This is a genomic window from Prosthecomicrobium pneumaticum, from assembly GCF_014199915.1.
Taxonomy (GTDB): Bacteria; Pseudomonadota; Alphaproteobacteria; order Rhizobiales; family Kaistiaceae; genus Prosthecomicrobium; species Prosthecomicrobium pneumaticum.
This window is the reverse complement of sequence record NZ_JACHOO010000005.1, coordinates 312094-368280: the sequence shown is the minus strand read 5'-3', so window position 1 is coordinate 368280 and position 56187 is coordinate 312094. Positions and strand designations below refer to the sequence as shown.

The window sequence follows — 56187 nt, the reverse complement described above, 5'->3', positions numbered from 1 at the left end:
CGGACGGACGCGCAGCCGCGCGGGCCGGGCGCCCGGCCGTATCCGCCCCGCGCTCAATCGTCCATCTTCGCCGTGCCGAGCGCCGCCCGTCCGAACCGGTTGTTGGCGTCGACGAGGCGCATCAGGGTCTCGAGGAAGCGCTCGCGCTCGTCCGGCGCGAGCGTCTCGAGCAGGCGCTCCTGCGCCCGGGCCATCGCCGGATGCATGCTCTCCACGAGCCGCTCGCCTTCCGGCGTCAACCGGGCGAGCACCATGCGCCGGTCGGAGCGGCTGCGCGTCCTCGCCACCAGGCCGCGCTGCTCGAGCCGGGCGAGGACATCGGCGACATTGGTTCGGTCGATGCCGAGCGCGTTGGCGAGTGTGATCTGGTCGGTATCGGGCTGCGTCGAGAGGATGGTGAGCAGCCCGTACTGCACCGGCGTGATCCCGAAGCCGGCGCATTCCTCGAAGAACAGCGCGTAATGCACCTGGTGCAGGCGCCGGACGAGATAGCCCGGCCGCTTCCACAGCGGCAGCTTCTCGGCGAGCACCCGAAGCGCCGGATTGGCTTCCGGCTGCGGCGGCGAGACGGATTCCGGTCGTCCGGCCTGTCCCTTGTCCCGATACGATCGCATCGGCTCTAGCGGTTCCTCATCCGGCGACTGTCCCTTCGTGTCTTCGGCGGCCGGGGCGACATCCCGACTCGCCGATCCTGCCCTACGCCACCATAGCCGGAAATCCGGAATGCGCATTCATCCGATGGATGCGGAATGGCGCGCCGCCTCGGCGGCCGGCACGGAGAGGCTTGCCGCAGGGAAGAAGAGCGGTATACTGATGATTATGCGGTCGCCGCATTCCCCGCCTCGGCGCCGTGCCGATCCGCCACTTCCACCGACAAGGAGAGAGACGATGGCCCAGGAGCCGCTCGCCACGAAGGGCAACTTCCTTCACATCTACGACTTCATCGTCGAGAAGGGGCGCGAGGACGAATTCATCAAGCTGTTCGAAGAATTCGACTATTCGGACGGCAATCCGATGCACAAGTCGTGGGCGCAGGTGAAGGACGGCGTGCTCTGCCGCGACACGGAGAACCCGCAGCGCTTCTTCCTCATCGCGGAATGGTCGGACATCGTCGAGCACGCCAAGATCCGCAAGGTGCTCGCCGAGGAGATCAAGCCGGCATTCGTCGGCCTGATCGAGGGCCGCAAGTTCGTGCCGAAATATGTCGAGGTGGTTTCCTCCACGCCGGACGAGATCCTCGAGAAGGCTGCCGAAGGCTGAGCAGGGGAGACCGGGGGTGCGCGCGCTCTACACCTTCTTCCGCTCGTCGACCTCGTACCGCGTGCGCATCGCGCTCGCGGTCAAGGGGCTCGACTGGGAGCCGCGCTACATCTCGCTGCCGAAGATGGAGCACAAGACGCCGGACTATCTCGGCGTCAATCCGCAAGGTCTCGTGCCCGCCCTCGTCGAGGACGGCCACACCATCGCGCAGAGCCTCGCCATCCTCGACTATCTCGAGGAGGTCCATCCCGAGCCGCCCCTCCTGCCGCGCGATCCGCTCGAGCGGGCCTATGTGCGGGGCCTCGCGCAGATCATCGGCTGCGACATCCACCCGCTCAACAATGTCCGGGTGCTCAAATATCTGAAAGGCCGCTGGGGCCTTTCGGACGCGGAGCGCGACGAGTGGTATGCGCACTGGGTGGCCGAGGGCTTCGCCGCCTTCGAGGCGACGCTGCTCCACGAGGGCCGGTCGGGCACCTATTGCCTCGGCGAGATGCTGACCATCGCCGATGTCTGCCTCGTGCCGCAGGTCGCCAATGCCCGGCGCTTCAACTGCGATCTCGCGCCCTATCCTGTGACGGTGGCGATTGCCGACCGCGTCGCCGCCCTGCCGGCGGTGGAGAGGGTCGCGCCCCAGACCCAGGCCGACGCGTTCTAACGAGGCCGGGCCGCCTTCGAACGAATCGGCGGCCTCCCCGCCGGCGGCCCTCCGCTCTTCTTTCCGCGGCCGGTTTCTGGCGGTCGGGCGAGACGGGCAGGGAAGAGCACGCTCCCCCGCCCGCCGCTCAGGCGTGAAGGCCGTTTTCCGGCCGGCTCGTCAGGGGCGCTGGGCGCCGACCCGGTTCGTCTCGATCGCGTAGACCGAGCTCGTCGCGGTGATGAAGAGGCGCGAGCGGCCCGGGCCGCCGAAGGTCAGGTTGGCGACCACTTCGGGCACCAGCACGCGGCCGAGCCGCTTGCCGTCCGGCCGGTAGCAGTGGATGCCGTCGCCCGCCGAGATCCAGACATGGCCTTCGGTGTCGACGCGCAGGCCGTCCGGCACCGCCGGCCTGATCTCCGCGAACACCCGGCTGTTCGAAAGCGTCTTGCCGTCGATCACGTCGAAGGCGCGGACATGGCGCGGCCGGCCCTCCTCCTCGCCATGGCCGTGGCCGCGGGCATAGCCCGAATCGGCGATGTAGAGCGTCGTCTCGTCGGGCGAGAAGGCGAGGCCGTTCGGCCGGTCGAAATCGGTCGCCACCGCATCGAGCGTGCCGGTCTGCGGATCGAAGCGGTAGACCTGATTGTTGCCGATCGCGCTCTCCGCGGCGATGCCCTCATGGTCGGAGACGATGCCGTAGGGCGGGTCGGTGAACCAGATCGTGCCGTCGGACTTCACGACGACGTCGTTCGGCGAGTTGAGCCGCTTGCCCTGCCAGTGGGTGACGAGCGTCTCGTAGCTGCCGTCGAGCCGGGTGCGCGAGACGCAGCGGCCGCCGTGCTCGCACGAGATCATGTTGCCTTCGCGGTCGCGGGTGTGGCCGTTGGTGCGCTGAGCGGGCTGGCGGAACACCGAGAGCCCGGCGGTCGGCGACCAGCGCATGATCCGGTTGTTCGGGATGTCGGAGAAGCGCAGCTCGTTCAGCTCGCCGAACCACACCGGCCCCTCGGCCCAGATGAAGCCGGTGGCGATCCGCGTCAGCGTCGCCCCGGCCGGAAACAAGGAAAGGAATTCGGGCTCGTCCGCCGCGATCGCATTGATGAGTTGGCCGTCCATGGTCTCCCCCGTCTCGGGCGTCACACGGGGTCCCTTGCCGGGCCCCTTCTTGGCGCGGCGATCCTAGGCGAAGCCGCCGCGGACGGCCAGCCCGTCAGGACCGGCCGCCGCGCCCTTACCGGCCCGGATCGGCGTAGCGGTTGCCCGGCACGACGGCATACCAGTCCGGCCGGGTCGGATCGCGGTCATAGGTGTAGCCGCCGACCTCGCGATAACACTCGGCATACTGCGCGAGCTTGTCGCGATCGAGCGTGACGCCGAGGCCCGGCCCCTGCGGCACGGCGATGGCGCCGTCGCGATAGGCCATCTTGCCGCCGACGATCACGTCGTCGACGAGGTGGTGGTAGTGCGCGTCCGCCGCGAAGGCGAGATTGGGCAGCGCGGCGCCGAGATGCAGCATCGAGGCGAGCTGGATGCCGAGTTCGCCGGAGGAATGCACCGAGGCGCCGTACTGGAAGGTCTCGAGCACGGTGCCGGCCTTGTGCGCCTGCCGCAGCCCACCCCAGAAGGTGGTGTCGAGCAGCACCACGTCGACCGCCTCCTGGCGGATATTGGCGGCGAGCTGCTCGAAATTGACCACCACCGTGTTGGTGGCGGTCGGGATGCGGACGAAATGCCGGACGCGCCGCATGCCTTCGAGGCCCCAGGTCGGATCCTCGAAATAGTCGTTTCTGAGATCCTCGATCGCCCGGCCGACGCGGATCGCCTCCTCGACCGACCACACCGCATTGGGATCGAGCCGCAGCCCGTCCTCGGGGAAGGCGGCGCCGAGCGCGCGGGTCACCGCGATGTCGTGGTCGGGCGGGAAGACGCCGCCCTTCAGCTTGTGCGCCCTGAAGCCGTAGCGGGCCTTGAGGTCGCGGGCGTGCGCGACGATCTCCTCGGCGCTCGTCTCGCCGCCGCGGCCGCTCGCCGGGTCGGGCAGGCGGTAGAAGACATAGGCCGCGAAGGGAACGGTCTCGCGCAGCGCCCCGCCGATCAGGTCGCAGGCGCGGATGCCGAGCGCCTTGCCGGCGGCGTCCATGCAGGCCATTTCGAGCGCGGCATGGATCTGCATCCGGTTGTTGTAGAGCGAGGCGGTGGGATTCATGATCTTCCAGCGCAGCTGTTCGAGCTGCAGCGGATCATGGCCCTTCAGATAGGGCAGCATGCCGCGCACCGCCGCTTCGGCCGATTCCCCCCCGCCGCCCAGCTCGCCGAGACCGACGACGCCCTCGTCGGTGATCACCTCGACGATGGTGCGGATGAAGCGGCCCCAATGGGCGCCGCTCGCATGGCGCAGCGGCGCCTCGAGCGGCACGGCGACGGTGGTCGCGCGGATGTCGACGATCTTCACGGCACTTCCCTTCAGCGCGCGGTTTCGGAGGGCTTCGGCGCACCGCCGAGCGGGATGGTGAGGCCGCCATCGGCGACATAGACCGCGCCGGTGACGAAGGAGGCGCGATCGGAGGCGAGGAAGGCGACCACTTCCGCGATCTCGCGGGTCCGCGCCCGCCGGCCGAGCGGATGCATCGCGTCGATCGCCGCGTCGAGGGCGGCCGGATCGTCGGCGAGCGACACCGCCCAGCGCAGCATCGGCGTGTCGACCGAGCCCGGCGCGACCGCGTTCACCCGCACCCCGAACGGGGCGAGATCGACCGCCGCCGCGCGGGTGAGTCCGATCACGGCGTGTTTCGAGGCGGTATAGGCGACGACATTCGCCTGCGAGGCGAGGCCCTGGACCGAGGCCATGTTGACGATCGCGCCGCGGCTCGCCTTGAGATGCGGCACGACGCGCTGCGCGAGCCGGAACATCGGCTTCAGATTGATGTCGAACACCTCGTCCCAGACCGCATCGGTCGTCGTTTCGAGCGTGCCGTAGCGCTGGATGCCGGCATTGTTCGACAGGATGTCGAGGCCGCCGAAGCGGTCGAGCGCGGTCGCGACCGTCCGGTCGAGCACGGCCGGATCGGTCAGGTCGCCGATGACCGCGGCGGCGCCGAGCCGCTCGGCGAGGCCGCCGAGTTCGGGCGACCGGTCGATGAGAACGAGCCGCGCGCCGCGCTCGGCGAAGAGCTCCGCGACCGCGGCGCCGATCCCCATCGCCGCGCCGGTGACGAGCGCCACCTTGCCGTCGAGTTCCCCACCGTCGCTCATGCGTCCTCCCTGCCGGCATCGTCCCTGCCGGTCCGTTGTCCGGCGGGATCGTCCGCCCGCCTGGTGATCACGTCGAGCGCGGCGAGGATGGCGCGCAGATGGACGCGCATCGCGGCTTCCGCCGCCGCCGCGTCGCGCGCCTTCAGCGCCGCCATGATCTCGGCGTGCTCGGCGACGATGAAGCCGGCGCTGCGCGGCCAATCGACCGAGACATAGCGCAGCCGGTTGAGGTGCACCTTGACGTCCTCGAGCTCGTCGGCGACCGCGGCGAGGCCGGCGGCGGCGAAGATCGCCCGGTGGAAGGCCTCGTCGAGCTCGAACAGCCGCCTGATGTCGCCCCGTTCGGCGGCCACCGTCTGGTCCTCGATCAGCCCCTCGAGGCCGGCGAGCGCCGCGGCGTCCATCGCACCGGCGGCGCGGCGCACCACCTCGACCTCGACCGCCTCGCGGATCAGCTGCGCGGCGCGGACCTTTTCGAGCCGGATCGGCGCCACCCGCGTGGCGCTCTGCGGGTAGATGTCGACGAGACCGAGATCGGCGAGCCGCAGCAACGCCTCGCGCACCGGCGTGCGCGACACGCCGAGCCGCTCGGCGATGAGGGCCTCGCGGATCGGCTCGCGCGGCTTCAGCGCGTTCATGACGATCTCCGCCCGCAGCATCTCGTAGACGTGCTGGGCGGTCGATCGGGTCCGCGGCGGGGCCGCCGGCTCGAGCGCGAACATCGGGCCTCCTGTTGTCGATCGAGACTTAACGGGCTGGACGGCAGTCGTCCACTAATATATTAGTCGACACCACCGAACGATCCGCTCCGTTGCGGCGCGGAAAGCTGAGACTTGCCGTCCGCCAGGTTCTGGCACAGAAAAAAGTCGTTTGCACATTTGAAAACGGTACACTAGCGTCCGGGACGAGCCCGGGAGGAAGACGGGCGGGGAGGAACGATCGAATGGGGACGCTGCTGCGCGGGCTCGCCTGGGATCACAGGCGCTGCTGGGGGCCGCTCGACGCCAGCGTCGCGCCCTATCGTGCCGCGCATCCCGACGTCGAGATCGTCTGGGACCGCCGCAGCCTCTACGAGTTCGGCGAGGGCCGGATCGAGGATGTGCTCGCCCGCTACGATCTCGTCGTCTTCGACCATCCCTTTGTCGGCGACGTTGCGGCGCGCGGCCTGATGCTGCCCTTCGATCCCTATCTCCCGGACGAGGAACGGCGCCGGTTCGAGGCCGACAGCGTCGGCGGCTCCTGGCCCTCCTATGCGGCGCACGGCAAGCAATGGGCGCTGCCGATCGACGCCGCGGCGCAGGTCGCCTCCTGCCGGCCGGACCTCTTCTCCGCCTATGCCGACCGTTTCCCGACGAGTCATGACGAGGTGGTGGCGCTCGGCCGGCGGCTGCGTGCCGACGGCAAATGGATCGGCCTGCCGATGGTGCCGACCGACGCGATGTGCCTCGTGCTGACGCTCGCCGCCGGGGCCGGCGACCCGATCGGCGAGGGGGGCCGCTTCCTCGCCCGCGCGGCGGTCGAGCGGATCGTCGCGCAGTTGCGCGAGCTCGCCGCGCTTTCCCATCCGCGCTCGGCGGAATGGAACCCGATCCGCTGCTACGACCACATGGTGGCGACCGACGAGGTGGTCTACGTCCCCTACGCCTTCGGCTATGTGAACTACGCCGCCCGCGCGGAGGCGCCGCATCTGCGCTTCGGCGACATCCCGCATCCCGAGGCGCGCGGCGCCCTGCTCGGCGGCGCCGGTATCGGCATCTCGGCCTTCTCGGCGGCGCCGCGGGCGGCTGCCGAATACGCGCTCTTCCTCTGCTCGGCCGATTACCAGCGCGGCGACTACGTCATCCATGGCGGCCAGCCGGGCTCGCGCGCCGCCTGGACCGACGCGGCCGCCAACGCGGCGACGCGGAATTTCTTCCGCGACACGCTCGCGACGCTCGACCGTTCCTATCTGCGGCCGACCCATGCCGGCTTCATCGATTTCTTCCGCGATGCGACCCACCGCGCCGCGGCGGCGATCGCCGGCGAACTCGCGCCCGCCGCCTTCGCCGACTGGCTCGACGCACGCTATCGGGTCTCGCTCGTCCCCGCCGAACCGGCGGAGAGCCCGGCATGAGCCGCGCCGAGACCGCCCCGCCCGCCGCCGAGGATGCCGAGGCCGAATCCGGCCGGCGCGACTACAAGGTGCCGGCCGCCGAGAAGGCGCTCGACATTCTCGAATTCATGGCCGGCTGCCGCGAGGACGTCACCCAGACCGAGATCTCCGCCGCGCTCGGCCGGTCGATCCACGAGGTCTACCGGATCATCCAGCTCCTTGAGGGCCGCGGCTATCTGACCCGCACCAAGTCGGACCGCTACCGCCTGTCCCTCAAGCTCTTCGAGCTCGCCCACATGCATCCGCCGGTCAACCGGCTGATCGACACCGCGCTGCCGGTGATGCGGGCGCTCGCCGGCCGGACCGACCAGAGCTGCCATCTCGTGGTGCTGCGCGGCTCGACCGTGCTGATCGTGCTGCAGGTCGAATCGCCGCTGCCGATGCGTTATTCCGTGGCGCTCGGCTCGCATTTCCCGATCCTCGAGACGAGTTCGGGCGCCGTCCTCCTCGCTTTCATGCCGCCCGACGAGCGCGACGCGCTGCTCGACCGGCTGCTCGCCGAGGGCGAGGCGGGTGTCGAGCGGGCGGCCGTCGAGGAGCGGCTTTCCGCCATCCTCGACAAGGGCTTCGAGATGCGCGCCTCGCTCGCCGTCGACGGCTGTACCAACATCACCCTGCCGATCCGGGATCACATGGGCGCGACGATCGCCGCCCTGACCGTCCCCTATCTGCCGCAGAAGCAGGCGCGCCTGTCGCGCGCCGCGGTGTTCGAGGAGGCGCGCGCCGCGGCTCTCGAGATTTCCCGCGGGCTCGGCGCCGCCGAAGCCCCCGCCCGCAACCGTGCCGTGCGGGTCGAGGAGCCCGCCCGGCCGCGTCGCAGGGGTTCGCCCTGAGCCCCTGACAGAAACCATCGGAAGGCCCGCCGCACGGGCCGTCGAAAGGGAGGAGAAGACATGACGAAACTGATGAAGACGCTCTTCGCGGCGTCGGTCGCGCTCGGTGCGCTCGCCGGAGCCGCGGCCGCCGAGAACATGCCGAAGAAGATCGGCTATGTCGTCAACTACGCCACCCATGAGTGGTACCAGAACGTCATCAAGGGCATGAAGGACCGCGCCGCGCAGCTCGGCATCGAGCTCGAGGTGAAGGACGCCAATCTCGACGTGGCGAAGCAGGTCGCCGGTGCCGAGGACTTCATGGCCCAGGGCGTCGACGTGCTGATCATCACGCCGGTCAACGAGGAAGGCGTCGTGCCGCTGCTCCGCCGCGCCAAGGCCGAGAACATGCCGCTGGTGCTCGAAGGCAACCCGGTCAAGGGCATGACCACCATGGTCGCGATCTGCGACTACGACACCGGCTATCACGCGGGCGTCGCCGCCGGCCAGTACGCCAAGGAGCATCTCGGCGGCGTCGCCAAGGTGATGAATGTCGGCCTGCCGCTGCTGTCGGCCACCGTCTTGCGCTCGAACGGCTTCATGGACGGCATCAAGACCGAGATTCCGGAAGCCACCCTGGTCCACGACCTCGACGGCGGCGGCAATCCGGACCGTGCCCTCGAAGTGTCCTCGGCGGCGCTCGCCCAGAACGCCGACGTGAACATCATCTACGGCATCAACGACAATTCCTCGCTCGGCGGCCTGCAGGCCTGGAAGGCGGCCGGCAAGTCGCAGGACGGCCTGCTCGTCGTCGGCACCGGCGGCGAGGGCCTCGCCTTCATCAACGCGATGGAGACCGAGCCCTCCTACAAGATCGAAGCCGCGATGTTCCCCGAGAAGGTCGGCTTCACCGCCGTCGACGCCGCGGTCAAGGTGTTCAACGGCGAGGCCGTTCCCGAGCACATCGTGTCGCCGACCACGCCGATGATCGGCGCCGACTGGAAGAAGTACTATTCGGTCGAAGGCACCACCCGGTCGATCAACTGGGATGCCGTCAACGGCGTCAAGCCGGCCGACAAGTGCATGAAGACGGCGGCCGACCTCAAGTAACCGCCCCGACGCGCTCCGTCATCCCGGCCGCAGAGGCGCGCCGGGATGACGGCACGACACCGCACGCCCTTCGCTGCCCGCCCGACCGGGCGCAGCGCAGCGGAGAGCCGGGACCCATCGCGCAGAGCGCCGTCCGGCGGCTCGGCCGAAGGGGGTCCGGCTCCGCCGGAATGACGGGGCGATGGTCGTCCGACGCCTTTCGAGAGCAACGAGCCGAAGCATGTCGACCGAAACATTGCCCGCGCGAAAGCCGGGGGCGGGCATGAGCCTCGTCTCCGACCGCAGCCAGATCGTGCTCCTCGGCATACTGGCGCTGCTGTGCATCGCCATCTCGCTCGCCGCGCCGCAATTCTACACCGGCGCCAATGTCATCGCGATCCTGCGCCAATGCGCGCTCGTGCTGATCGTCGCCACCGGCATGACGATGCTGCTCGTCGCGGCGGAGGTCGATCTCTCGGTCGGCGCCTCGCTCGCCTTCACCGGCTGCGTCGGCATGGACGTCACCAACCGCACCGGCAGCCTCGTGCTCGGCACGCTCGCCGCGCTCGCTTTCGCCGGCGGCGTCGGCCTCTTCAACGGCCTCGTCGTCACCCGGCTCAAGGTCAATTCGCTGATCGCCACCATCGCGACGATGATGATGCTGCAGGGCGGCGTCTATCTCTACACCCGCGAGGCGGTGCAGAACCTCCACCAGATCCGCGCCTTCACCGAACTCGGCGCGGGCTATGTCGGCGGCCTGCCGATCCCGGTGCTGATCGCCGCCCTCATCTTCATCGCCGGCTTTGTGGCGCTCCGCTTCACCACCTTCGGCCGCTATCTCTATGCGGTCGGCGCGAACGGCAAGGCGGCGCGGCTCTCGGGGCTGCGGGCCGAGCGCCTCAAGCTCGTCGCCTTCCTCGCGACCGGCCTGCTCGTCGGCGTCGCCGGGCTGATCCTCGCCTCGCTGATGAATGCCGGCCAGCCGACCGCCGGCCGCGGCTTCGAACTGACCGTGATCGCCGCCGTCATCCTCGGCGGAACGAGCCTGTCGGGCGGCCGCGGCACGCTCGTCGGCACGCTGCTCGGCGTGCTCGTCCTCAAGGTGATCGACAACGGCATCATCATCCTGCGCTGGAACCAGGACCTGCAGATGGTGGTGCCCGGCGTGGTGATCATCCTCGCCACCTGGCTCGACCTCGTGCGGAGGCGCCGCGATGCCCGCTGATCCTGCCCTCCGCCCCGCCGCGGAGGCGGCCGCCGCGCCGGCGCTCGAAATGCGCGGCATCGGCAAGCGCTTCCCCGGCGTCATCGCGCTCGAAGACGTCGATCTCGTGCTCGCCCCCGGCAAGGTGCACGCCCTGATGGGCGAGAACGGCGCCGGCAAGTCGACCCTGATCAAGATCATGGCCGGGGTCTACGGCAAGGATGCCGGGTCGATCCGCATCGGCGGCCGCGAGACGGAACTGCGCACCCCGCGCGACGCGCTCGCGCAGGGGCTGAAGGTGGTGTTCCAGGAGATCGCCCTGATCGGCGAGTTCACCGTCGCGGAAAACATCTTCCTCGAGCAGTATCCGGTCGGCCGCGCCGGCTCGATCGACTGGAAGCGCATCCGCGGCGAGGCGGCGGCGCTGTTCGCCCGCATCGGCTTCGACGTCGATCCCGCAGCCAAGACCGGCGACCTGCCGATCAGCCAGCAGCAGATGGTCGAGATCGCCCGCGCCCTCGCCCACGAGGCCCGCATCGTGGTGATGGACGAGCCGACCTCCTCGCTCACCCCGAGCGAGGTGGCGCTGCTCTTCGCGGTGATCCGGCGCCTCACCGCGCTCGGCATCGCCGTCGTCTATGTCAGCCACAAACTCGACGAGGTGTTCGAGATCGCCGACGAGGTGACGGTGCTGCGCGACGGGCGCCACATCTCCACCAAGCCGATCGGTGCGCACGATCACGACAGCCTGATCCACGACATGATCGGCCGGCGGATCGAGAACCTCTTCCCCCGCTCGCGCGGCCATCACAAGGGCGAGGTGGTCCTCTCCGTCTCCAACCTCTCGACCGACGCCAAGCTGAAGGACGTCGCCTTCGAGGCCCGGGCCGGCGAGGTGCTCGGCTTCTTCGGCCTGATGGGCGCCGGCCGCACCGAACTCGCCAAGGCGATCGTCGGCTTCGACCCGATCCGCACCGGCACGATCGCGATCGGCGGCCGGCCGCTGAAGCCGCACGACACCCGAACGGGCGTCTCGCTCGGCATCGGCCTGCTCTCGGAGGACCGCAAGGGCGAGGGCCTGATGCTCGAACTGCCGGTGCAGCAGAATATGAGCCTCGCCGCGCTCGAGAACTTCAGCCGCGCCGGCTTCGTCGAGGAAGGCCGCGAGCGCAGCGCCGTGCAGAGCTTCGTCGACCGCTTCCGGGTCAAGACACCCTCGCTCGCCCAGCCGATCAAGAACCTCTCCGGCGGCAACCAGCAGAAGGTGCTGATCGCCCGCTGGCTGATGCGCGGCCTCAAGGTGATCGTCGTCGACGAGCCGACCCGCGGCATCGATGTCGGCGCCAAGTCGGAGATCTTCGCCCTGCTCGACCGGCTCGCCGGCGAGGGGCTCGCCGTCGTGATGATGACCTCGGAAATGCCGGAGCTGCTCGGCCTTTCCGACCGCATCCTCGTCATGGCGGGCGGCCGGATCACCGCCGGCTTCGAGCGGGACGCCGCGACGCAGGAGAAAATCCTCAATGCCGCAATCGGTTAGCTCCCTTGCCGCGGCGCCGGCCGGTCCCTCCTTGCTGCGCCGCCTCGCGCGGCGGAACGAGATCGCGCTCCTCCTGTCGCTCCTCGCGGTGATCGCCTTCTTCGCGCTCGCCTCGGACACCTTCCTGACGACGCGCAACCTCACCAATGTGCTCGGCCAGGCGGCGCTGCCGCTCGTCGCCGGCATCGGGGTGGCGATCGTCTTCATTTCCGGCGAGGTCGACGTGTCGATCGGCTCGCTCGTCGCGGCGATCGCCATTCCGCTGATCACCATCATGAACGCGACCGAATCCTTCGCCCTCGGCGTCGCCGGCGCGCTGGCGCTCGGCCTCGCGGTCGGCGTGGTGAACGGCTATCTCGCCGCCTATCTCGGCATCAACTCGCTGATCGTGACGCTCGGCACGCTCTTCATCCTGCGCGGCGGGGTCTATCTCTACACCGGCCAGCGGGCGATCCCCGACGACGTGATGCTCGAGAGCTTCTTCCAGCTCGGCAATGGCCGGCTCTTCGGGGTCGTGCCCCATCCGGCGGTGATCGCCGTCATCCTCCTGATCGCGTTTGCCTATTTCCTGCGGCACCGGCCGTTCGGGCGGCAGCTCTACGCCGTCGGCGGCAATCCGGAGGTGGCCCGGCTCGCCGGCTACAATGTCCGCCGGGTGAAGTTCGTCGCCTTCGTGATCAGCGCGCTGCTCGCCACCATCGCCGGCATCCTGCTCGCCTCGCGGCTCGGCTCGGCGGTGCACGTCGCCGGGCTCGGCTTCGAATTCCAGGTCGTCGCCGCGGTGGTGCTCGGCGGCGTCAGCCTGTCGGGCGGGGTCGGCAGCCTCGCCGGCATGGCGCTCGGCGTGCTCATCCTGCAATTCGTCTCGAACGGCCTCGGCATGCTCAACATCGCGACCGAGTGGCAACTCGTCATCACCGGCGGCATCATCATCGCGGCCGTCGCCTTCGACGAATTGAAGCGGCGACGCGCCTGAAGGAGCAGAACATGGGTCGTCTCGAAGGAAAGATCGCCGTCGTCACCGGAGCCGCCGACGGCATCGGTCACGCCATCGCGGAAGGGTTCGCGCGCGAGGGGGCGCATGTCTTCGCCGGCGACATCGACGATGCGAAGGGCGAGGCCGTCGTCGCCGCGCTGAAGGCCGAGGGCCTGGCGGCCGATTATCTCCACTGCGACGTGTCGGTCGCCGCCGATGTCGCCCGGCTCGTCGACACCGCGGCGGAGACCGGCGGCCGGCTCGACGTGCTCGTCAACAATGCGGCGATCGCGATCGGCGGCATGCCGCTGCACGAGATGACGGAAGCGCAGTGGAACCGCCTGATCGCGGTCAATCTGACGAGCGTCTTCCTCGGCTGCAAGGCGGCGCTGCCGCACATGATCCGCCAGAAATCCGGCGCCATCATCAACATGGCCTCGGCGCAGGGCCATGTCGGCCTCGACGGCTGGACCGCCTATGCCGGCGCGAAGGGCGCGGTGATGTCGATGAGCCGGCAGATGGCGGTCGAGTTCGGCCCCTTGAACATCCGCGTCAACTCGATCTCGCCCGGCACGATCGCCACGCCGATGAACGAGAAGATCGTCGCCGAGCAGGGCGACCACATCGCCCGTGCCTGGCTGAAGATGCATCCGATCGGCCGGATCGGGAAGCCGTCGGAGATCGCGGAAGCGGCGATCTATCTGGCGAGCGACGCCGCCGGCTTCACCACCGGCATCGACCTGCGCGTCGACGGCGGCCTGACCGCCGCGCCGCGCTTCGTGCCCGATCTCGTCTGACGGCACATTTCCGAGAGAAGCACCATGGACAAGGCCCTTTCCGGCGTCACCATCCTCGATTTCAGCCATCTCCTGCAGGGGCCGTTCGCGACCCAGCTGCTCGCCGACATGGGGGCGGAGGTGATCAAGATCGAGCGCGCCGGATCGGGCGACATGTTCCGCGGCATGACCTTCTTCGCGAAATGGGTCGGCGGATCGGAAAGCCCGAACTTCCTCGCCTGGAACCGCAACAAGAGATCGATCGCGCTCAACCTGAAGAGCCGCAGGGTCCACGGCCTGATCATGGAGATGGCGAAGAAGGCCGATATCGTCGTGCAGAACTTCCGCCCGGGCGTGCTCGCCAAGCTCGGCTATGGCTATGAGGACTTCAGGGCCGTCAACCCGCGGATCATCTATTGTTCGGGCTCGGGCTATGGCGAGGACGGACCCTATGTCGAGCGGCCCGGGCAGGACATGCTGATCCAGGGGCTCGCCGGGCTGCTCGCCAATACCGGGCGGGGCGACATGCCGCCGGTGCCGGCCGGCTCCGGCATGGCCGACCAGATCGGCGCCATGAACATGGTCTATGGCATACTCTCCGCCCTCTACTACCGCGAAAAGACCGGAAAGGGGCAGAAGATCGAGGTCAATCTCCTCGCCGGCATGCTCGCCCATCTGGCGCAGGAATATGTCGGCGTGCTCAATCTCGGCGAGGACTTCGTGCGCCCCAATTCCGGCATCGGCCATCCCGGAATGCAAGCGCCCTTCGGCGTTTACGAGACGAAGGACGGCGGCTACGTCACCATCGCGATGAGCCCGTTCAGGACGCTCTACGAGACGCTCGACGCGCCGCATCTTGCTCCTTACGACGACCTTGCCACCCTGTTTTCGCAGCGCGATGCGGTGTGGCAGAAGGTCAATGAGGAGACGAAGAAGTTCGACCGCGACGACCTCCTCGAGCGGATGCTCGATGCCGACATCTGGTGCGCGCCGGTCAACGACATCCGCCGCGCCGCCGAGGACCCGCAGGTCACCCATATGGGCATGATCGCGAGCTACGAGCATCCGAAGGCCGGGACGGTGAAGGTGATCGCGCCGGCGGTGCGGATGAGCGAGACGCCGCCCGCGATCGAGCGGCCGGCGCCGCTCGTCGGCGAGCACGGCCGCGAGATCCTGAAGGAGTTCGGCGTCTCCGACGACGAGATCGCCGCGCTCGAGGCGGCCGGCGACATGACGGTCGAGGAGGCCCGATGATGGCCGGACTCGAGGGCAGGGACTACGAGACGCTCGCGGTCGCGCGGCAGGGCCGCGTCGCGATCGTCACCTTCCGCCGCGGCGAGCAGCTCAACGCCATGAACAGGCGGATGCAGGGCGAGATCACCGCCGCCTTCACCGTGCTGTCGGAGGACGAGGGCGTCGGCGCGATCGTCGTCACGGGGGAAGGCCGCGGCTTCATGGCCGGGGCCGACATCAAGGACTATGCCGACCAGACCGGCCCCGAATTCGACGCCTTCCAGAAGGCCGGCGGGGCGATGTATGCGGCGATCGAGGACAACCGGAAGCCGGTCATCGCGGCGGTCAACGGCTTCGCGCTCGGCGGCGGCTTCGAGCTCGTGCTCTGCTGCGACATCGTGATCGCCGCCGACACCGCGAAGATGGGCCTGCCCGAGATCAAGCTCGGCCTCGTGCCCGGCGGCGGCGGCACGCAGCGGAGCGTCGCCAAGCTCGGCCGCAACCGGGCGAACCTTCTCCTGATGACCGGGGCGATCGTGCCCGCCGCCGATTTCGTCGCGGCCGGCCTCGTCGCCGAGATCGTGCCGGCGGAGGCGCTGATGCCGCGGGCGCTCGCTCTCGCGGCGATGATCGCCGACGAGCCGGCGGAGGCGATCGAAGGGCTGAAGCGCTTGACGGCGGTCGCCGCGAAGGGCGATCTCGACGCCGGCCTCGAAGCGGAGCGGGCGCTCGTCTGCGCCCTCTACCGGACGGAGACCGGAGAGCGCCGGGTCCGGGAGTTCGCGGCGAAGAGTGCGGCACGGGCCGCGGAAAAGGCGGCACAGAAGGCCGCCGGCCGACGGGAGGACGGGTGATGGGCACGACGCCAAGTACGGCGCCAGGCACGACGGACGAGTATCGCGGTCTGGGCTGGGAATTCGGCAGCCTCACCGTGCAGCGCCATGCGGCGATGCTGGCGCCGGTCACCTTCGTGCTCGCCGACGGCCGGCAGGCGGCGCCGATGCAGATCGCCCCCTGGGCCTATGAGCCGGGCGCCGAGCGAATCGCCGCGGTCGAGCGGAAGCTGCGCGGCGACTGGCCCTGCCTGCCCTTCGGCTATGCCGCGGCGCCCGAAGGCTTCCCGGCCGAATGGGCCGCGCTGATGCAGCCGGCCGAGGCGCACGACCTGCCGCACGGCTATGCCTCGAACCATGGCTGGACCTGGCAGGAGGCGCCCGCCGGCAGCCTCGCCCTCGCGATCGACATCCCGGACCCCGACCCGATCCGCCGCATGGAGCGGACCGTCACGCCCGATCCCTCCGCCCCGGCGGTCGACATCACGCTGACGGTCCATGCCCGCCGGCCCTGCCGGCTGCCGCTCGGCCTCCACCCGACCTTCCGCCTGCCGGCCCGGCCGGGCGGCGCCCGCATCGAGCCGGGCGCCTTCGATCACGGCCTCACCTATCTGCGCAGCGTCGACGATGCGACGCCCGTCTTCGCCGCCAACCAGCGCTTCACCGATCTCTCCGCCGTGCCGGGGATCGACGGCGGCACGGTCGACGCCGCCGCCGTGCCGCTCGCCGCACCGACCGAGGAATTGCTGCAGCTGAACGGCATCGACGGCAGCGTCGCGCTCGCCTATCCGGACGAGGGGTTTCGCGTCCGCCTCAGCTGGCAGAAGGAGCACCTGCCGAGCCTTCTCCTGTGGATGAGCAATCGCGGCCGCAAGTTCCATCCCTGGAACGGCCGCCATGTCGCGCTCGGCATCGAGCCGATCTGCTCGCCCTTCGGCCTCGGCCCGGCGGTCGCCGCCGCCGACAATCCGATCGCCCGCTCCGGCACGCCGACGGCGATCGCCTTCGACCCCGACACGCCCTTCGTCACCCGCTACCGGATCGCCGCCGAGCCGCTGTGAGGCGGCTGACGGGGGCGCCTGCCGCCCGGCGGCACGATTATGGATGCCGGCACGGAAGCCGGCATGACGGGTGGAGAGGGATGTGCCCGGAGGACGGGTGGTGCGGCGGCGGCGGGGGGACGGATGGGACGGGTGGTCGGAGGGTCGGAACGGGATTCGCCATCCCCGAACACCCGTCACCCCGGCCTCCGGGCCGGGGTCCATATGCCGGACGCCGGGTGGCCCGGCGTCGCGTTCCGCGTCCGTCCGCGCGGGCGAGGCAAGGCCGGAGCGATGTCGCCGGGCCGGGCTCGGTCGTATGGATCCCCGCCTTCGCGGGGATGACGGGTGGGGGGATGTTCGCAGGGCGGGCGGCATGGTGCGGGAACGGCTTCCCTCCCCCCTTGTGGGGGAGGGTCGGGGTGGGGGGTGAATACGCCGAGGCCGGCGGCCGTTTCCCGGGACGGCGGGGAGCCGGCAAGACCGGCGAGGGCGTTCCATCCCGCTTCCCCCCACCCTGCCCCTCCCCCGCAAGGGGGGAGGGAAACCGCGCCCGACATGCGGCGTCGTCCGCGCCAAGCCGGGCGCGACGGGGGGAAGCGGGGGCGCCCGCCGGGCGGCGGCACGATTATGGATGCCGGCACGGAGGCCGGCATGACGGGTGGAGAGGGATGTGCCCGGAGGACGGGCGGTGCGGCGGCGGCGGCGGGACGGATGGGACGGGTGGAGGAGAGGGCGAGGGTCATGGTGACGAGTCTCGTCAAGCCGAACCGGCCGGTGTTCACCGATCTCGACGGGCTGGCGGCGCGGGTCGGCGCGGGTGGGCGGTTCGGGGTCGGCGGGCATCATTTCGCGCGGCTGCCGATCGCGCTGCTGCGCGCCGTCGCGGCGCGCGGGGTGACGGGGCTCCGCTACACGGCCTGGGCCGGCGGCCTGCCGCTCGAGATCCTGCTCGAGGCGGAGGCCGTCGCCTCGGCCGATCTCTGCTTTTCGAGCCTCGACATCTTCGGCCTGCCGCCACGCTTCCGCGCCGCGGTCGAGAGCGGCGCGCTGCCGCTCGAGGACTGGACCGCGCTCGCCATGATCGAGGCGCTGCGGGCGGCGGCGACCAACATGCCGAGCCGCAGCTTCCAGCTTCCGGCGGGCTCGGCGATGATGGAGCGGATGCCGACGGCGCGCAGGGTCGCCGATCCGCTGACCGGCGCGCCGGTCGGCGCCGTGCCGCCGCTCGTGCTCGACACGCTGGTGCTGCACGCGCCGCGGGCGGATGAGAGCGGCAATGTCGAGATCTACGGCGCCCGCGCGCTCGACCTCGCCATGGTCGGCGCGGCGCGCACCGTGCTCGTCACCGTCGACGCGATCGTGCCGACCGGCACGCTCGGCGCGAGAGGGCGGCAGACCGTCATCCTGCGCAACCAGGTGACGGCGATCGCGCAGCACGACGGCGCCGCCTGGCCGACCTCGTCCCTGCCGCATTACGTCACCGACTATGCCGCGCTCGCCGCCGCCTTTTCGGGCGCCGCGCCGCTCGCCGACAGCCTCGCGCTGCCGGAGGGCGGCGTGCCGGCCCATCTCGTCGCTGCGGCGGCGATCCCGCCGGAGGCGGCCGCCATTGCGGGCGCGCTCCGCCCCGGCGCGGACGGCCTCGCCGCGCCGGCGATCGTCCCGGCAGCCGCGCCGGCGAGCCTCGACGAGATCATGGTCTGCCGCGTCGCCGCCGAGCTCGACGACGACAGCTTTGCGAGCGCCGGCGCGGTGTCGCCGCTCGCCAATGTCGCCTACCGCCTCGCCAAGGCGACGCACGCGCCGGGCATGATCGTCGCCACGCTCTCCTGCGGCCATCTCGACATCGCGCCCTCGCCGATGGTGCTGTCGCTGATCGAGGGGTTCGACGCGGCGACGGCGGCGGCCCATGCCGGCGGCGACGACACCTATGCGGCGCTCTACCAGGCCGGCGCGGTGACGCACGAGATCGTCGGCGCGGCGCAGGTCGACCGGTTCGGCCGGGTCAACACGCTGTCGATCCGCAAGAAGAACGGCGGGCAGATCCGCCTGCCCGGCCAGGGCGGCATGGCCGACGTCGCCAACATGCACCGCGATTACGGGCTCTACGTCACCCGGCATTCGCCGCTCTCGCTCGTCGCCGAGGTCGACATCGCGAGCTCCGCCCGCGGCCTGATCCGGCCGGAGGAGCGCGCCGCGGCCGGCTATCGCACCGGACGCGCACTCGTCTTCACCGACCTCGCCGTGTTCAGGCTCGACGCCGGGACCGGGCTGCTCGTCGTCGCTGAACTGATGCCCGGCACGACGCGCGAGGCGCTCGCCGCGGCGACCGGCTTCCCGCTGATCTTCGATGAGGACGTCCGTCCGGTCGCCCTGCCCGAGCCCGGTACGCTCGAGACGCTCCGCCATACCATCGATCCGCTCGGGCTCAGGCGGCTCGAATTCGTCGCGGCGCGTGACCGCGGCGCGCTGATCGGCGCGATTCTGGCCGCCGACCGCGCGCTCGTCGACCGGCTCGCCGCCGGGCCGCCTCACGCGCAGACCTGATCCGGCTTTGGGAGGAGCCGCCGATGACCCATCTCACCCCGCTGCTCGACATCTCCGCCGCCCGAGTCTTCATCGACGGGGTGTTCACCAACCCGCGCATCGCCCATCCCGAGGGCGTCGCGATCCATGCCGACGGGTCGGTCTGGTGCGGCACCGAGACGGGCGATCTCCTGCGCATCGCGCCGGACGGATCCACGGTCGAGCGGATGGCCGGGACGGACGGCTTCCTGCTCGGCATCGCCTTCGATCCGGCCGGCCATCTCTTCGCCTGCGACCTCAAACACGCCGCGATCTTCCGCTTCGACGCGGCGAGCCGGCGGATGGAGAAATTCGCCGCGTCGGGCATCCGCGTGCCGAACTATCCGGTGGTCGACGCGGCGCGCGGCCATCTCTACGTGTCGGACAGCCGCGGCAACGGCAATCCGGGGCCCGGCGTCTTCCGTTACGATCTCGCGACCGGCGAGGGCGGCGTGTGGTCGACCGCACCGATGGATTTCGCGAACGGCATGGCGATGGCGCCCGATGGAAGCGGGCTCTATGTGGTCGAGAGCGACGTGCCCTGCGTCAGCTTCGTGCCGATCGGGGCGGACGGTGCCGCCGGCCCGGTGTCGCGCGTCACGGGGGAGGTCGCGGTGGTGCCGGACGGCCTCGCCTTCGCGCCCGACGGCACGCTCTACATCTCCTGCTACGAGCCGAGCCGCATCTACCGCCTGTCGCCCTCCGGGCGGCTCGAACTGCTGATCGAGGACAGGATGGCGACGACGATCGCCCATCCGACCAACATCGCGCTGAAGGGCGACAGGCTCTACACCGCCAATCTCGGCCGCTGGCACATCACCGAGATCGACCTGTCGAGCCTGTAGCGCGGCGGGTACGGAACCGGCCGAAACGGGGCACCTCGTGGGAAAAAGGCCATCGTCCGGGGACGGCGGCCTTTTTCATTGCGGCCTTGCGGCGGGGTCAGGCGACCCGCTTCGCCGCCAGCGTCTGCTTGTCGTAGCCGGCGACCTTCTTGTAGCTGTTGGTGATCGCGGCGAGCTCCTCGGCCGAGATGACGTCCTCGATGCGGTCGAACGGCTTGTCGCCGCTCCTGAGCCAGACCTCGCGCAGGATCGCGTCGGGCGGGGTGGTGCGGTTGGTGCGCACGACCTTCGCCGTCGCCGGCAGGCGCTCCGCCTCATAGGCGGCGAGCGCCCGCTCGGCATCCGGCTCGGCGGCGAGCGCGTCGGCGAGCGCGCGCGCGTCGAGGATCGCCTGGCCGGCGCCGTTCGAGCCGCGCGGATACATCGGATGCGCCGCGTCGCCGAGCAGGGTGATCCGGCCGAAGCTCCAGCGGTCGAGCGGATCCTTGTCGACCATCGGGTATTCGAGGATCATGTCGGCGGCGCGGATCATCGCCGGCACGTCGAGGAAGTCGAAGTGCCAGTCCTCGAAATAATGGATGAAGTCCTCGAGCCGGCCCTGCTTGTTCCAGTCCTGCTTGTCGTGCTGCGGGGTCTCGACCTCGGCGACCCAGTTGATCAGCTGGTTGCCGTCCGAATCGAGCGCATTGCGGATCGGATAGATGACCATCTTGCCGTGCGAGAGCCAGCCGGCGCGGACATAGGACGCGCCGGTGAGATAGGGCTTCCAGCGGGTGACGCCGCGCCACATGTTGACGCCGGAATAGATCGGCCCGCCATCCTCGGGATGGAGCTGCTTGCGGACCACCGAATGGATGCCGTCGGCGCCGATCACCGCGGCGCCCTCGACCGTCTCGGTCTCGCCCTCGTGGCCGGCGACCGCGAAGGTGGCGGTCGCCTTGCCCTCGCCCTGGTCGACGCGCAGGCAGCGGCGGCCGGTGATCACCCGGTCGGCGCCGGCTTCGGCGATATAGGCCCGGTAGAGGATCTGCTGCAGGTCGCCGCGGTGGATCTGGAACTGCGGCCACTCATAGCCGGCATAGGTGCCGACCGGCTCCTTGTAGACGAACTGGCCGAAGCGGTTGAAGAAGCAGGATTCCTGCGCCGTCACGGCGACCGCGGCGAGGGCGTCCCTGAGGCCCAGTTCGCAGAGCTCGCGGCTCGCATGCGGCAGGATCGAGATGCCGACGCCGATCGGGCGGATTTCCGACGCGCCCTCATAGACGCGGGTCGGGATGCCCTTCCGGTGCAGCATCAGGGCGAGTGTCAGGCCGCCAATGCCGGCGCCGACGATGATGACGTCCATGGCCTTCATCCCTCGGATGGTGTCTGTCGCTTTGTCCCATTAGGACCGAGCCGCGCCGGCCTGTCAATTAAAAGGGGGTATACTGACGGAATTTTGTATACCGAAGTGCGCGGACTGCCGCTAGGATCGCCGCCGGCCGGCCCGCCGCGCCTTTCATCGTCAGTCTAAAAGAACGGAGAGCAGCGTGACCGCAGCATTCGAGCGCGTCGTCCTCGTCACCGGAGCCGCGAGCGGCATCGGCGCGGAAACGGCGAGAACCCTTGCCGCGGGCGGCACCGCCCTCCTCCTCCACACCCGCAAGAACGCCGCCGGCCTCGCCGAGGTCGCCGAGGCCTGCCGCGCCCGCGGCGCCGCCGTCGAGACCGCGACCGGCGATCTCGGCGATCCGGACGTGCCGGCGGCGCTCGTCGGCGCGGCGCGCGCCGCCTTCGGCCGGGTCGACCAGATCGTCTCCAATGCCGGCCAGGCGGCGCGGTCGAGGATCGGCGACCTGACGCCGGCCGAGCTCGAGGCGGCTTTTGCCGCCATGCCGGTCGCCTTCCTGCGCATGGTCACGGCGGCGCTGCCCGATCTCGAGCGGTCGTCCTGCGGCCGGGTGGTCGCGATCTCCTCCTTCGTCGCGCACATTTTCGGCACGGCCGGGCTCAACTTCCCCGCCACCTCGGCCGCCAAGGCGGCGCTCGAGGCGCTCGTCAAGGTGATGGCGATGCAGTTCGCGCCGCAGGGCATCACGGTCAACGCGATCGTCCCCGGCTTCACCCGCAAACAGGGCGGCGGCCATCTCGCCGCGACGCCCGATTCGCTGAAGACCGCGGTGTCGGTGACGCCGACCGGCCGGCTGACCGAGCCCGCCGACATCGCCGCGACGGTCGCCTTCCTGCTCTCGCCCGGCGCGGTGCAGATCACCGGCCAGGCGATCCATGTGAATGGCGGCCTGAACCTGCCGTAGCAAGGAGCTCAGGCGCCGAAGCGGCGCGGGCTGAAGGCTCCGATCGGGATCGGGGCGGCCTCTCCCGCGACGAGCGCGGCGACGATGCGGCCGGTGAGCGGGCCGTTCGCGAAGCCGATATGGCCGTGGCCGAAGGCGAAGATCAGCCGGCTGCGGCGCTTCGAGACGCCGATCACCGGCAGGCCGTCCGGCGTCGAGGGGCGGCTCCCCATCCAGGGCGCCGGCTCGACGGCATCGCCGAGCGCGATCGTGTTCGCCGCATCGGCCGTCACCGCGGCGATCTGGCGATGGTCGGGCGGGTCGTCCGGCCGGGCGAGCTCGACGCCGGAGAGCACCCGCACCCGGCCGTTCATCGGCGACATCACATAGCCGCCGGCCGCATCGTGCACCGGCCGGCGCAGTTCCGCGCCTTCGGCGAGGCGGAAATGGCGGTGATAGCCACGCTCGGCGGCGAGCGGGAAGCGGTCGCCGAGCGTGCGCGCGAGTTGTCCCGACCAGGCGCCCGCGGCGAGCACGGCGAAGCGGCCGCGGATCGTCGTCGGCCCGCCCGTCACCGCGATGCCGTCGGCATCCTCTTCGATGCGCTCGGCGAGCGCCTCGACGAAGCGGCCGCCCTGCGCCGCCACCGCGGCGCGATAGAGCCGGACGAGCGCGCCGGGGCTCTCGACCGCGCCGCTGTCGGTGAAGAGGATGGCGCGCGCGAAACGGCGGGCGAGATGCGGCTCGAGCTGGACGATGTCCTGCTGCTCGAGGCATTCCATGCCGACGCCGTATTCCGCGAGCACCGCCCGCTCGCGGGCCGAGGCCTCGAAGGCCGCGGCGCTCCGGTAGAGCCGCATCCAGCCGTTCCGCCGGATCAGGCTTCGGCCGCCGACGCGGTCGGCGAGATGGAGATGCTCGTCATAGGCGCGGGAGACGAGCGGATCGAGCGCCGCCGCCGCGGCGCGCCAGCGCCGCTCGTCCGCCGCCGCGACGAAGCGGGTGAGCCAGGGAAGGAGGAACGGGACGGAGGCGAGCCGGGCGCGCACCGCGACGTCGCGGCCGAGCGCATAGCGCGGCAGGCGGCTCCGCAGGCCGGGCGCGGCGACCGGGAAGATCGAGTTGCGCGACAGCACGCCGGCATTGCCGAACGAGGCGCGGCCTTCCTCGCGGCCGGGATCGAAGAGCGCGACGGTGAGGCCGCGCTCCTGCAGATGGAGCGCCGAGGAGAGGCCGACCATGCCGGCCCCGATGATCACGACGTCCACCCCGGTGTTCATGCCCGTTCCGCTCGCCTCGGCCGCCCGGCCCCGGATGCCCGAGGATGGCGGCCGCCGCAAGCGGTTTCGGGGCCGGTCAGCGGCCCGCGCGGTCGAGCGCGGCGAAGTCCTCGTCGGAGAGCACGATGTCGGCCGCCGCGACATTCTCCTCGAGATGCTCCACCTTCGACGTGCCGGGGATCGGCAGCATCACCGGGCTCCGCTTCAGCACCCAGGCGAGCGCGATCTGGCTCGGCGCGGCGCCGTGCTTCTTCGCGATCGTGTCCAGGATCGAGCCGGGCTTCGCGAGGTCGCCCGCGGCGAGCGGATACCACGGGATGAAGCCGATGCCGTTCGCGGCGCAGTAGTCGAGCACCGCCTCGCTCTGCCGGTCGACCAGATTGTAGCGGTTCTGCACGGTGGCGACGGGGAAGACCTTCTGCGCCGCCTCGATCTCGGCGACCGAGACCTCGGAAAGCCCGGCATGGCGGATCACGCCGTCGTCGATGAGCGACCGGATCGCGTCGAACTGCTCGTCGCGCGGCACCTTGGGGTCGATGCGGTGGAGCTGCCAGAGGTCGATCCGCTCGACGCCGAGCCGCCAGCGGCTCGTATGCGCCTGCTGGATCAGATATTCCGGCCGGCCGAGCGGGATCCAGCGGTCGACGCCGGTGCGGGCGAGGCCGCCCTTGGTCGCGACGACGGTGCCCTCATAGGGCGCGAGCGCGTCGCGGATCAGCTCCTCGGACCAGTTCGGCCCATAGGAGTCGGCGGTGTCGATGAAGTCGACGCCGAGCTCCGGCAGCCGCTTCAGGGTGGCGATCGCCGCGCCGCGGTCGAGCGGCGGGCCCCAGATGCCGGGGCCGGTGATGCGCATCGCGCCGAAGCCGAGGCGGGTGACGGGACGATCGCCGCCGATCGAGAACGTGCCGGAGCCGGCCGCAGAGACCGTTGCCATGGGAGGATCCTTTCGTGCGAGACGGGTTCGAGAGCGGGTTCGCGGTGCGATGCGCGGGCCTCGAGGCCGTGACCGGCGGCGCCCGGGGGGGAGGGGAGCGCGCCGTGTCGGCAAGGAGATGGACGCGGCGGCACGGCTTTCCAAGGCCCGGGCCGAAGATGCCCTACGGCGAAAAGCTGAATTGCCGGCGCCGCACTGGTCGGCGCCCGGGGCGCGGCCTAGCTTCTCAGCGCGGCCCGGGGTGATCGGCAGGAGAGCGCTCATGGACTATGTACGCTTCGGCAAGACCGGGCTCGAAGTGTCGCGGCTCTGTCTCGGCTGCATGACCTATGGCGTGCCCGAGCGCGGCAGCCACGCCTGGACGCTCGACGAGGAGAAGAGCCGGCCGCTGATCCGCAAGGCGCTCGAACTCGGCATCAACTTCCTCGACACCGCGAACGTCTATTCCGACGGCACCTCGGAGGAGATCGTCGGCCGGGCGATCCGGGATTTCGCCCGGCGCGACGAGATCGTGCTCGCGACGAAGGTGCACGGCCGCATGCGGCCCGGCCCGAACGGCGCCGGCCTGTCGCGGAAGGCGATCCTGTCGGAGATCGACGCCAGCCTGCGCCGGCTCGGCACCGACTATGTCGATCTCTACCAGATCCACCGCTGGGACTATGAGACGCCGATCGAGGAGACGCTCGAGGCGCTCGACGACGTCGTGCGGGCCGGCAAGGCGCGCTATATCGGCGCCTCGTCGATGTATGCCTGGCAGCTCGCCCAGGCGCTCTACACGTCGCGGCTCAACGGCTTCGCCGAATTCGTCAGCATGCAGAACCATCTGAACCTCCTCTACCGCGAGGAGGAGCGCGAGATGCTGCCCTTCTGCGCCGATGAGGGGCTCGCCGTGATCCCCTGGAGCCCGCTCGCCCGCGGCCGGCTCACCCGCGCCTGGGACGACAGGACGGAGCGCGCCGAGACCGACGAGTTCGGCAAGACGCTCTATGTCGAATCCGACCGGCAGATCGTCGATGCCGTGGCGGCGATCGCCTCCGCGCGCGGCGTGCCGCGGGCGCAGGTGGCGCTCGCCTGGCTGCTGCAGAAGGACGAGGTGACCGCCCCGATCGTCGGCGCCTCGAAGCCGCAGCATCTCGACGACGCCGTCGCCGCTCTTTCGCTCGATCTCGACGAGGCCGAGATCGCCGCTCTCGAGGCGCCCTATCAGCCGCACCGGGTGGCGGGCTTCCGCTGAGCCGGCCGGGCCGTTAGGGTGCCGCCCGACCCGGTCACGCCAAGGACCGGCATGCGGAGGAGATGACCGATGGACCGGATCGCGGCGATCGCCGATGCCTTCATTGCGGCCCGGGCGGCCGGCACGGCGCTCGACGCCTTTCCGCTCTCCCAGCCGGAGACGCTCGACGAGGCGTACCGGATCCAGGACCGCGAGGTGGACGAGATCGGGGCCGCGCTGCCGGGCTGGAAGATCGCCGGCGTGCGGCCGGACCTGCGCGCCGCGCTCGGCGCCGAGCGCGTCGCGGGGCCGATCACCCGTCTCGTCGACGCCCGCCGCGCGGACGGGGCGGTCGAGGTGCCGGTGGTGGCGGGCGGCTTCGCGGCCGCCGAGGCGGAGTTCGTGCTGTTGCTCGGCCGCGATCTGCCGCCGCGCGCCGAGGGCTATGCGGCCGAGGACCTCGCCGCGGCGGTCGCCGCCGTCCACATCGGTGCGGAGATCGCCGGCAGTCCGCTCGCGACCCTGAACGATCTCGGCCCGACGGCGGTCGTCTCCGACCACGGCAACAATGCGGCGATCGTCATCGGCCCGGCGATCGGCGACTGGCGCGCCCGGCCGCTCGAGAGCCTGACGAGCCGGGTGGCGATCGACGGCGCGACGATCGGCGAGGGCGACGCGGCGCGTGTCGCCGGCGGGCCGCTCGCGGCCTTCGCCTTTCTCGTCGCCAATCTCGCCCGACGCGGCCGCGGCCTCAGGGCCGGCGACTGGATCTCGACCGGCGCGACCACCGGCGTCCACGTCATCACGCCCGGTTCCGTTGCCACCTTCGACTTCGGGGCGGCGGGCGCCTTCGAGGTGCGCATCGTGGCGCAGCCGCGGGGCGCCTGAACGGAGGCGCTCGCGCCGGCGCCGCCGATAGAGGAAGCGCTTGACGAAAGCCTCGCATCGGGGCAATCCGGACGGGCGCAACCGGCCGCTGCACTGGGGGGTGCCGGCCATCCGGGAGGGACGCGATGACGTCTCGGACAGGTGTCAAGGATCCCCAGTCCGTCCGGCCGGACGGCAGCCGCGCGACGCCCTTCGCGATCGCCGGCGTGCGGACGATTGCGCTGCACAATGTGCTGACGCGCAGCGGCGTGCTGACCGAGATCCTCCGCACCGACTGGCCGGAGCTTTCGATCGCGCCGCGCCATGTCATCCTGGCGACGATGAACCCCGGCGGCATCACCGACTGGCATCGCCACCGGATGCAGACCGACCATCTCGTCGCGATCGGCGGCACGATCAAGCTCGTGCTGTGGGACGGGCGGGAGGATTCGCCGACGCACGGCGCGGCGGACGTGATCCGCATGGGCGTGATGCGGCCGCTGATCGCCATCGTTCCGCCCGGCGTCTGGCACGGGCTGCGCAACGAAAGCGGCGTTCCGGCGAGCTATCTCAACATCAACGACGTGCCCTACGACCACGCCGACCCCGACAATCATCGTCTGCCGGCCGACTCGCCCCTGCCGCCGATCGCGCTATGACGCCGGACGCGGCGGCGCGGTTCGCGGCGTCCTTCCGGCTCACCCTGCTCACCGCCGACCCGGCGCGCGCCGCGGAAGCGGAGGCGGCCGGCATCGACCGCATCGGCATCGACATCGAGCGTAACGGCAAGGTCGACCGGCAGGCCGGGCACGACACCCGCATCTCCGATCACGATTTCGACGATCTCGCCCGCATCCGCGCGGCGGTCGGCCGCGCCGACGTCTTCATCCGCATCAACCCGCCGCACGCGGCGACAGCCGAGGAGGTCGAGCGGGCGCTCGATCTCGGCGCGACGGTGATCATGCTGCCCTATTTCCACGACGAGGCCGAGGTCGCCGCCTTCGCCGCGGCGGTGCGCGGCCGCGCCCATGCGATGCTGCTGCTCGAGACGCCGCGCGCCCTCGTCCGGCTGCGCGAGATCCTCGCCGTGCCGGGCATCGACGAGGTGATGGTCGGGCTCAACGACCTGCGGCTGGAGATGCGGCTCGACGGCATGGAGTTCGTCGGCTCGGTGGTGATGGAGACGATCGCGCAGGCGGTGCGCGGCGCCGGCCTCGCCTTCTCCTTCGGCGGGCTCGGCCGTTACGACCAGACCGGCCTGCCGGTCGCGCCCGACCTCCTCTACGCGCAATATCCCCGGCTCGGCGCCGGCGGCGCCTGGCTCGCCCGCTCCTTTTTTCGCGACCCGCCGCCGAACTGGACGCTCGCGGACGGCGTCGCGGCGCTGCGCGGCCGGCTCGCCCATTGGGCGTCGTGCGATCCGCCGGCGCTCGAGGCGGCGCGCGGCGCGCTCGTCGCGGCGCGGCGCGATCACCGCCGATAGGGTGGAAAGAGCCGCCGCAGCGCGCCGACCAGACCACCGCCGCCGCCGTCCGGGCCGACGGCGACACGCGCCGCCCGCGCCTTCAGCTTACGGCCGGGATGTGCGGCGAGCGGCATCGCCCGGGCGTCGACGGCACCGTTCTCGGCGGCGCGCCAATCCCGTTCGAAGGCGGCCTCGTCCAGGTCGTAATGCGCGCCCCAGCGCCGGGCGATGTCGCCCGCCCGCTGGCGGCTCCTGAACAGACGGTGGCGGGCGGCGACCCGCTCATAGCCCACCCAGTGGAAATGCAGCAGCCGGATCTCGTCCCGCATCGGCAGGACGAGGCGGCCCTGCGGCGCCGCGTCGTGCCGGCCGACGGCGAAGTTCGTCTCGGCGAGCGCGGCGGGATCGAAGATGCCGAGCTTGCTCTCGTGGCGATGCGGCATGCCCATCGGCACGGCCTCGGCGAGCGTCGCGTCCGCGGGCGGAAAGTCCCGCGCCACCATCCGGAAGCCGAGGGCCGGCAGCAGGGTCACGCCGGCGCGTCGGCAGGCCGCGAGATAGGCCGCCATGTCGGGATGATCGAGGTGCTCGTCGATATCGGTGACCACCACCCAGTCGGCGGCGCCGCGGCTCTCCTTCCAGAATTCGTTCTGCAGCCGGCGGTGCGATTCGACGCGGGAGGTCGGGTCGGCGGGCGGCGGCATCGGCCGGACCTCGACCTTCGCATGGCCGTTGAGGAGGTCGAGCGAGCCGTCGGTCGAGCCGTCGTCATAGACGACATAGCGGTCGACCCAGGGGTCGTAGTGCCGGAAGAAGAAGGGCAGCATGGCCCCGTCGTTCCAGCACCGCGTGTAGAGATGGACGCTCATCCGCCGCGCTCCCCCGGCCGCGTCCGCCGCGCCCGGCCCGCTTCGCCCTAGCACGGGCGAGGCCGGCGCCCAAGGCGCGCGCGGCCGCGCGGCGCCCGACGCCGCCGCGGGCGGCGGCTCAGCCGGCGAGGGCGAAGCGGCTGCCGCTGCCGTCGCGCGCCGCCGGGCCGGCGGAGAGGCGGCGGGTCGGCCCGCTGCCGCCGGCCGGCAGGTCGAGCGGGCTCGCGAGCCCCGGCGGCAGGGCGCCGAGGGCGCGGGCGGCATGGAGCATCATCGCCGCGGCACCGGGCACCGGCGGGGCGGCGGGTGCGATGTCGAGGGCGAGCGTCCGGCTCCCCTCGATGCGCACCGCCTCGCGCGGGGTGCGGCCGTAGAACTCCGGATCGAGATGCATTTCGAGCGTCATGGTGATCACCGCCGCGCCGGCCCTGAAGCCGGTCGCCACCTGGGTGATCGCCACCGCCTCGCCCTCCGCCACGGTGCGGTGGGCGAGCGTCACCGGCCGCCGCGCCGGCAGCGCGGCGAGCCGGTCCTCGATCGCGTCGATCGCGACGCCGGTGCATTCGGCGAGCGCGGCGACCGATTCCGGAAAGCCCATATGGCCCTCGATGGCGCCGTCCGCGACGCGGGCGCGGAAGGTCGCCTCGTCGAGGCCGAAGCCGAGATGAGCGAAATCGGACGGGCCGACGCCCGAGACGTTCGAGATGCGCAGGATGTCGAAGCGGTCGACCCGCGCGAGGGTGCGCGCGGCGAGGATCGGCAGCGCCTCGAAGCAGAAGCCGGGATTGATGCCGCAGCCGAGCGCGGCCCGGCCGGCGGCACGCGCCGCCCGGTCGATCGCCTCCGCCGCGCGGGGAAAACGCAGCCAGGGATGGAACAGCCACTCGGCCGCCGAGACGACGGCATAGCCCGCCTCGAGCGCGGCGACGATTTCGGCCGTGGCGCGCTCGGGATCCGAGGTGGTGGCATGGAAGAGCACGGTCGGCGCCGCCGCGGGGGGAAGGCGGGGTGCGACCGTGAGGCTGCCGGCCGGACCTTCCACGGCGGTGCCGGCGAGGCCGGGGGCGTGGTCGACGATCGTCGCGACGGTGACGTCGGGCATCGCCGCGGCGGCGGCGAGGAGGGCGCGGCCGAGGCTGCCGAAGCCGAAGAGCGCGATCCGCATCAGAAGCGTTCCTTGAAGGGCTCGAACTCCGGGGCGTGGCGGGTCGGCTCGAGTTCGGTGATCGTGTGATCGAGGAGATCGGCGATGCGGAACGGATCGGTGGCGAGGAGCGCCTCGAGTTCCGCCCGGCCGATGCCGATCGCGAGCATGAAGCCGCCGGAGGGCGGCACCAGCCGGCCGGACAGGACGAACACGCCGCCCGCATAGAGCGCGTCGATCCAGGCCCGGTGCGCCGGCAGCGCCGCGGCGATCGCAGGCTGCGGCGCGCGATAGGTGCTCGTGATCATGAACATGGCCGCCGGCCTCCGTTTCGGGCTGTTCCCCGAACCATAGATATATCACTTGACACTTCAAGTGATATTGTCGGATCGTTGCATCGTCCCGGAGGTGCAGAGCGGCTCGTCAGAAGACGCGAACACCGGGCATTGGGGGGAGCCGAAGACGCCGCAACAAGCGTCCGGCACGGTCCGGCACACCTTTCAGGGAACAGGTTCCATGACTCCGATCTGCAAGACTCTCGCCGCCGCGGCGCTGATCGCCGTCGCCGGAGCGGCGCCGGCCCTCGCCGACGATCTCGCCAAGATCAAGTCGGAGGGCGTGATGCACGCGCTCACCACCGGCAACGACCGGCCGAACGTCATGATGGACGCGTCCGGCAAGCCGGTCGGCTACGAGGTCGACATGTGCAACCTCATCGCCGACAAGCTCGGCGTGAAGCTCGATCTCGGCGTGCTCGCCTGGGAAGGCCTGCTGCCCTCGATCACTTCGGGCCGCACGCAGATGATCTGCTCGGGCGTCAACATCACGCCGGCGCGGCAGGAAGTGTTCGACTTCTCCGTGCCCTATTCCCGCACCGCGATCGTCGCCATGGTGCCGGAGACGAACACCGACGTGTCCGGCCCGACCGACATCGCCGGCAAGATCGTCGGCGCGCCGATCGGCGCGGACGGCGACGACGTTGTGCGCGAGATCGGCGGCTACAAGGAGCTGAAGGTCTATCCCGGCGTCGCCGAGCAGTTCGCCGATTTCGTCGCCGGCCGCATCGAAGTGGCGATCGTCGGCGACAAGCAGGCGGCCGAATTCATGAAGAGCCGGCCCGGCATCGCCAAGATCGTCGGCAAGCCCTACAAGGTCAATCTGGTCGGCTATCCGCTGCCGAAGGGCTCGACCGAGATGAAGGCGGCGCTCGACAAGATCATCTCGGACGCCCGCAGCGACGGCACGCTGAACGCGATGGCGAAGACGAGCTTCAATCTCGACGATTACGACGCCGCCCTGCCGCCGATCGGCGAAGACGCGCCGCTGAAGAAATAGGCGGAGCGCCCGCCGTTCTGCCCCGCATCCGGTGCCACACCGGATGCGGCGGCTCTCGTGCCGCGCTCGCCCGGGCGCCGCTCTGCGGCGCGGCACGGCCGTTGCTTCGGCGTCCGGAGCGGGCCGCACCCCGCTCGCGGGCGGCGAGGCCGTTCAGACCGCCGCCGACACCGGATTGCGATGACCCTCGACTTCACCTCGATCCTTCCCTACGCGCCGCTGCTCGCGACGGCGACGCTGATGACGATCTTCCTCGCCGTCACGTCGCAGATCATCGGCACGCTGTGCGGCTTCCTGCTGGCGCTCGCGCGGATGTCGCCGCTCAAGATCCTCAGCGTGCCGGCCTTCCTCTACATCTGGATCGCCCGCGGCACGCCACCGCTGATCCATCTCTTTCTGATCTATTTCGGCCTGCCGACCATCGGCATCACGCTCGAGCCGTTGCCGGCGGCGATCATCGCCTTCGCCATCACCTCGGCGGCCTATAATGCGGAGGTGCTGCGCGCCGGCCTGCAATCGATCCAGCCGGGCCAGGTCGAGGCGGCCCGCGCCGTCGGCATGAGCTATCCGACCATTCTGTGGCGGATCATCCTGCCGCAGGCGATCCAGGTCGTCACGCCGCCCTATATGAGCAACTTCATCAGTCACGTGAAGAGCACCTCGCTCGCTTCCGTCGTGACGGTGCGCGAACTGCTTCTGACGACGACCTTCATCTATTCGAACACCTTCCGGGCGCTGGAAGCGCTGATCGTCGCGGGGGCGATCTACCTGTTCCTGACGTCCTTCCTCGCCTTCGGCCAGCTCCTCCTCGAGCATTACCTCGCCTTCGACAAGCGGCCGCCGTCGCGCCGCCGGCTCACCCGGCTCGGCCTCGGCGGCGATGCGGCCTCCGTGCCGGCCGCGGCGCCGGCGCTCGTCGAGGGCCCCGCCGAGGAGGGCCGGCGGGTGCTCGAGATCGCCGGCCTCGAAAAGCGCTTCGGCGCGACGACGGCGCTCGCCCGGGTCAATCTCAGCGTGCGGGCCGGCGAGGTGGTCTGCGTGCTCGGGCCGAGCGGCTCGGGCAAGAGCACGCTGCTGCGCTGCATCAACCTGCTCGAACGGCCGGATGGCGGCCAGATCGCCATCGATGCCGGCAGCGCCCGTTTCGACCTCGCCTTCGGACCGACGGCGCGGGCGGTGTCGGGGCGCGAGATGACGCGGCTGCGCGGCCATGTCGGCATGGTGTTCCAGCACTTCAATCTGTGGCCGCACAAGCTGGCGGTCGAGAACGTCACGGAAGGCCTCTTGCGGGTGCGCCGGATGGCGGGACCGGAGGCCGGACGCATCGCCGCCGGCCTGCTCGCCCGGGTCGGCCTCGGGGGCAAGCTCACCGCCTTTCCGAGCCAGCTCTCCGGCGGCCAGCGCCAGCGCGTCGCGATCGCCCGTGCCCTCGCCATGCGGCCGGACGTGATGCTGTTCGATGAGCCGACCTCGGCGCTCGATCCGGAGCTCGTCGGCGAGGTGCTGCAGGTGCTCGAGGACGTCGCGGCGAGCGGCATGACGATGCTCGTCGCCACCCATGAGATGGGCTTTGCCCGCCGCGTCGCGGACCGGGTGGTGTTCATGGATGGCGGGCAGATCGTCGAGGTCGCGTCGGCCGAGGATTTCTTCGAGCGGCCGCAGCACGAGCGGACCATCCGCTTCCTCGAGGCCGTGCTCAAGTAGGCGGGCCGGGTCCGGGGCGGCGCGCCGCCCCGGAGAGAGCGCTCAGTCGCCCGGCCGCCAGAGCCGGCCGGCGAGCGGGGCGGGGTCGGTGTCGATCTCGGCCCACGCCCGGGTCCGCTCATAGTGGACCGGCTCGTCCTCGATCCAGAGCTTGTAGGTGAGGCCGTGGATGAGCGGCTCGATGCCGTAGCGGATGCCGGACAGCGAGGCGCCGGAATGGGCGTTGGTGACGGTCGCGCCGTAGTTGAAGCAGTGGATGTTGGCGAGCACCGGCGTCCGCCCGGGCTCCCTCTCGACGAAGGCGAGATCGCGGTCGAGATAGGGATAGGTGATCAGCCAGTTGTCCTCCTGGCCCGACGGCGGGGTGTGCACGTCGGCCCAGGTGAGGATGTTGTCGGCGAGCGGGGCGAGCTCCGGCCGGTTGTGCGGATCCATCGAGAAGCCGCAGCCGATGAAGAGATGGTCGAAATGGTCGACCGAGCCGTCCGTGCCGGTGACGCGAACCCGGCCCTCTTCGAGCGCCACGTCGGCGAAGGAGGCGCCGGCATGAAGGCGGAAGGTGTCGAAGGCGGCGCAGCGGTCGACGCCGTCCTGCGTCGGCGGCTGGCCGAAGCGGAACATCGCCTGGATCCAGCGCCATTTGTCGGCATCGCCCATCGAGGCGAAGTGGCGCAGGAAGCCCGCCTTCTCGAGATAGCGGAACGGGTTGGCGGTGAGGATCTGCGGCCGCCTCATATAGAGGGTGAGGCGCGCCGCGCCGAGTTCGAGGAGGTCGGCGGCACGGTCCCAGGCCGTCGCGCCGGCGCCGAGCACGGCGATCCGCCTGCCCTTCCAGTCGAGGCTGTCGACATCGTCGGTGGCGAGCGTCCAGCGATCGGCCGGCAGCTTGTCGCGTACGAAGGGCGGCACGTACCAGTCGCCGATGCCCTCGAGCCCGGTGGCGAGCACGACCTTGCGGGCATAGACCGGTTCGCCGCCGCGGATCGCGAGCCGGACGAGCCCGGCCTCGTCCTCGAAGGCCGTCACCTCGGCGTCGTTGCGCACCGGCAGGGCGAGCGCCTCGCGATACCAGTCGAGATAGGCCTGCCAGGCCTGGCGGGGCCATTTGCCGAGCTTCTCCCAGCCGTCCTCGCCGAACACGGCCTCGAACCAGGAGCGCGGCGCGAGCGAGGGGATGCCGAGATCGGGTCCGGTGACGTGCTTGGGCGAGCGCAGCGTCCACATCCGCGAATAGGTGATCCACGGCCCCTCGCGGCCCTTCGGCGCGCGGTCGAGCACGACGACATTGGTCACCCGGTCGCGCATCAGGCCGAAGGCGACCGCCATGCCGCACTGCCCGCCGCCGACGATCGCGACGTCGTAGACATGGTGGCCGTCGGGATGGCGGCGCGGCAGGACCCAGTCGTCCTTCGGATAGGAGAGCACGGCGAGATCGTGCCGCACCCGCGCCGTCAGCGCGGCGAGCCGGCGGCCGGCGTCGGGCCGCGGCGGCGGGCAGGAGGGCGGCGCGAGGCCGCCGCGCAGCTCGGCATGATCGAGCGCCAGCATCGCGGCGATCTCCTGCGCATAGCCATCGGCCTCGGTCGCGATCGCCGCGCCATCCGCCCCGTCCATTCTGCCTCTCCCGGTTCCCGTTTGCACTGCAACACGAGGTCTAGCGTATCATTGATATTTCGTCAAAAATATCTGATGCTGTCTCCCGGGCGGTGGCACGTGCCGGTGAGCCTCGTCTCTTGATATGCGGGCTGATATGATCGCCGATGCGGAGTCGGCAGGTTCGAACCGGAAAGCGCGGAACGGAACGATGGCAGCGGGCAGCGACGAGAACGGCGTGAGGGCCGAGGGCGAGACGCCGGCGAGGGACGTGCCGGTGCGCCGCCCCGCCCCGCCGGCGCGATCGCGGGCACCGAAGAAGGGCGGGCGGGAATCGCTGACCGACCGCGTCTATCAATTGCTGCGCAACGACATCCTGACCTGCGCGCTGGAGCCCGGGCGCGAGCTCTCCGAGGCGGAACTCGCGCAGCGCTTCGACGTCTCGAAGACGCCGGTGCGCGAGGCGCTCGCGACGCTGCGCCAGGAGGGCTTCGTGCGCACCTTTCCGCGCCGCGGCTATCAGGTCGTGCCGATCACCTTCGGCGACATGAGCGAGCTGTTCGACCTGCGCACCATTCTCGAGGCGGGCGCCGCCGAACTCGCCTGCGCGCGGATCACCGATGCCGAGCTCGACCGGCTGCAGAAGCTCGCCGACGTCGTCTACGACCGCGCCGAGCAGCCGAGCCTGCAGCGCTTCATCAAGGCCAATCGCGATTTCCACGCCGCGATCGCCAATGCCTCCGGCAATGTCCGGCTCGAAACGCTGATCACCCGCCAGATCGACGAGCTGGAGCGCTTCTTCTATCTCGGCGCGCGGCTGCGCGACGTCAACAGCGAGACGGTCGACGACCATCACGCCATCGTCGAGGTGCTGCGCCGGCGCGATCCGGCGGCGGCGCGCGCGATCATGATCAGGCACAACGACCTGACCCGCGAGGGCCTGTTCAAGGCGCTCGCCACCTCGCGCAGCTTCGCCCAGATCAGTCTCTGACGCCGCCTGCGGGGCGCCGCGGACACGCCGCGGCATCGACACGCCATGTTAACTGAAATATCACGACACATCTCAAACGATGGGGACGCGCCGATGGGCGACAAGATCATGTGGGCCCGCCAGGAGGGCACGACGAAGACCTGGATCCACGAGGGACAGGAGTTCAGCCATCGGCTGATCACCAACAAGAAGCAGGGCTCCTCGATCTCCTTCCACATCACGACCTACATGCCGCATTTCGACGTGATGGTCGAAGGCGACGGCAAGCACGAGGTGATCCTCTACTGCCTGCAGGGCTGGTCGCGGCAGATCGTCGAGGCGACGGGCGAGGAGCGGATCTTCCGCCAGGGCGACGCGATGTATCTGCCGAAGGTCTATCGCTACCGCCACATCATCGGCGATGCCGGGCTCGTCATCGCGGTCTGCGCCAATCCGAGCAAGGAAGACGGCGACATGTGACCGGACGGCCGGAGCGCCGCGAGCGCCCCGGCCCTTGCCGCCTCTCAGGAGGCGGCGACCCGGACGAGCGGCACGACGCCCGGCCGCAGCGCCGTGTCGGGATCGAGGCGGTAGCGGAAGCCGCCCCGCCGCGCGCCGGCGAGCGGCGCTTCGAGCACGTCGAAGAGGCCGGGCGGCGCCGCCCGCACATCGGCGGTCGCATTGACGAGGACATTCGCCGCGCCGAGCAGCGACAGCGCCGCCGGCTCGACGCGCGCCCGCACGTGATGGTCGCCCTCGATGTCGATCGTATCGGCGACGGCGATGCCGAACCGCTCCGGGTCGTAATACATGATCAGGCTCATCCGGATCACCGCCTCGGCGCCGGCGAGGCCGATCCCGGTCTGGGTGATGCCGATCACCCGCCCCGGCTCGATCATGCCGAGGCTCGGCGTGCCGGAATCGACCGGAAAATCGGCGGTCGCCGTCTCCCAGCGCTCCTCGACCCGGTCGATCGCGATGCCGAGCCGCTCGGCAAGGACGGCGATCGATTCCGGCATGCCCATATGGCCGACGATCCGGCCGGCGGCGATCTTCTCGTCGAACTCGTCGGGCCACAGCGCATAGCCGACATGGTCGATGTCGCCCGGCCCGGTGCCGGTCACGTCGATCGCCCGCGTGATCGTCACGCGGCGGATGCCCGAACTCGCCCGGGCGAGCACGAGCGGCAGGCTGTCGAAGGAGAAGCCCGGATTGATGCCGGTGCCGGAGACCGTCACGCCCGCCGCCTTCGCCGCGCGATCGAGCCGGTCCGCGAAGCCGGCATGGCGCAGGCCCGGATGGAACATCGCCTCCGAGGCGGAGAGCACGTCGAGCCCGGCGGCGAGCGCCGCGAGCAACTGGCCCTCGATCCGTTCCGGCGCCGATTCGGTGAGGTGGTAGAGGAGCTCCGGCCGCTCCGCCGCACCGGCGAGCGCGGTCGCGAGATCGGCCGCGACGACCACATCGCCGGCGCCGGCGAAATCGGGAAAGAGGTCGGCGAGGCGCCGGCCGGCCTTCTGCGGATCGTGGTCGACCGCGGCGACGACGCGGATCATCGGATAGCCGGTGGCGAGCAGCGGATCACCAGCGCGCCGAGGGCGCCGAGGCCGAACAGGACGACGGGGATGGGACGCGGGGAGCCGGCCGGCATGAGCGAAGCCTTTCGAAGGACCATTGATACGCCGAGTGATATCTCAATTCGCTGCGTCTTAAAATGCCGCCGACACGCGGCATTCCGCCCGTTCCGGGCTTCCGAAGAGGACGGCTGAGCCGGCCGTCGGCGCCGATTGACATGACAGCAGATATATTAGATCAAGCGACCGGCCCGACACCTGCGAAGCGAGGATTCCCGATGCGTCTCGATGAAAGCGCGAGCGGCGTTTTCCCGATCTCCGCCACCCCCTTCTCCGACGACGGCCGGCTCGATCTCGCGAGCGCCGAGCGGCTGACCGATTTCTATGCCGGCCACGGCGCCACCGGCCTCACCATTCTCGGCATGATGGGCGAGGCGCCGAAGCTCTCGCCGCAGGAGAGCTCGGACTTCCTGAAGGTCGTGCTCGGCCGCGTCGCCGGGCGGTTCCCGGTGGTGGTCGGCGTTTCGAGCCCGGGCATGGCGGCGCTCGTCGCGCTGGCGCACGAGGCGATCGAGGCCGGCGCGGCGGGCGTGATGGTGGCGCCGCTGCCGAGCCAGAAGACCGAGGAGCAGCTGATCGGCTATTACGCCGCCGTCTGCGCCGCGCTCGGGCCGGACGTGCCGGTGGTGCTGCAGGACTTCCCCCTCACTCTCGGCGTCAACTTCTCCGTTCCGACCCTCGAGGCGATCTTCGCCGCCAATCCGCAGATCGTGATGCTGAAGCACGAGGACTGGCCGGGCCTTTCGAAGCTGTCGCGACTGCGCCGCAACGCCGCCGAGCGGGGCTCGCGGCGGGTCTCGATCCTCGTCGGCAATGGCGGCCTGTTCCTGCCGCAGGAGCTCGCCCGCGGCGCCGACGGCGCGATGACGGGCTATGCCTATCCGGAGATGCTCGCCGATGTGGTGACGCGGATGCGGGCGGGCGATGAGGAGGGCGCGGAGGACGTCTTCGACGCGCATCTGCCGCTGATCCGGCACGAGACGCAGCCCGGCCTCGGCCTCGCGATCCGCAAGGAGATCCTGCGCCGCCGCGGTGCGATCGCCTCGGCGCATGTGCGCGCGCCCGGTCCGAAGCTCGACGCGATCGACCAGGCCGAGCTGACCCGGCTGATGGACCGGCTCGAAAGGCGGCTCGCGCAGCGCGGCTGAGCCGCGCCATCGTCGCGTTCCGCCGCGGAGCCCGTCTATCGCCAGACGTCACGGCGGCGCCGCCGCCGCACGGGCCGCCGGCCTCATCGTCCGGCGGCGCTCTCGCGGTCGTCGCGCCAATTGCTCCAGGGCAGCCACAGCGCCGGCCCGTGCCGCGCCATGAAATGGCCGGGCACCTTTTCCGGCCGGCCGTGCGGCAGGGGGAAGTCGGCGGCGGCGATGCGGCCGGCATAGAGGCCGGCGATCTCCCGCCCGAGTGCGGTGGTGAGCGCGACGCCGCGGCCGTTGCAGCCGATCGCCGCGTCGAGGCCGGGCGCGAGATCGACGAAGCGCGGCATCTGGTCGAGCGTCGCCGCGATCACCCCGTTCCAGACGAAGTCCGCCCGCACCGGGCCGAGCCCCGGCACGAAGCGGCGCAGCCGGGCGAGGAAGCCGCGCTCCGCCCGGCCGAGCGCGCCCGGTCCCGGCATCACCATGCCGCCCGTCACGAGCCGGCCGTCCGGCGACCAGCGGAGCGCGAAGGTGTGGCGGCGGGTGTCGGCGAGCGGCGAACGGCCGACGAGCAGGCGGTCGGCGAAGGCTTCGGCGAGCGGCTCGGTGGCGATCTGGTGCACCCGGACGGGGATGATCGAGGCGGCCATCGACGGCTCGAGCGCATCGACGAGCGCATTGGTGGTGAGGAGCACGCGATCGGCCCGCACCGCGCCGCGCGCGGTCCGCACCAGCCAGCCGCCATCCGCCCGGTCGAGCGCCGCGACCCGGCTCGCGGCATGGATCCGCGCCCCCGCGCCGATCGCCGCGGCGGCGAGGCCGCGGGCATAGGCGAGCGGGTTGATCTGGCCGCCCGTCGGGTCGACGAGCGCGCCGTGATAGAAGGCGATGCCGGCGCGCCGTGCCGTCTCGGCCGCGTCGAGGATCGTGACGGTGCGGCCGCGCGCCGCCCAGTCGCGCTGGCGGGTTTCGAGCGTGCGCATCATCGCCGCGCTGTGCGCCGGCTGCATCCAGCCGGTCTGTTCGGCGGCGCAGGCGATGCCGAGGCGGCGGATCAGCCCGAAGACGATGGTGCCCGACTGGCCGACCAGCCGGGTCAGCGGCTCGCCATGGGCGCCGAGCCGGGCCGTCACGTCGCCCGGGCCGAGCGAGGTCCGAAGGCTCGGCACGACGAAGCCGGTGTTGCGCCCGGAAGCGCCGAAGCCCGGCTCCGCCGCCTCGAGCACGGCGACGTCGACGCCCGTCTCGGCGAGATGCAGCGCCGCCGACAGGCCGAGCAGGCCGGCGCCGACGATCACCACGTCCGCCCGCGCCATGCCGTCGAGCGGCGGGGTGGGCGGGGCGGCGGGGGCGAGCGCCGACCACAGCGTGCGATGGAACGTCTCGACGGCCAAGTCAGCCCCTCCGCGGCACGAACCGGCCGCCCGCCGCGCCGAGCACGGACGTGCCGTCCCACACCTTGCGGCCGCGCAGATAGGTGGCGGCGACGCGCGCGGCGAAGGTCTCGCCGTCATAGGGGCTCCAGTTGAGCCCGTCCCGTGTCGTCGAGGCGTCGAAACGCCAGGCGCCCGGCGCGAGCACGGCGACATCGGCGTCGAAGCCGGGTTCGAGCGCGCCCTTCACGCCCCACAGGCCGAACAGCCGGGCGGGCTTCTCCGCCACTTCGAGCGCCAGCCGCTCGGCCGGCCGGTCGGTGCGGGCGAGGAGGTCGGTGTAGAAGGAGGGCACCAGCGTCTCGAGCCCCGGAATGCCGGCGCCGGCGTCGAAGATCGACGGGACGAGCTTGTTGTCGACCGGCCAGCTCGAATGATCGGACGAGACGAGCGCGAAGCGGTCGGCCGCGAGGCTCCGCCACAGCGCGTCGACGACGCCCGCGCGGATCGGCGGGCTCACCTTCATGCGGGCGCCGAGCCGGGCCGTGTCGCGCGCCGCGTCGAAATGCAGATAGTGGACGCACATCTCGCCGGTCGCCCGCACGCCCTCCTCGCGATAGCGCGCGACGAGCTCGTAGCCGAGCGGATGGGAGAGATGGACGATGTGGACATGCGCGCCGGTCGCCCGGCCGAGCTCGAGGAAATGCGCGGTCGCGGCGAGCTCGGCGGCGAGCGGCCGGCTCGGCTCGTGCCATTCGGGCGTCGTCTTCCCCGCCGCCTTCAGGGCCGCGATCGCGCCGCGGACGATCTCCTGATCCTCATTGTGCAGCCCGACCGGCAGGCCGGTCGGCACCGAGGCGGCGAGGATGGCGCGCGTCTCGTCGGCCGGCAGGCGCGGAAAGCGCACCGGATGGCTCTCGAAGCTCGAGATCTTGAAGGCGCAGACGCCGGCCGCGGCGAGCGCCGCCATCTCGCCCGTGCCCTGGCCGGGCGCGACCGTCGCATAGAGCGCGACGTCGCAGGCCGACAGGCTCTCGACCGCCGCGACCTTCGCCTCCAGCCTCGCGACCGTGTCGAGCGGGTCGGGATTGTCATAGGGCATGTCGACCATCGTGGTCACCCCGCCGGCGAGCGCCGAGCGGCTCGTCGCCGCGAAGCCGGACAGGCCGCGATAGCTCGTCGCATGGGTCTGGCCGTCGACGAAGCCGGGGAAGAGGAGGGCGTCGCCGAAATCCTCTTCGGCCCTTGCCGGCGGCGGAGCGCCGGCGCCGATCGCGGCGATCCGCTCGCCCGACACGGCGATCCAGCCGCCGGGCGTCGGGCCGGCGGGGCGGACGAGCGTGCCCCTGAGCACGAGATCGAAGGCCATTCCCGTCACGCCGCCCTGCCGTAGCCGAGGGCGAGGAAGCCGAGCGCGCGCGCCACCGCCGCCTGGGTCGGGTCGATCACCGGCAGGCCGAGCGCGGCCTCGATCGCCGCGCGGTGCCCGCCCATGCTGGCGCAGCCGAGGATCAGCACGTCGGCACCGTCCTCGTCGCGGAGCCGCGTGCCGACCGCGACGATGCGCTCGACGACGCCCGCCCCCGCCATCTCGGTGACGCCGACGCCGAGCGGCCGGTCGCCGGCGAGCCGGTCGGCGAGGCCGAGGCTGCGGACATGGCGCATGTGGCGCGGGATCGAGCCGGCCTTGATCGCCACGATGCCGAAGCGCCGGCCGAGGCCGAGGGCGAGATGGAAGGCCGATTCGGCGATGCCGAACACCGGCCTGGAGAGGTTTTCGCGGGCGAGCGCGAGGCCCGGATCGGAGAAGCAGCCGATCACATAGGCGTCGGCCGGCTCCGCCTCGAAGCGGCGGGCGATCGGCAGCACGACGCGCTCGACGTGCTCCTGCGTCTCGATGCCGGGCGGGCCTTCGGCGAGCGTGCCACAGACGATCTCCGGCCCGCCGGCCGTACGCAGCCGGTCGAGCGCGGCGTCCATCTCGGCGGTGACGCCGATCGAGCTGTTCGGATTGAGAACGAAGATGCGCGCCATCGCTCGGAGACCCTTTTCTTGATGATCGACGCGGCCGGCGTCAGACGGTCCGGGCCATGCCGGCAAAGGCCTGGGCGACGACGAGACGGCTGCGCAGGAGCACCATCTGCCGCCAGTCCGGCGTGTCGGGGTGATAGAAGCGGCGGAGCGCCGCCTTGATCCGCCGCGTCTCCTCGGACGCCCAGTCGGGCGTGCCATGGGCGTGCAGCCAGTGATCGGCGCGCAGCGCCGCCATGCCCTCGTCGGGCGGATAGGTGCCGAATTCGAGCGCCACGAAGCTCAGCCGCTCGGCGCCGATCGCCGCCGCCCAGGCATATTGGCTGAGGCCGGCGATCGGCAGCGAGGCGGAGCGGCCGAGCATCGGCTCGCCGAGGCTGTCGCCATACCAGGCGCGGCAGCGCGCCTGGCCGCTCTCGCCCGGGCGATGGCCGCAGATCGGCTCGCCATAGCCGAACGGGCCGAGCCCGGTGTGGAAATCGATCACCGCGACGTTGCGGCGGCCGGCGAGGCGGAAATCGGCGGCGATCCGCCCGATCGTGCGGCGCGACCAGGTCGGCGCCGTGCCGCCGTAGAAAATGCCTTCCGGATGGCTGTACTGGCCGCTCGACCGCGCCTCCTCGAGGCGCACCGGGCCATGCTCGGCGCGGTAGGCCTCGATCCGCCGGTCGGCCGCGGCGAGCGTCGCCGCGTCGAGCGTTTCGGGCACGAAGGCGGTGGCGAGCGCGTCATAGCCGGGATTGGCGGGGAGCGGCGCCGCGAAATCGATGCAGTTGCGGTTGAGGTCGACGCCCTCCTCGGTGGTGCGCCGCAGCCAGGCGAAGCCGTGCGGATTGAGGGCGTGGACGATCAGCACCGCGGTGTCGGGGGGAAGCCGTGCCGGTCCGCCGGTCAGGAGCCAGTCGGCCTGCGCCCCCGAGCCGCAAAAACCCTCGACGCCGTGCGTCGCCGAGACGAGCACGAGCACGTCGGCCGCCGCCTCGGGCCCGAACCAGTGGGCCTCGGTGGCGAGCCGCTCGCCCTGCGGCCCCTCGTGCGGATTGTCGTAGCGGATCGCGGTCGACGGCCACAGCCCGGCGAGCGCGGCGATCTTCGTCCGCGCGCTCGCATAGTCGGGCGAAAACGCCGCCCCGTCCTCGAGAATCACGCCGGCGATCACGGCTCTCTCCATCACGCCCGAGCCGTGGACCGACGCCCTCGAAACATCACTCGGATGAACGGAGAAATATCACATCATATAAATGTCGCAAGCGGGGGGATGGAGCGGGCGAGAGCCTTGTTCACCTTGGGAGGAAAGAGCTGTGGTGCGCGCGAGGTCGCCCCGGCGAACGGGCCTTGCACAGCGTTTGACCGGACTCGAAACAAAAAAGCCGCCTCGCGGCGGCTTCTTTGTCAATCCCTCGATTCATCGAGAGAATTTGGAGCGGGCGATGGGATTCGAACCCACGACCCCAACCTTGGCAAAATTGGGGACAGGGTTTTCTGGGGTTTTCCTCAGTTGGACTGACTTGTAAAAGTCAATATTATTCAGTGAGTTATTGATACTCGCCTTTCTGACATGGTATGAGATTTTCCGTCAAGGTGGTCACCAGGTGGTCACCAATTTCGATGGTGTCGGCCGATCGAAAGGCACGGAAATGACGAAGGAAAATGCCGTAAGGCTTACAAAAAAGGTAGTCGATGGCATCGTCTCGAACGATGAGCGTCGTTTCGTTTGGGATAGTGAGCTATCCGGGTTTGGTGTCCGAGCAGACCCCAGCGGATCAAAGACGTTCATCATCAGATACCGCGCCAATGGCGGCGGGCGGAACGCTCCCAAGCGGTTTCAGACGGTCGGCCGCTATGGAAATTTGACCGTCGACGAGGCACGCAAGAAGGCGAAGATTCTGCTCGGCGCAGCCGCGAAAGGTGAGGATCCTGCCGGCGAGCTTCAGACAAAGCGTCGCGAAATGCTGATGGCCGAGCTGGTCGACCTTTATGACGAAGAAGGCTGCTTCGTTCAGCGCGGCATTCGGCAGGGCGAGCCCATGAAGCCCCGCACCAAGGCTTACACGATCGCGCGTCTACGACACCATGTTGTGCCGCTGCTCGGACGAAAGCGTGTGTCGGAGGTTGGCGCGGGCGAGATCGAACGCTTCGTGCGGGATGTGACCAACGGCAAGACCGCCAAGGATGAGAAAATCGGGTTCCGCAAACGCATCATCGTTCGCGGCGGCGAGGGAGCCGCACGGAAGGTCGTAAAGGATCTCTCCGCCGTTTTTAGCTTTGCTGTGCGGCGCAAGATCGTGTCTTCCAATCCTTGCGACATCGCTGCTGTGAAAAAAACCGACAACAGGCGCGATAGGTATTTGACGCTCGAGGAGATCGGCCGTCTCGGCAGGGCATTCGACGCGCTGGAACAGGAGGGCGTCAACGCCAAAGCATTGAACATTGCACGCCTGTGGGCATTGACCGGCTGTCGTCGCGACGAGATTGCCGCGCTGCGATGGAATGAGGTGAGTTTCGAGCACGGCCTTCTCGTTTTGGACGACAGCAAGACTGGAAAGTCCATTCGGCCGCTTGGCGCGGCTGCAATCGTGCTGCTGCGTGGCATGACAAGGAAGCCGGGTTCCGACTTCGTATTCCCGGCGGAACGGGGAGATGGCCATTTTCAGGGAACAAAGGGCGTTTGGACTAAGGTTGTCGCGAAAGCGGAACTACCTGGCGTTACCCCCCATACGCTGAGGCATACGATGGGGTCCACCGCCGTCTCCTATGGCGAGGGTTTGCCCCTGACAGGAGCCATCCTTGGCCATGCTAATGCACGCTCGACGGCTATCTACGCGCATGTGCAACATGATCCTTCGCGTCGTGCGGCTACTCGGATTTCGGGAAAGATTGCTGAGGCACTGGCGGGAAAGAACGAGACACCGGCTCAGAGCGGGCAATCGGGTGCATATGAACACCAGACCATAGAAAGTGAAGTTGCCTAGCCTGGTTGTCATGGCGCTTCTCCTTTCGCTGGCTGTTTCCTCGCGTCCAGCTTCCGATCGAAGCTGCGCATGACGCTCCTCACCGAAAGAAGACGTATTTCGTGAGGGCAGCGATCACCAGCACCAAGACGAGGATGCCGATCAGGCCGGCAAGGCCCATGCCCCATCCCATGGATCCCATCATGTCGTGCATCATTGGAACCTCCTCTCATTTGGCGGCAGCCTTGAGGCCGGCTGGCCCCTGTTCGATTGCCCTCTCGTCGGCGGTGACGGTCCGCGGCAACCGCCAGCCTTTGATCAGTCCATAGACAGCGGGGATCACGACCAGCGTCAGCACCGTCGACGACACCATGCCGCCTATCATCGGCACCGCAATGCGTTGCATCACTTCCGAGCCCGTGCCGGTGCTCCACAGGATCGGGACGAGCCCGGCCGTAATGGCGATGACCGTCATCATCTTCGGCCGGACGCGCTCTACAGCTCCGAGCATGATCGCCTGGTAGAGGTCGGTCCGGGTGAAAGGCCGCCCTTCCGCCACCCGCTCGGCCTTCAGCTCCGCCATCGCCTGTTCGAGATAGATCAGCATGATGACGCCGGTCTCGGCGGCGACGCCGGCAAGCGCGATGAAGCCGACCGCCACGGCAACAGACATGTTGAAGCCGAGCCACCACATCAGCCAGATGCCGCCGACCAGCGCGAAGGGCAGCGATAGCATGACGATGAGCGTTTCCGTCAGGGCCCGGAAGTTGAGGTAAAGCAGCAGGAAAATGACCAGCAGCGTCACCGGCACGACGATCTTCAGCCGCGCTTCGGCGCGCTGCAGATATTCGAACTGGCCGCTCCACGAGACGTAGGTTCCGGGCGGCAGCTTGACCTCGTTCGCCACCGCCGCTTGAGCCTCCGCGACATAGCCGCCAAGGTCGCGGCCGGCGATATCGACGAAGACATAGACCGCGAGCTGGCCGTTCTCGGTGCGGATCGAGGTCGCGCCGCGCGTCAGCTCGACCTTGGCGACTTCGCCGAGCGGCACCGTGCCGCCGCCCGGCAGCGGCACCTGCACGTCGCGGGCGATCGATTGCGGATCGCTCCGGAAGTCGCGCGGATAGCGGATGGTCACGCCATAGCGCTCGCGCCCCTCCACCGTGGTCGTCACCGTCTCGGCCCCGAGCGCGGTCGCGATCACGCTCTGGACGTCGCCGACGGCCAGGCCGTAGCGGCCGAGCGTTTCCCGGTCCGGCACGATGTCGAGATAGTAGCCGCCGATCACCCGCTCGGCATAGGCGCTGGACGTGCCCCGCACGGACCGCAGCACCCGCTCGATCTCGCGGGCACTCTGTTCCATCTGGCTGAGATCGGTGCCGAACACCTTGACGCCGACCGGCGTACGAATGCCGGTGGCAAGCATGTCGATGCGAGCGCGGATCGGCATCGTCCAGGCATTGGAGACACCTGGGAACTGCAACGCCTGGTCCATCTCGGCCTTCAGGCTGTCGATGGTGACGCCGGGCCGCCATTCGCTCTTCGGCTTCAGATTGATGATGGTCTCGAACATCTCGGTCGGGGCCGGATCGGTCGCGGTCAATGCTCGCCCCGCTTTGCCATAGACCGAGGCCACCTCCGGGAAGCTCTTGATGATCCGGTCCTGCACCTGCAGTAGCTCGGCGGCCTTGGTGATGGAGATACCCGGCAAGGTGGTCGGCATATACATCAACGTGCCTTCGTCGAGATTCGGCATGAACTCCGAACCGAGCTGGCGCGCCGGCCAGAGCGTCACCCCGAGCACGATGAGGGCGATGAGGATGGTGAGCGTCTTCGCCTTGAGCACGCCGCTTATGACCGGCCGGTAGACCCAGATCAGGAAGCGGTTGATCGGGTTCCTGTGCTCCGGGATGATCCGGCCGCGCACGAAGACGACCATCAAAGCCGGCACCAGCGTCACCGACAGAAGGGCCGAGGCTGCCATGGCGAAGGTCTTGGTGAAGGCGAGCGGGCCGAACATCCGGCCTTCCTGCGATTCCAGCGTGAAGATCGGCAGGAAGGAGACGGTGATGACGAGCAGGCTGAAGAACAGCGCCGGACCGACCTGGCTCGCCGCCTCGATCAGGATCTCGACCCGCGGCTTGTCCGGTGACGCGCGCTCCAGATGCTTGTGGGCGTTCTCGATCATCACGATGGCGGCGTCGATCATGGCGCCCACCGCGATGGCGATGCCGCCCAGGCTCATGATGTTGGAGCCGAGCCCGATCGCCTTCATCGCCGCGAACGCCATCAATATGCCGACCGGCAGCATCAGGATCGCGACCAACGCGCTGCGCAGATGCAGCAGGAACACCACGCAGACCAGCGCGACGATGATGCTCTCCTCGATCAGCGTCCCCTTCAGCGTCTCGATCGCCCGGTCGATCAATCCGGAGCGATCATAGACCGGGACGATCTCGGCGCCTTTCGGCAGGCTGGAGGCGATCTCGGCGAGCCGTGCCTTGACGTTCTCGATCACCGTCAACGCATTGGCGCCGAAGCGCTGCAGCACGATGCCGCTGGCGACTTCGCCCTCGCCATTGAGCTCGGTGATGCCGCGCCGCTCGTCCGGTCCGATCTCGACGCGGGCGACATCCTTCACCCGCAGCGACACGCCGCGGTCGGTCTTCAGCACCACGTTCTCGATATCGGCGACGCTGCGGAGATAGCCCCTGCCGCGCACCATGAACTCGAACTCGGAGAGCTCGACGGTGCGCCCGCCGACATCGGTGTTGCTCGCCTTTACGGCGTCGCGCACCTTGTCGAGCGGGATGCCCAGCGCCCGCAGCCGGTTCGGATCGACCACGATCGAATATTGCTTCACGAAGCCGCCGACGCTGGCGACCTCGGCAACGCCCTCCGCCTTGGAGGCGCCGAAGCGGATCACCCAATCCTGCAGCGAGCGCAGCTCGGCAAGCGTCATCTCCTTGGCGACGACGGCGTATTGGTAGATCCAGCCGACACCGGTCGCATCCGGCCCGAGGGTCGGGGTGACGCCCGCCGGCAGGCGCTGCGCGGCGGCGTTGAGATATTCCAGCACGCGGCTCCGTGCCCAATAAGGATCGGTGCCATCCTCGAAGATCACATAGACGAAGGAGACGCCGAAGAAGGAGAAGCCGCGCACCACCTTCGATTTCGGCACTGTCAGCATGGACGTGGTGAGCGGATAGGTGACCTGGTCCTCGACCACCTGCGGGGCCTGGCCGGGATAGTCGGTGTAGACGATCACCTGCACGTCGGAGAGGTCGGGGATGGCGTCGAGCGGCAGCGTCTTCAGTGCATAAAGCCCGGCAGCGACGGCGAAGGCCGTACCGACAAAAACCAGCACGAGGTTGCGGGCGGACCAGCCGATGAGGCGGGCGATCATGGCTGTGCCTTCGCAGGTGTCAGGCCGCGCAGCGCCGCCTTCAGATTACTCTCGGCGTCGATCAGGAAATTAGCCGCGACCACGACTCGGTCGCCCTCGGCGAGGCCGTCGCGGATCTCGGTGAAGCCTTCGCCGCGCAAGCCGATCTTCACCGCGCGCGGCTCGAACCGGCCTTCGCCGCGGTCGAGGATCACCACTTGCCTTGTGCCGGTGTCGATGACGGCGTCGTCCGGCACGGCGACGACTGGAGCGGCAGCGCCGGTGCCGATCTCTACCTCGGCGTACATGTTGGGCAGCAGCGCGCCGTCGGGATTGGCGATCTCGATCCGCACTTTTGTGGCCCGCGTGGCTTCGCCGACCTGCGGGTAGATCAGCGACACGCGGCCACTGAGGCTGCGTCCCGGTAGGCTCCGCACCCCTATCGTGACCGGCGCGCCAAGCCGAACGGCCCCAAGATCGAACTCCGGCACATCCGCCAGCACCCAAATGGTCGAGATGTCGGCAAGGCGGAACAGCACATCGCCCGGCGCCGCTTTCATACCGTCGACGACATTGCGTTCGAGCACGATGCCATCGCTCGGCGCCCGCCAGATCATCGACAGCGGCACCTTGCGGGTGCGCTCAATGTCGGCGATCGCCTCGGGCGGGAGGCCGAGATTCTCCAGGCGTTGGCGGGCGCCTCCGAGAGCGCTATCGCGGCCGCCGCTATTGAGATCGGTGAGGAGTTGGGCGCCGGCGGTGGCGATATCCGGCGCATAGATCCGGAGCAGCATCTGGCCCTTCGTCACCCGGTCGCCCGTGGTGACGTCCGCCACCTCGTTGATGAAAGCGTCGCTCCGCGTTGCAACCACGGAGACGCGCCGCTCGTCGAGCTGGACCATTCCCGGCACCCGCACCAGCCTGCCGACGACACGCCGCCCGACCAGCTCCGAACGCACGCCCGTCCGCTGCAGCTTGCCGAGCGAGACCTTCACGACCGTACCGTCGTCGTCCTCGCCCTCGTGGACGGGGATGTAGTCCATCCCCATCGAGTCCTTCTTCGGCACCGGCGAGGTATCCGGCAGACCCATTGGATTGCGGTAGTAGAGGACGCGCCGCGGGCTCGCCACCTCGGCCATCACTGGCGGCTTGTCCTCGAAGCTCACGTCCTCGCCGGCGCGAACGGCGCGGAATGCCCGGCCGTCCTCGGTCTGGCGCGGGGTCGCCGAATAGGCGGGCTTGCCGTCGGGATCCTGATAATAGATCACGGTTCCCGTGCCGGTCGGTTCGGCCACCGCCGGAATGCCTGCGGCATCGAACAACTCGCGAAGGCCGGGCGCGGGTAGACCCCGAACGCCGGCCCAATAGCCTCCGACCCCCGCCGCCGATATGGCGGCGAGGGCGAGGCCCGTAAGGGCGATCCGTTTCATGGCGTGGCCTTGAGGACCAGCTTGTTCTCGATCGTGCCGGTCTCACCCTGGATCTTGGCGCCGAGCGAAAGGCGCCAGCCGCCAGCCATCATCAGATTGGCCTTGAAGCGATAGACACCCGGCTCGGTCGACGGGAGAGCCTCGATCGGCGCTACCATCGTCTCCATGCCGTCAGGCGCCATGTCGATTCGGGTCGCGAAGATCACCGCGTCGGGAACCGCCTTGCCGGATCGTTTGTCGACGAGCCGGACAGCGACGATGGCGCCGTTGCCCTGCTTGATGTCCGTCTGAACGAGCCGGAACTCGTAGTCCGTGATGTCGGCACGCGCCGTCGAGAGGGCCGCCACGGAAAGCGCGGCCGCGAGCGCCGCCACAGCGGCGCGCTTCATAGAAGAAGTTGTCATGGTCTGAAAATCCCAGATTGATCGGAGCACCGTGCGCATGGCCCGGCGTTGCGCGGCCTACGGCCACGCGCTCTCGGCCGCCCGAGTCTCGCTGGGGCGGCACGAACCGGCGCGCAAACGCCGGCGATGTTCTAGGTTCGCGGAGGTCGAGCCGGAGGCTCTATCGAGAGTGCATCGCCCATGGCGTCACTGCCGGGGCGGATGGCATCGCCCTCGGCCCGCAGAACGAAAGCCAGGCTTGAGAGCATCGGCCCGACCGAGAAGCACTTGGCCATGCACAATGCCATCAATGGGCAGGTCTTCTGGCAGTCCGGAACGGCCGGCTTGTCTGGGCAGCATGGCATGTCGTCCGGCATCGCGGACATGGACATATCGGAGGCCGCCGCCATCGCGGGGCCGCTCACCGGCGCGGTGAACGGTCCGGCAATGAGCCCCACGATCGCAAGGATCGGGAGCAACCTGCGTAGCCAAGGGGCGACCTTCATGCAGCGCAACATGTCATAGGCGACGCATTTTGGGAACGCGAGCAGCGGTACGGAGTTGTCACAGGTTCGTGGCAGATGGACGTCACTGCCATTCTCAGGATGAGGACGTGCATCGCGAACGCACGCGGCCGGCGAAGAAAAGGCATCGGAACCGCCGTCGCCGGATCACATGTCGGGGATGGTCACACGGAGCGAAGCAGGATCCCCACCAGCGGTAGCCGCAAGCGCAAAGAGACCATGCCATACGAAGAGAGCTGGGAGCGTGGCCGCTCGACGGAATCCGCAACAGGTTCTTCGGCGAAGCGCCGCAACGGCGAAGCTACCGGGCTCAATCACGGAACTAGCCGGAGAGACGAACCACCGACGGATGGCGGATTCACATCGCCGGTAAGCCCAAACAGTAGATTGTCGAGTTCTGCCTCAGGGATATCCAAGCGGGCCGCAACGTGCCGGCGCGTCACGCCTTCCCGCCAAAGTTCGGTAAGGACACGCTGCCATATTGCAGATCGCTCCGGTGGAAGGCCGTCAGGCTCGTTGACGCCGAACCGCTTGTTTATCTGGATGCAGAATGTCCGGTAGTTCCAATCGGAGATCCGGCCGATCCGGTGGAGGCGATGCGCAAGCGCAGCGACGGATACGCCCCACCGCCTCTTTGCGAGCACCAATTGATCGAGGCTTCGGACGAATGGGATCGTCGCCACGACGTCGTCGTGAGGCATCAGGAACGACGATGCAAACGCATGTGCCTCGAGTTCGGCAGCGCGCCCTTGATTGGGACCACCATGCTTGTGCAAGACAAGGTGCGCCAGCTCATGAGCAGCGTCGAACCGACTGCGCTCCGTGGTCTTGAAGGTGTTGAGGAAGACATACGGCTCGCCATCGTGCCAACAGGAAAAGGCATCCACATTCTTCGTGTTCTCGGCCAGCGAGAAGACGCGGACGCCCTTCGTCTCAAGCAGCTTGATCATATGCGAGATCGGCCGTTCGCCGATCGCCCAATGCTGGCGCAGCGCACGTGCGGCTCCAGCGGGATCGCGTTCATGGCTGAGGTCGAGCAGGTCTGGCTGCGGCAGAACGAACCGTTCCCGCACCCAGGCTGACATCTCGAAGGCCAGTGAGCCAGCCGCGAGCGCCGCATCGCGCTCTCGCGCCGACATCGCCGTGAGGCTCCGGAAGCTGGCGGCATCAGCGCTGATCGGTGCCGCGTCGTCCCGGAAGAAGAACTCCCGCGGGAATCCCAGCGCGCGCACCAAGCCGTCGACCGTGTCTTCATCCGGAACCTGCTGCCCGTTGACGACACGCGACAGGGTGACCGGCGATATGCCGGCTTGCTCGGCGAGGGCCTTGGCGGTCAACCGCTGCCGCTTCCGCGCGAGCTCCATTCTGCCAATGTTGAACATGGCCTAGCGACGCAGAACAGCAGGCTCGAACTCGATGCCATCCGGACGATCGCTATCAAGGATGGCATCCGCCGGCCATTCACCACCACCGAGGATGAAGATGCGCTCGATAAAGCCCTCGAAATTGCCGCCGGAAATACCTGAAGGCAGCGACAGCTCGGCGCGGACATCATCACCTTGAACCGACACGCAGAAGAACCATACGCCGGTCCGGAGTTCCGCCAGCCCCTGATCCCGCACCGCTGACATCTCTTCCTCGGGGAACAGCCCGGCCTGTCCCACCGCAATGATACGGTCGGCGCCGGAGCCTTTCCCGGAAACCGCTTGCGGCTTGTGCAACTTGTCGGCGGCAAGGTCGACACTTTGATAGACCACCTTGAGGGGGCTATCCGGATGCTTGACGGATTCGACGTTGTTCTCGCGATAATTGACCCAGCCGATTGCCCGGAAAAGTTGCCGCACATATCGGGTGCCGTAGATGTAGGCGAGCAGCCCCTCCGCAGAAGCGGGATCATCGGCGATCGCGTCGGCACGCGCAGCGACCACGCCGCGCACGACCTCAAGCAGCGCCTGGCGCGTGACACCGAACTCGGCGAGGCGAGCATCGACTTCAGGATGATCGGCAAGCACACGAACCGCAGCCATCGAATCACTCCCACGATAATTTTCATCGCCTCATTTGTGGAGGAAAAAATTATCGCGCGCAACTGTCTTAGTTGGGTGGTTGGACCCGGGGGATGGCCGAAAGAGGGAGGCCGTCGAGAATATCATAATACCAGGCAGTCCTGGCTACAGCCGACGCCGATGCACGCGTTGAGCTGGTCGTTCACGAAAGATAGCGGCTTCAGGTACCGGCCCTCGCTGCACCACCTCCCGATGGGGGTGCAGCGGAGCGCGTTCGATCGCGGAGATCATCCCCGCGAAGGAGAGGGCGGCTAATGATCGTGATGATCGCGCCGGTGAACGGCTTCCCGGTTTCAGCCGACGCCCTCATAAGCGACGAACGTCATCATGCCGGTCGCCATGTGGTACAGGTGGTGGCAGTGGAGTGGCCAGCGTCCGGGATTGTCCGCGTCGAAGGCAACGGTCACGCGAGCCATCGGCGGGAGGAGAATAGTGTCGCGCAGCGCACCGCCGAGCGTCTTGCCGTTAACGCCGACCACCTGGAATGCGTGGCCGTGCAGATGCATCGGGTGAGCCATCATCGACATGTTCGTCAATGCGAGCTCAACGCGCTCTCCCCGCTTGATCCGTAGCGCGTCGCCTCCTCCGATACCCCAGCTATAGTCCGCCATATTGCCGGTGAGGGTGAGCGCGAAGCGGCGGTCGGCGGGACGCTGCGCGAGCGGTTCTATGGCGCGCAGCCTCTGCTCGAGGCCGAGCCCGAGCACGGGTCCCTTGGCCTCTCCGAGCTCCGGAATCTTGCCGACGACCGCGCCGGCGGATGCCAGGATGATTCCCGCTCGTTCGGCGCCACCCTCCCGAAGGGCGAGGATCGGATGCGACCCGCCCGCCTTCGGCAGCGCCAACCGGATATCCAAGCGCTGGCCCATGGAAATCGGGAAGGACCGGCCGGCGACCGGCTGAACGGCTTGGCCGTCGACCGCGATGAGTTCACCATCCAGACTTCCGGTATTGATGGTGAAGGCGGTCGCCGTCGCGCCATTTATGATCCGCAGGCGCACCCGGCCGCCCTTGTCGACGGCGACGACCTCGGGGTCGTCCAGCGTGCGGTCATTGGCGAGGTAGGCATCATAGTCGATATCGTTGAGGTCCATCGCCATGCCCGGCATGCTTTGCATCTGGCCCATCGCGCCGGAGGCCATCATGCCCGCCATTCCCTTCATCGCGTCGCTTTGGCCCATCGCGCCGTGATCCATCGGCATGGCGCCGGCGGAGCTTGCCTTGAGCTTGGCGAGCAGCTCCTCCGCGGGCGTGAACGAGAAATCATGCAGCAGGATCACCACCTCCTGCTCGTCCCGCTGCCGGTCGGCGGCGGTCCGCACGATCAGCGGCGCCGCCAGCAGATTCTGCTCCTGCAGCGTATGAGCGTGCATCCAGTGGGTGCCTCCGGTGCCGACCGGGAAGGTGTAGCGGCGCGTTTCGGAGGGTCCCAGAAGCGCAGCGGGATTGTCCGGCACGCCGTCCATCGTCCAGGGCGGTGTCAGGCCATGCCAATGGATCAGGGTCGGCTCACCAATCCGGTTGGAGAGCGCGACGTCGAAGCTGCTCCCGGCATCCAGCGCCAGGCCCAATGTGCCGTCGGTCTGGGCAAGCCCGAACACGCGCGCTGCCTTGCCATTGACCTCGATGGTCCGACTGACCACGCCGAGCGGGCGCGGTATGGCGTTTGACGCGGGCGGAGTGGCGTCGGGTGCCGTCTGCGCCCAGGCGTTGATTGGATGAAAGGCAGCTGAGGTGCCGAATACGGCCGCTCCGGCCATCATCCGGTTGAGAAAATGACGACGATTCATGGTGTGGGTCCTTGTTCCCTTGCCGGTAGCAGGCCGGCTGACTGATCATGCGAATGCGCATTGAGCGACCTGATGCCCACGGAGCATCAGGTCAGGTCCGATCAGGCACGGGTTCGGGGAGGACCGAGGGTGGGTGGAAACGCCACGCCGGTGACGATCTCGTCACGCTGTGCGTAACGCGCAGTGAGCACGATGCGCTGCGGGACAGTCGCATCTGGCGCGGCAAGGGCCACAACACAGGATGCGCATACGCTGCTGCAACAGAGCGCATGGTCGACGGCGTGAAAATGACCTTGGAGACCATCGCCGCTGATGACGGCCCGAAGCTGCCCGCTTTCCACGACGGTTGTTTGCTCGTGGCGAACAAGGTCATGACACGGCATGGCCTGTGCGCTGGCGACAGGGGCAACGAGCAGCGCGATCGCGACCAGAAAGGCCAGCAACGCTCTCATCCATCCGATCGTCTGCAACCCGACGCTCATGCCTGACCCCTGCCTCCTCAAGAAGGCACCCTCCGCACAATTCCACCTTGATCCACATCAATGGCCTCTGTGAGGTGTTCTCGCGTCACGAGAACGTGTCCCTTCGCGAGGCCTTTGGGCTGGGGCCGCCGATTCTGTCCCGGCGCATGTCTCATTCGGCCGCGAGTTGGCCGGCAACAGACTCCGACCTCACCGCCGCAGCGTTCGACGCCAGCCCCCATCCCTTGACTAGGCCGTAGATCGCCGGAATGACGATCAGCGTCAGCAGGGTCGAGAAACCATGCCGCGGATCATCGGCACGGCGATCCGCTGCATGATCTCGGAGCCGGCTCCTGTGCTCCACAGGATCGGGATCAGGCCCGCCATGATGGCAACCACGGTCATCATCTTGGGCCGCACGCGCTCGACGGCGCCCTCCATGATGGCGTGATGGAGGTCGGCGCGCGTCAGGCTCCGGCCTGTTGCCGTGATCTTCGTGCCAACTTCGTTCCAAACGCGGTCGAGGTAGATCAGCATGACCCCGCTGGTTTCCGCCGTCATACCCCCGTTGTTATGTCGCTACCGGCAGGTGCGGCGACGGGGCGGCGATCGCCAGGATTGAGAGCAGTCGAAAAAGCCAAGACTGGATCGTCATATCCTAAATCTCACAATATCTTGATCGGTGGAAGAGCATCGCGTTCACGTTCTTGGCAGAGTCGGCAGCAATGACGGCCGTCGTCACGTCAAAGTCACGTGGAAAGTTGTTTCTTCATCCTGAGCCGTCTAACACGTCGTATTCACGGGCTGACGTTCCACAGCGGAAGCCTTGCGGGGAAAATTGGTGCGACTGCCGAACACCAGCCTCGGGGTTTTTTCATATGAGGCCAAATTGGTCCTTGCCATTTCGCGGCGTCACCCGTAGTTTGCAATGCGATATGATGCCTTCGCTTCGCTCATTCGTGATTCTTCTGACCGTGCTCGCCTTTTCGGTGGCAAGCACGGGTTGGGGCATTGCGAGCGGCTTGATGGCGTCGAGCGGTGGGAAAGGGCACCACGCGCCGATCGAAGCCAGCCATTCTAGCGGATCGCATGAGCACGGCGACAGCGACTTGGCCCAGAATTCCGCTTGTCTGGAAGCGGACGGCCCAGCCTG

Annotated in this window: 50 protein-coding genes and 1 pseudogene; 26 read left to right on the top strand and 25 right to left on the bottom strand. The window is 69.3% G+C overall.

Annotated elements, in window-relative coordinates; all coding sequences use genetic code 11:
- Positions 1 to 53 precede the first annotated feature (53 nt).
- Positions 54 to 614: a MarR family winged helix-turn-helix transcriptional regulator gene (locus tag GGQ63_RS13980; RefSeq protein ID WP_183856875.1), complete on the bottom strand. Its 561-nt coding sequence runs from the start codon at positions 612 to 614 to the stop codon at positions 54 to 56.
- A 274-nt stretch (positions 615 to 888) separates the two neighbouring features.
- Here GGQ63_RS13980 and GGQ63_RS13975 point away from each other — a divergent pair, with 274 nt between their 5' ends.
- Positions 889 to 1260 (top strand): hypothetical protein, encoded by a 372-nt coding sequence (locus tag GGQ63_RS13975; RefSeq protein WP_183856873.1) that lies wholly within the window; start codon positions 889 to 891, stop codon positions 1258 to 1260.
- Positions 1261 to 1276: 16 nt separating this feature from the next.
- Complete coding sequence (gene maiA, locus GGQ63_RS13970; RefSeq protein ID WP_183856871.1) at positions 1277 to 1918, top strand: maleylacetoacetate isomerase; 642 nt, start codon at positions 1277 to 1279, stop codon at positions 1916 to 1918.
- Between the two features lie 159 nt (positions 1919 to 2077).
- Here maiA and GGQ63_RS13965 read toward each other — a convergent pair whose 3' ends face one another.
- The 4 genes from GGQ63_RS13965 to GGQ63_RS13950 all read right to left on the bottom strand — a co-directional run bounded on the left by GGQ63_RS13965 (position 2078) and on the right by GGQ63_RS13950 (position 5874).
- Positions 2078 to 3016: an SMP-30/gluconolactonase/LRE family protein gene (locus GGQ63_RS13965; protein WP_183856868.1), complete on the bottom strand. Its 939-nt coding sequence runs from the start codon at positions 3014 to 3016 to the stop codon at positions 2078 to 2080.
- Positions 3017 to 3131: 115 nt separating this feature from the next.
- Complete coding sequence (locus GGQ63_RS13960) at positions 3132 to 4352, bottom strand: enolase C-terminal domain-like protein (RefSeq protein ID WP_183856866.1); 1221 nt, start codon at positions 4350 to 4352, stop codon at positions 3132 to 3134.
- 11 nt (positions 4353 to 4363) lie between these two features.
- Complete coding sequence (locus tag GGQ63_RS13955) at positions 4364 to 5152, bottom strand: SDR family NAD(P)-dependent oxidoreductase (RefSeq protein WP_183856864.1); 789 nt, start codon at positions 5150 to 5152, stop codon at positions 4364 to 4366.
- The gene (locus GGQ63_RS13950) at positions 5149 to 5874 is read right to left on the bottom strand and encodes a GntR family transcriptional regulator (protein ID WP_183856862.1); all 726 of its coding nucleotides are present in this window, start codon (positions 5872 to 5874) and stop codon (positions 5149 to 5151) included. Before GGQ63_RS13950 ends, GGQ63_RS13955 begins: the two co-directional genes overlap by 4 nt.
- Before the next feature lie 221 nt (positions 5875 to 6095).
- Between GGQ63_RS13950 and GGQ63_RS13945 the strand changes: the two genes are divergently transcribed.
- The 12 genes from GGQ63_RS13945 (at position 6096) to GGQ63_RS13890 (ending at position 20217) form a co-directional block, all read left to right on the top strand.
- Complete coding sequence (locus GGQ63_RS13945) at positions 6096 to 7265, top strand: extracellular solute-binding protein (protein WP_183856860.1); 1170 nt, start codon at positions 6096 to 6098, stop codon at positions 7263 to 7265.
- On the top strand, positions 7262 to 8137 hold the full coding sequence (locus GGQ63_RS13940) for an IclR family transcriptional regulator (protein WP_183856858.1): 876 nt from the start codon (positions 7262 to 7264) through the stop codon (positions 8135 to 8137). The genes GGQ63_RS13945 and GGQ63_RS13940 overlap by 4 nt, the downstream gene beginning before the upstream one ends.
- Positions 8138 to 8197: 60 nt before the next feature.
- A complete protein-coding gene (locus GGQ63_RS13935; protein WP_183856856.1) occupies positions 8198 to 9226 on the top strand; it encodes a sugar ABC transporter substrate-binding protein in 1029 nt (342 codons plus the stop codon).
- Positions 9227 to 9488: 262 nt separating this feature from the next.
- Positions 9489 to 10430, top strand: coding sequence for an ABC transporter permease (locus GGQ63_RS13930; RefSeq protein ID WP_246429783.1), 942 nt, complete (start codon positions 9489 to 9491; stop codon positions 10428 to 10430).
- Positions 10420 to 11946 (top strand): sugar ABC transporter ATP-binding protein, encoded by a 1527-nt coding sequence (locus tag GGQ63_RS13925; RefSeq protein WP_183856852.1) that lies wholly within the window; start codon positions 10420 to 10422, stop codon positions 11944 to 11946. Before GGQ63_RS13930 ends, GGQ63_RS13925 begins: the two co-directional genes overlap by 11 nt.
- Positions 11930 to 12922 carry an ABC transporter permease gene (locus GGQ63_RS13920; protein WP_183856850.1) on the top strand — a complete coding sequence of 331 codons (993 nt, stop codon included), beginning with the start codon at positions 11930 to 11932 and terminating at the stop codon, positions 12920 to 12922. Before GGQ63_RS13925 ends, GGQ63_RS13920 begins: the two co-directional genes overlap by 17 nt.
- Positions 12923 to 12933: 11 nt before the next feature.
- Positions 12934 to 13719 (top strand): SDR family NAD(P)-dependent oxidoreductase, encoded by a 786-nt coding sequence (locus GGQ63_RS13915; RefSeq protein ID WP_183856848.1) that lies wholly within the window; start codon positions 12934 to 12936, stop codon positions 13717 to 13719.
- 24 nt (positions 13720 to 13743) lie between these two features.
- Positions 13744 to 14952, top strand: coding sequence for a CaiB/BaiF CoA transferase family protein (locus GGQ63_RS13910; protein WP_183856846.1), 1209 nt, complete (start codon positions 13744 to 13746; stop codon positions 14950 to 14952).
- On the top strand, positions 14949 to 15785 hold the full coding sequence (locus GGQ63_RS13905; RefSeq protein ID WP_246429782.1) for an enoyl-CoA hydratase/isomerase family protein: 837 nt from the start codon (positions 14949 to 14951) through the stop codon (positions 15783 to 15785). Before GGQ63_RS13910 ends, GGQ63_RS13905 begins: the two co-directional genes overlap by 4 nt.
- On the top strand, positions 15785 to 16825 hold the full coding sequence (locus GGQ63_RS13900; protein ID WP_183856844.1) for a hypothetical protein: 1041 nt from the start codon (positions 15785 to 15787) through the stop codon (positions 16823 to 16825). Before GGQ63_RS13905 ends, GGQ63_RS13900 begins: the two co-directional genes overlap by 1 nt.
- Positions 16826 to 17548: 723 nt before the next feature.
- Positions 17549 to 19354, top strand: a complete 1806-nt coding sequence (locus GGQ63_RS13895) for a CoA-transferase (RefSeq protein ID WP_183856842.1) — start codon at positions 17549 to 17551, stop codon at positions 19352 to 19354.
- 23 nt (positions 19355 to 19377) lie between these two features.
- Complete coding sequence (locus tag GGQ63_RS13890) at positions 19378 to 20217, top strand: SMP-30/gluconolactonase/LRE family protein (RefSeq protein WP_183856840.1); 840 nt, start codon at positions 19378 to 19380, stop codon at positions 20215 to 20217.
- A 97-nt stretch (positions 20218 to 20314) separates the two neighbouring features.
- Here the strand turns inward: GGQ63_RS13890 and GGQ63_RS13885 are convergent, their stop codons facing one another.
- The gene (locus GGQ63_RS13885) at positions 20315 to 21562 is read right to left on the bottom strand and encodes a flavin-dependent oxidoreductase (protein ID WP_210308509.1); all 1248 of its coding nucleotides are present in this window, start codon (positions 21560 to 21562) and stop codon (positions 20315 to 20317) included.
- A 184-nt stretch (positions 21563 to 21746) separates the two neighbouring features.
- Between GGQ63_RS13885 and GGQ63_RS13880 the strand changes: the two genes are divergently transcribed.
- Positions 21747 to 22511, top strand: a complete 765-nt coding sequence (locus GGQ63_RS13880) for an SDR family oxidoreductase (RefSeq protein WP_183856836.1) — start codon at positions 21747 to 21749, stop codon at positions 22509 to 22511.
- Positions 22512 to 22519: 8 nt separating this feature from the next.
- On the opposite strand, the gene GGQ63_RS13875 is transcribed toward GGQ63_RS13880, so the two are convergent.
- Entirely contained in the window at positions 22520 to 23770 is a 1251-nt protein-coding gene (locus GGQ63_RS13875) for an NAD(P)/FAD-dependent oxidoreductase (protein WP_183856834.1), read from the bottom strand.
- Positions 23771 to 23846: 76 nt separating this feature from the next.
- Positions 23847 to 24707, bottom strand: a complete 861-nt coding sequence (locus GGQ63_RS13870; RefSeq protein WP_183856832.1) for an aldo/keto reductase — start codon at positions 24705 to 24707, stop codon at positions 23847 to 23849.
- 262 nt (positions 24708 to 24969) lie between these two features.
- Here GGQ63_RS13870 and GGQ63_RS13865 point away from each other — a divergent pair, with 262 nt between their 5' ends.
- From GGQ63_RS13865 to GGQ63_RS13850, 4 genes are all read left to right on the top strand, one after another.
- On the top strand, positions 24970 to 25941 hold the full coding sequence (locus GGQ63_RS13865) for an aldo/keto reductase (protein ID WP_183856830.1): 972 nt from the start codon (positions 24970 to 24972) through the stop codon (positions 25939 to 25941).
- A gap of 69 nt (positions 25942 to 26010) precedes the next feature.
- The gene (locus tag GGQ63_RS13860) at positions 26011 to 26808 is read left to right on the top strand and encodes a fumarylacetoacetate hydrolase family protein (RefSeq protein WP_183856828.1); all 798 of its coding nucleotides are present in this window, start codon (positions 26011 to 26013) and stop codon (positions 26806 to 26808) included.
- Between the two features lie 125 nt (positions 26809 to 26933).
- The gene (locus GGQ63_RS13855; protein ID WP_183856825.1) at positions 26934 to 27446 is read left to right on the top strand and encodes a cupin domain-containing protein; all 513 of its coding nucleotides are present in this window, start codon (positions 26934 to 26936) and stop codon (positions 27444 to 27446) included.
- A complete protein-coding gene (locus GGQ63_RS13850) occupies positions 27443 to 28270 on the top strand; it encodes an aldolase/citrate lyase family protein (protein ID WP_183856823.1) in 828 nt (275 codons plus the stop codon). Before GGQ63_RS13855 ends, GGQ63_RS13850 begins: the two co-directional genes overlap by 4 nt.
- On the opposite strand, the gene GGQ63_RS13845 is transcribed toward GGQ63_RS13850, so the two are convergent.
- The 3 genes from GGQ63_RS13845 to GGQ63_RS13835 form a co-directional block, all read right to left on the bottom strand.
- Positions 28258 to 29121, bottom strand: coding sequence for a glycosyltransferase family 2 protein (locus tag GGQ63_RS13845; protein ID WP_183856821.1), 864 nt, complete (start codon positions 29119 to 29121; stop codon positions 28258 to 28260). The genes GGQ63_RS13850 and GGQ63_RS13845 overlap by 13 nt on opposite strands.
- Positions 29122 to 29239: 118 nt before the next feature.
- The gene (locus GGQ63_RS13840; protein ID WP_183856819.1) at positions 29240 to 30286 is read right to left on the bottom strand and encodes a hypothetical protein; all 1047 of its coding nucleotides are present in this window, start codon (positions 30284 to 30286) and stop codon (positions 29240 to 29242) included.
- Complete coding sequence (locus tag GGQ63_RS13835) at positions 30286 to 30579, bottom strand: YciI family protein (protein WP_183856816.1); 294 nt, start codon at positions 30577 to 30579, stop codon at positions 30286 to 30288. The genes GGQ63_RS13840 and GGQ63_RS13835 overlap by 1 nt, the downstream gene beginning before the upstream one ends.
- Before the next feature lie 202 nt (positions 30580 to 30781).
- Here GGQ63_RS13835 and GGQ63_RS13830 point away from each other — a divergent pair, with 202 nt between their 5' ends.
- Both GGQ63_RS13830 and GGQ63_RS22230 read left to right on the top strand, forming a co-directional pair.
- Positions 30782 to 31600, top strand: a complete 819-nt coding sequence (locus GGQ63_RS13830) for a substrate-binding periplasmic protein (protein ID WP_183856814.1) — start codon at positions 30782 to 30784, stop codon at positions 31598 to 31600.
- A gap of 180 nt (positions 31601 to 31780) precedes the next feature.
- Positions 31781 to 33304 carry an amino acid ABC transporter permease/ATP-binding protein gene (locus tag GGQ63_RS22230; RefSeq protein WP_183856812.1) on the top strand — a complete coding sequence of 508 codons (1524 nt, stop codon included), beginning with the start codon at positions 31781 to 31783 and terminating at the stop codon, positions 33302 to 33304.
- A gap of 42 nt (positions 33305 to 33346) precedes the next feature.
- Here the strand turns inward: GGQ63_RS22230 and GGQ63_RS13820 are convergent, their stop codons facing one another.
- Positions 33347 to 34918, bottom strand: a complete 1572-nt coding sequence (locus GGQ63_RS13820) for an FAD/NAD(P)-binding protein (RefSeq protein ID WP_183856810.1) — start codon at positions 34916 to 34918, stop codon at positions 33347 to 33349.
- Positions 34919 to 35108: 190 nt separating this feature from the next.
- Here GGQ63_RS13820 and GGQ63_RS13815 point away from each other — a divergent pair, with 190 nt between their 5' ends.
- Positions 35109 to 35888, top strand: coding sequence for a GntR family transcriptional regulator (locus GGQ63_RS13815; RefSeq protein ID WP_183856808.1), 780 nt, complete (start codon positions 35109 to 35111; stop codon positions 35886 to 35888).
- 93 nt (positions 35889 to 35981) lie between these two features.
- Positions 35982 to 36347 (top strand): hypothetical protein, encoded by a 366-nt coding sequence (locus GGQ63_RS13810; protein ID WP_183856806.1) that lies wholly within the window; start codon positions 35982 to 35984, stop codon positions 36345 to 36347.
- A 44-nt stretch (positions 36348 to 36391) separates the two neighbouring features.
- Here GGQ63_RS13810 and GGQ63_RS13805 read toward each other — a convergent pair whose 3' ends face one another.
- On the bottom strand, positions 36392 to 37423 hold the full coding sequence (locus GGQ63_RS13805) for a hypothetical protein (protein ID WP_183856804.1): 1032 nt from the start codon (positions 37421 to 37423) through the stop codon (positions 36392 to 36394).
- Positions 37424 to 37719: 296 nt separating this feature from the next.
- Between GGQ63_RS13805 and GGQ63_RS13800 the strand changes: the two genes are divergently transcribed.
- Positions 37720 to 38649, top strand: a complete 930-nt coding sequence (locus GGQ63_RS13800; RefSeq protein ID WP_183856802.1) for a dihydrodipicolinate synthase family protein — start codon at positions 37720 to 37722, stop codon at positions 38647 to 38649.
- Between the two features lie 83 nt (positions 38650 to 38732).
- Here GGQ63_RS13800 and GGQ63_RS13795 read toward each other — a convergent pair whose 3' ends face one another.
- The 4 genes from GGQ63_RS13795 to GGQ63_RS13780 are packed head-to-tail and all read right to left on the bottom strand — an operon-like array spanning position 38733 to position 43203.
- Positions 38733 to 40034, bottom strand: coding sequence for an NAD(P)/FAD-dependent oxidoreductase (locus GGQ63_RS13795; RefSeq protein ID WP_183856799.1), 1302 nt, complete (start codon positions 40032 to 40034; stop codon positions 38733 to 38735).
- Position 40035: 1 nt separating this feature from the next.
- Positions 40036 to 41382, bottom strand: coding sequence for a dihydroorotase (locus tag GGQ63_RS13790; protein WP_183856798.1), 1347 nt, complete (start codon positions 41380 to 41382; stop codon positions 40036 to 40038).
- 5 nt (positions 41383 to 41387) lie between these two features.
- Entirely contained in the window at positions 41388 to 42047 is a 660-nt protein-coding gene (locus GGQ63_RS13785; protein ID WP_183856795.1) for an aspartate/glutamate racemase family protein, read from the bottom strand.
- A 40-nt stretch (positions 42048 to 42087) separates the two neighbouring features.
- On the bottom strand, positions 42088 to 43203 hold the full coding sequence (locus tag GGQ63_RS13780) for a DUF2817 domain-containing protein (protein WP_183856793.1): 1116 nt from the start codon (positions 43201 to 43203) through the stop codon (positions 42088 to 42090).
- Between the two features lie 433 nt (positions 43204 to 43636).
- Between GGQ63_RS13780 and GGQ63_RS13775 the strand changes: the two genes are divergently transcribed.
- Positions 43637 to 45016, top strand: coding sequence for a tyrosine-type recombinase/integrase (locus tag GGQ63_RS13775; RefSeq protein ID WP_238123036.1), 1380 nt, complete (start codon positions 43637 to 43639; stop codon positions 45014 to 45016).
- Positions 45017 to 45224: 208 nt separating this feature from the next.
- Here the strand turns inward: GGQ63_RS13775 and GGQ63_RS13770 are convergent, their stop codons facing one another.
- The 3 genes from GGQ63_RS13770 to GGQ63_RS13760 are packed head-to-tail and all read right to left on the bottom strand — an operon-like array spanning position 45225 to position 50214.
- Complete coding sequence (locus tag GGQ63_RS13770; protein ID WP_183856791.1) at positions 45225 to 48401, bottom strand: efflux RND transporter permease subunit; 3177 nt, start codon at positions 48399 to 48401, stop codon at positions 45225 to 45227.
- A complete protein-coding gene (locus GGQ63_RS13765) occupies positions 48398 to 49810 on the bottom strand; it encodes an efflux RND transporter periplasmic adaptor subunit (RefSeq protein ID WP_183856789.1) in 1413 nt (470 codons plus the stop codon). The genes GGQ63_RS13770 and GGQ63_RS13765 overlap by 4 nt, the downstream gene beginning before the upstream one ends.
- Complete coding sequence (locus GGQ63_RS13760; protein ID WP_183856989.1) at positions 49807 to 50214, bottom strand: FixH family protein; 408 nt, start codon at positions 50212 to 50214, stop codon at positions 49807 to 49809. Before GGQ63_RS13760 ends, GGQ63_RS13765 begins: the two co-directional genes overlap by 4 nt.
- A gap of 180 nt (positions 50215 to 50394) precedes the next feature.
- Between GGQ63_RS13760 and GGQ63_RS13755 the strand changes: the two genes are divergently transcribed.
- A complete protein-coding gene (locus tag GGQ63_RS13755; RefSeq protein ID WP_183856787.1) occupies positions 50395 to 50718 on the top strand; it encodes a hypothetical protein in 324 nt (107 codons plus the stop codon).
- Positions 50719 to 51031: 313 nt separating this feature from the next.
- Here GGQ63_RS13755 and GGQ63_RS13750 read toward each other — a convergent pair whose 3' ends face one another.
- The 5 genes and pseudogenes from GGQ63_RS13750 to GGQ63_RS13730 form a co-directional block, all read right to left on the bottom strand.
- Complete coding sequence (locus GGQ63_RS13750) at positions 51032 to 52081, bottom strand: helix-turn-helix domain-containing protein (RefSeq protein WP_281380162.1); 1050 nt, start codon at positions 52079 to 52081, stop codon at positions 51032 to 51034.
- 21 nt (positions 52082 to 52102) lie between these two features.
- Positions 52103 to 52744, bottom strand: coding sequence for a hypothetical protein (locus GGQ63_RS13745; protein ID WP_183856777.1), 642 nt, complete (start codon positions 52742 to 52744; stop codon positions 52103 to 52105).
- Between the two features lie 332 nt (positions 52745 to 53076).
- Positions 53077 to 54573, bottom strand: coding sequence for a multicopper oxidase family protein (locus GGQ63_RS13740; protein WP_183856775.1), 1497 nt, complete (start codon positions 54571 to 54573; stop codon positions 53077 to 53079).
- Between the two features lie 101 nt (positions 54574 to 54674).
- The gene (locus GGQ63_RS13735; protein WP_183856765.1) at positions 54675 to 55055 is read right to left on the bottom strand and encodes a hypothetical protein; all 381 of its coding nucleotides are present in this window, start codon (positions 55053 to 55055) and stop codon (positions 54675 to 54677) included.
- A 151-nt stretch (positions 55056 to 55206) separates the two neighbouring features.
- Positions 55207 to 55598, bottom strand: a pseudogene (locus GGQ63_RS13730) (efflux RND transporter permease subunit); the annotation flags it as partial.
- Positions 55599 to 56187: the final 589 nt, after the last annotated feature.

Coding starts and splice junctions, on each gene's coding strand:
- GGQ63_RS13885 (WP_210308509.1), bottom strand. CDS start 21,562: ATGGACGTCATCATCGTCGGCGCCGGCATTGGCGGCCTGACACTCGCC.
- GGQ63_RS13740 (WP_183856775.1), bottom strand. CDS start 54,573: ATGAATCGTCGTCATTTTCTCAACCGGATGATGGCCGGAGCGGCCGTA.
- GGQ63_RS13805 (WP_183856804.1), bottom strand. CDS start 37,423: ATGATCCGCGTCGTCGCCGCGGTCGACCACGATCCGCAGAAGGCCGGC.
- GGQ63_RS13875 (WP_183856834.1), bottom strand. CDS start 23,770: ATGAACACCGGGGTGGACGTCGTGATCATCGGGGCCGGCATGGTCGGC.
- GGQ63_RS13955 (WP_183856864.1), bottom strand. CDS start 5,152: ATGAGCGACGGTGGGGAACTCGACGGCAAGGTGGCGCTCGTCACCGGC.
- GGQ63_RS13980 (WP_183856875.1), bottom strand. CDS start 614: ATGCGATCGTATCGGGACAAGGGACAGGCCGGACGACCGGAATCCGTC.
- GGQ63_RS13735 (WP_183856765.1), bottom strand. CDS start 55,055: ATGAGCGTCGGGTTGCAGACGATCGGATGGATGAGAGCGTTGCTGGCC.
- GGQ63_RS13940 (WP_183856858.1), top strand. CDS start 7,262: ATGAGCCGCGCCGAGACCGCCCCGCCCGCCGCCGAGGATGCCGAGGCC.
- GGQ63_RS13950 (WP_183856862.1), bottom strand. CDS start 5,874: ATGTTCGCGCTCGAGCCGGCGGCCCCGCCGCGGACCCGATCGACCGCC.
- GGQ63_RS22230 (WP_183856812.1), top strand. CDS start 31,781: ATGACCCTCGACTTCACCTCGATCCTTCCCTACGCGCCGCTGCTCGCG.
- GGQ63_RS13820 (WP_183856810.1), bottom strand. CDS start 34,918: ATGGACGGGGCGGATGGCGCGGCGATCGCGACCGAGGCCGATGGCTAT.
- GGQ63_RS13810 (WP_183856806.1), top strand. CDS start 35,982: ATGGGCGACAAGATCATGTGGGCCCGCCAGGAGGGCACGACGAAGACC.
- GGQ63_RS13770 (WP_183856791.1), bottom strand. CDS start 48,401: ATGATCGCCCGCCTCATCGGCTGGTCCGCCCGCAACCTCGTGCTGGTT.
- GGQ63_RS13965 (WP_183856868.1), bottom strand. CDS start 3,016: ATGGACGGCCAACTCATCAATGCGATCGCGGCGGACGAGCCCGAATTC.
- GGQ63_RS13910 (WP_183856846.1), top strand. CDS start 13,744: ATGGACAAGGCCCTTTCCGGCGTCACCATCCTCGATTTCAGCCATCTC.
- GGQ63_RS13870 (WP_183856832.1), bottom strand. CDS start 24,707: ATGGCAACGGTCTCTGCGGCCGGCTCCGGCACGTTCTCGATCGGCGGC.
- GGQ63_RS13835 (WP_183856816.1), bottom strand. CDS start 30,579: ATGTTCATGATCACGAGCACCTATCGCGCGCCGCAGCCTGCGATCGCC.
- GGQ63_RS13945 (WP_183856860.1), top strand. CDS start 6,096: ATGGGGACGCTGCTGCGCGGGCTCGCCTGGGATCACAGGCGCTGCTGG.
- GGQ63_RS13915 (WP_183856848.1), top strand. CDS start 12,934: ATGGGTCGTCTCGAAGGAAAGATCGCCGTCGTCACCGGAGCCGCCGAC.
- GGQ63_RS13840 (WP_183856819.1), bottom strand. CDS start 30,286: ATGCGGATCGCGCTCTTCGGCTTCGGCAGCCTCGGCCGCGCCCTCCTC.
- GGQ63_RS13975 (WP_183856873.1), top strand. CDS start 889: ATGGCCCAGGAGCCGCTCGCCACGAAGGGCAACTTCCTTCACATCTAC.
- GGQ63_RS13895 (WP_183856842.1), top strand. CDS start 17,549: ATGGTGACGAGTCTCGTCAAGCCGAACCGGCCGGTGTTCACCGATCTC.
- GGQ63_RS13830 (WP_183856814.1), top strand. CDS start 30,782: ATGACTCCGATCTGCAAGACTCTCGCCGCCGCGGCGCTGATCGCCGTC.
- GGQ63_RS13785 (WP_183856795.1), bottom strand. CDS start 42,047: ATGGCGCGCATCTTCGTTCTCAATCCGAACAGCTCGATCGGCGTCACC.
- GGQ63_RS13920 (WP_183856850.1), top strand. CDS start 11,930: ATGCCGCAATCGGTTAGCTCCCTTGCCGCGGCGCCGGCCGGTCCCTCC.
- GGQ63_RS13860 (WP_183856828.1), top strand. CDS start 26,011: ATGGACCGGATCGCGGCGATCGCCGATGCCTTCATTGCGGCCCGGGCG.
- GGQ63_RS13865 (WP_183856830.1), top strand. CDS start 24,970: ATGGACTATGTACGCTTCGGCAAGACCGGGCTCGAAGTGTCGCGGCTC.
- GGQ63_RS13755 (WP_183856787.1), top strand. CDS start 50,395: ATGGCGTCACTGCCGGGGCGGATGGCATCGCCCTCGGCCCGCAGAACG.
- GGQ63_RS13845 (WP_183856821.1), bottom strand. CDS start 29,121: ATGAGCGTCCATCTCTACACGCGGTGCTGGAACGACGGGGCCATGCTG.
- GGQ63_RS13900 (WP_183856844.1), top strand. CDS start 15,785: ATGGGCACGACGCCAAGTACGGCGCCAGGCACGACGGACGAGTATCGC.
- GGQ63_RS13935 (WP_183856856.1), top strand. CDS start 8,198: ATGACGAAACTGATGAAGACGCTCTTCGCGGCGTCGGTCGCGCTCGGT.
- GGQ63_RS13800 (WP_183856802.1), top strand. CDS start 37,720: ATGCGTCTCGATGAAAGCGCGAGCGGCGTTTTCCCGATCTCCGCCACC.
- GGQ63_RS13750 (WP_281380162.1), bottom strand. CDS start 52,081: ATGGAGCTCGCGCGGAAGCGGCAGCGGTTGACCGCCAAGGCCCTCGCC.
- GGQ63_RS13850 (WP_183856823.1), top strand. CDS start 27,443: ATGACGCCGGACGCGGCGGCGCGGTTCGCGGCGTCCTTCCGGCTCACC.
- GGQ63_RS13890 (WP_183856840.1), top strand. CDS start 19,378: ATGACCCATCTCACCCCGCTGCTCGACATCTCCGCCGCCCGAGTCTTC.
- GGQ63_RS13765 (WP_183856789.1), bottom strand. CDS start 49,810: ATGAAACGGATCGCCCTTACGGGCCTCGCCCTCGCCGCCATATCGGCG.
- GGQ63_RS13760 (WP_183856989.1), bottom strand. CDS start 50,214: ATGACAACTTCTTCTATGAAGCGCGCCGCTGTGGCGGCGCTCGCGGCC.
- GGQ63_RS13925 (WP_183856852.1), top strand. CDS start 10,420: ATGCCCGCTGATCCTGCCCTCCGCCCCGCCGCGGAGGCGGCCGCCGCG.
- GGQ63_RS13815 (WP_183856808.1), top strand. CDS start 35,109: ATGGCAGCGGGCAGCGACGAGAACGGCGTGAGGGCCGAGGGCGAGACG.
- GGQ63_RS13905 (WP_246429782.1), top strand. CDS start 14,949: ATGATGGCCGGACTCGAGGGCAGGGACTACGAGACGCTCGCGGTCGCG.
- GGQ63_RS13745 (WP_183856777.1), bottom strand. CDS start 52,744: ATGGCTGCGGTTCGTGTGCTTGCCGATCATCCTGAAGTCGATGCTCGC.
- GGQ63_RS13790 (WP_183856798.1), bottom strand. CDS start 41,382: ATGGCCTTCGATCTCGTGCTCAGGGGCACGCTCGTCCGCCCCGCCGGC.
- GGQ63_RS13930 (WP_246429783.1), top strand. CDS start 9,489: ATGAGCCTCGTCTCCGACCGCAGCCAGATCGTGCTCCTCGGCATACTG.
- GGQ63_RS13855 (WP_183856825.1), top strand. CDS start 26,934: ATGACGTCTCGGACAGGTGTCAAGGATCCCCAGTCCGTCCGGCCGGAC.